Consider the following 56,083-nt stretch of genomic DNA (forward strand, 5'->3'; position numbering starts at 1 on the left):
AAAAGCCCCACCATACCAAGGCGGGGCTTTCCGATGTGTTTGCTGCCGCTGGGATCAATCCAGGGCGTAAGTCACCTGAATGCCAACGCTCCATGCACTGTTGCCGGTGAAAGTGGCGCGGTTGTCGGGACCCGTACCGTTTGCCGTGGCATCACCGATGTCGGTATAGCGCACGCCGCCGGAGATTTTGGCTTTCTCAAGCGAATAGGTGCCACCCAGACCTATGCTCCAGAAACCATCTGTCGGGCCGAGGTTGGAAACCGAGTTCCCTTGCGAACTTTCGTAGCCGAGAGTTACGGCGCCCGAGAATTCGTCGGTGAATTGGTAGCCCAGACCAAGCGAATAAGTCCAAGTTGCTTCTTCATAGTCGACGAGGTTTATACCTGTCAGGCCGGTATAGACGGGCGGTGCGTAAACGGTTTGTGGCCAGTCAACCCAGCGCACCGAGCCGAACAGCAATGTTCTAGGCGCGACACCTGTCTGGAAGTCCAGATTGACGGATTGAGGTGTTATAACCTCGGTCGATGAGTCAGCGCTTACACGACCTACAGTTGGGATGCCCGGCGGAAAGATGAACCCATTTATTACGTCGTTCGATTCAGTCTGTGAAAGATCGTGAGTAATCTTCGAGTTGTAAGTCAGAGCTACGCGCGCGGCGATATCCGGACGCTCCCAAGCGACGCCAACAACATATCCAAAGTCAATCTCTGCGTCTGTTTCAACACGGTATGCACCAGCTGTGGGCGTGGCACCTGCGCCAGCGATTGGTACTGAAACGCTTGCTTTCAGGCGCTGTGCCCTCACGCCACCAATTACGCTAAAACCATTGTCCAATTTGTAACGCAGCAGCGCTGTAATCGCGTCTGTATCAGCCTCGGCGCGAAGAACGTCGGTGGTGGTTCCGGGAAGACCCGCAAGCGCCAATACGTTCTGGGATAGCGGATAATCCGCCGAATAGTCGATATCTGCACCGAAGGGCTGATCATAGACCAAAGCGAAGTCGAGTTTCTCGGTTAACGAAGTCTTGTAGGCCAGATGTGGCGTGAAGAAGCTGTTCGAGACATTGCCAGAGTCGACTTGTTGACCAAATGTAGGGCTGCCTGGGATCTGGTCTTCCATTGAGCCACTGACATCAGGCTTGGTATAGCCCAGTCGAAACTGAACGGCAGATCCTTCTTCAAACAGAATGTTAACGCCCTGACCGCTACGATCTAGGCCACCTGCCTGCACACTGGTTGCCCCGATGCACAACGCGCATGCGTGAAACAACGATCGTTTCATATACTTCTCCCTACACTGTCCTGCGGCCTGTAATGCTCATCCCATCAAACGCACCCGGCCTTGTTACCGGCTTTTACTGTCTTAAACTTTAAATTTTGGTCAATTGGTGACGGAACGTTACTCGGTGTGCGCACGCTGCACGGGTGTTGCGGATTTGTTACGATTTTCTGACCAGACGTTCAGGAAGATCCCCGCAAAGATGACTGCCGCACCCAGGAGCGTCCACTGGTCCAGCGGTTCATGATAAAGGATCATGCCCACTATCGCGATGGTCGGAAGGCGTGCAAAATCAAAGGGTACCACGATTGTTGCTGGAGCGATCGCGAGAGCATTGGTGATACAATAATGCGCAAATAGACCAGCTACGCCGACCAGCAGAAGAAACGGCGCGGTATTTACGCTAGGTAATGAGATCTGTCCGTCATAGGCCGATGCGATGAATCCAAGGCCCGCCTGAATCAGAGTCAGCCAAAACATGATGCAACCGATGCTCGCGAACCGAGTAAGGGTTTTCGTCGATATCGTCGTCAGAGCAAAGAACAAAGCGGACAATGCTGCGGCAATCACTCCTGGGCTGATCGAGGCCGCGCCAGGACGTGCTACAATGAGTATTCCGGCAAATCCGATTAGTGCTGAGGTCAACCGAAGCGCGGTCAACCTTTCTTTCAACAGCAATGGTGAGAGGAGTATCACCCAGATCGGTTGGGTAAACTCCAGCGCGAAGACCTGCGCAAGAGGAATGACCGTCACCGCATAGAACCAGAGGTTTTGCCCCGTAAAATGCAGTACATTTCGAACGCCATGTAAATCTAATCGCCGTGTCGAGACTTGATCCCATTTGCGCGATATCGTCAGAAAAAAAGCGACAATGCAGATCCCGACGAGGCTGCGATAGAACATAATCTCGAAAGTATCATGAGTTACGCTAAGTTCGCGCCCGGCAATTGCCATCGATGAAAACGAGGCGATTGCTCCGGTCATCCAGAGCGCGGCCTTGCCGATCTGCATTGAGTTGCTGCTCATGAAACTTGGTTTACGTCCCGACGTATGGCAGGCCGACTTAATGGTGTTTCACGAGACAACGCAACGAATAATAGCCGTGTCAGAATTTTTGTGCTTTGCGTGTGAGCGTTTATTCCCACTCGATGGTACCGGGCGGTTTCGAAGTGATGTCGTACGTGCATCGGTTGATGCCTTTGACTTCGTTGATGATGCGTGTTGCCGTTTCACCCAGGAACTCGTGACTGAACGGATAGTAATCAGCGGTCATGCCGTCGACCGATGTCACCGCGCGCAGTGCGCAGGCATAATCATATGTCCGTCCATCACCCATCACGCCGACTGTTCGCACCGGAAGAATGGCGACAAAGGCCTGCCAGATCTCGTCGTATAGCCCATGTTTGCGGATTTGATCGATATAGATAGCGTCGGCTTCGCGCAGAATGTCGAGCTTTTCACGAGTGATTTCTCCAGGGCAACGGATTGCAAGGCCGGGGCCGGGGAAGGGGTGGCGACCGATGAAACTGTCGGGCAGACCCAACTCGCGACCCAAGGCGCGAACTTCATCCTTGAACAGTTCTCGCAGGGGTTCGACAAGCTTCAGGCCCATTTTCTCGGGCAACCCGCCCACATTGTGGTGCGATTTAATGGTGACCGAGGGACCACCAGAGAACGAAACGGATTCAATCACATCGGGATACAGGGTGCCTTGTGCCAGAAACTCGGCACCATCAATGGTGTCAGCGTGTTTCTGAAAAACATCGATGAACAGTTTGCCGATGATTTTCCGTTTGGTTTCAGGATCGCTTTGCCCGTCCAGCTCGCCCAGAAACAACTCGCTCTCGTCAGCATGGATCAGCTGGATATTGTAATTGTCGCGGAACATTCCGACGACCTCGGTCGCTTCGTTCTTGCGCAGCAGGCCATGGTCAACGAAGACACAAGTCAACTGATCACCGATTGCCTCGTGGATCAGGATTGCCGCGACCGAACTGTCGACGCCACCTGAGAGACCGCAAATGACTTTTTTGTCCCCGACCTGCTCGCGGATTTTCTCGATCATTTGCTCGCGATACGCGTCCATGGTCCAGTCGCCCGAGAATCCTGCCAGTTTGACGAAATTCTCATATAGTTTGGCACCCTTGGGAGTATGGTGCACTTCCGGGTGGAATTGCACGGCATAGAAATGACGCGACAGGTCTGCCGTTATGGCATAGGGCGCGTTGGGTGAGGTGCCAAAGACTTCAAAGCCCGGCGCGATTTCACTGACGTGGTCACCGTGGCTCATCCAGACCTGCTCATCACCCTCTGCGAACCAGCCATCAAGAATGTCCAACTGGTTCTGAGGCGTCACGAAAGCACGCCCGAATTCGGCGGTGCCGTGACCGCTTTCGACCCGGCCGCCCAGTTGCTGCATCATCACCTGCTGGCCATAGCAGATGCCTAGGATTGGCACGCCATAGTCAAAAATTTCCTGTGGCGCACGGGGCGAACCCTCTCGTGTAACGCTGTCCGGACCGCCCGAGAAAATGACAGCTTTGGGGGCCATCTGTCGGACAAAGTCCATCGTGACGTTCTGATAAGGATGAATTTCGCAATAGACATTCAGTTCGCGCAGGCGACGGGCGATTAGCTGCGTCACCTGGCTGCCGAAGTCGATGATCAGAAGGCGGTCGTGGGATGCTTGGGTCATGACTGGCTATTAGGTCGCAAGCCTTGCTTGTGCAAGCGCAATGACGTCAATTGGTGACGGAGGCACTCAGATGACTGACCTAATTCTCAGAACTGCGGAACCAGGCGACGCAAATGCGATAGAAACCTGTATTACAAGCGCCTACGCCGATGCGATCAGAAAAATTGCCGATATCCCGGATGTGGCAAGCGGAATCGAGGGCGATATTGCGAACCGAAATGTCCTTGTCGCAGAAGAAGGTGGGCAACTTTTGGGTGTCATTATTTATGGTCTGAAGTCTGGCGTGATGATGGTCTTCAATCTTGCCGTTGTGCCGCAAGCTCAGGGGCGGGGACTCGCAAGAAAATTGCTTGCTGCTGCTGAAGCCGATGCGCTGACGGCGGGGTTGTCCATGCTTTGCCTAAGAACGCATCGACTTATGGGAGCAACCCGCGCCATGTATACACATCTTGGCTGGCAAGAAGTCGAGGTGACCGGGAACTCGGTCATGATGCAGAAGAGTGTGACGTGACGTGCAAATGTGTCTGAAATAGCGATGCTGCCAGTTCATGTCGCTTTTACCTCTATTGCGCCGTAAACTACCTCTGGCATCGTGGCTCGTTGATGTAACACACTTGTCGAACCAACCAATAAACGGGATTTTCTCATGACAGAGGCAAGCACCCGGCGCAGAGCACGAGGTGGCGGTGGCGCCGCCCGCCGGGCCGAGCGCACGGCGGTAAAGATCGAAACCGCAAAATACATCGAACGTAACATTCCCAATTTCGAAGTCCTCAATGAAGAAGCGCTTGAGATCATCGAAACCAACGCGGAAACTGTGCTGGCCGAGATCGGTGTCAATTTTGTTGACAATCCGGCGGCATTGGAACGTTGGCGCGAGGCTGGTGCCGATGTCGATGGTGAACGCGTGCGTCTGCCGCGCGGACTGGCGCGTAAATTGATCAAATCCGCACCCAGCGAATTTACTCAACATGCGCGCAACCCTGAGAAATCAGTCGTCATTGGCGGTCGGAATCTTGTTCTGGCCCCGGTATATGGCCCTCCGTTCGTGCGCGATGCGCAAGGCGGCCGTCGCTATGCGACCATGGACGATTTTAACAAGTTCGTGAAATTGGCCTATATGTCCAAATGGCTGCACCACTCGGGCGGCACCGTGTGTGAGCCGACGGATATTCCGGTGAACAAGCGTCACCTGGACATGTTGATGGCCCACATGACCTTGTCGGACAAACCGTTCATGGGCTCCGTCACCGATCCTTCGCGAGCGCAGGATTCGGTTGAAATGTGCGAGATTCTCTTTGGCAAAGAGTTCGTGCAGAACAACACGGTTATGACCTCGCTAACCAACATCAATTCGCCGATGACATTTGACGATGTGATGATGGGTTCGCTTGAGGTTTATGCTGCTAACAACCAAGCCTGTATCATCTCTCCTTTCATCGTCGGTGGCGCAATGGCACCGGTATCAGTCGCTGGTACGCTGACGCAGGTTCTGGCAGAAGTTATGGCCGGGGTGGCATATAGCCAGATCATCCGTCCGGGGGCTCCGGCGATTTTTGGGGCTTTTGTTTCATCGATCGACATGAACTCGGGCGCGCCGACTTTTGGTACTCCTGAAGCATCGCACGTGACCTATGGTGCGGGTCAGCTAGCACGTCGTTTAGGGCTGCCATTCCGGTCTGCAGGTTCGTTCTGCGGCTCGAAGCTGCCCGATGCGCAGGCGGCATACGAGACCGCAAATTCACTGAATATGGGTCTGATGTCAGGCGTGAACTTCATGTTGCACTCATGTGGCTGGCTTGAGGGCGGTCTGGTTGCCGACTTCGAGAAGTTCGTCATGGATGCCGATCAGTTGGGTGTTCTCCACGGTCTGGCCAAAGGCGTCGCATATGACGAAAATGCTCAGGCTATGGATGCGATCCGCGAAGTTGGTCCGGGAGGGCACTACCTTGGGTGCGCACACACGCAGGCAAACTTCAAGGAAGCGTTTTGGAAAACCGATTTGCTGGACTACAAGCCGTTCGAAACCTGGGAAGAAGAAGGCGCGCGTGACACACGGACGCTGGCATCGGCACGGGTTGAACATCTTTTGGCCAATTATCAGCAGCCACAACTTGATCCTGAGATTAATGCGGCGCTGGACGCATACGTTGCCGAAAAGAAAGCATCCATGCCGGATGCCTTCACCTAATCACTGAAATTGCGCGGCGCGACTGGTTTGATACAGTTGCGCCTCGCCATTCAATGCGATCAGCAAATCCAGATGACGCACCAAAGAATAGGCCGCGTCTTCTTCTATCCGCTGTGCATTCACTTCGCGTTCCAGCTCTAGCAGGCGCATCAACGCAGCGCCCGGTCCCGGAATCGATCCATAACCCAGAAGACGTTGCAGATGACGATCGCGATTATAGTCCTGCGCCCCGATCTTGGCAGCACGAGCCAGCAGTCGCGGGCGGCGGAGTGAAGTAATCAAGGTCATCAGGTCCTGCACGGCAGTATCCTTTTCGTTCAGTTTCACTGTCTGAAATGTGACACAACCTGGGCGGGTGTTGCCTTGATGTAGTTCGCCTCGAACTATGGTTTCACCACTGTTTATCTTTTTGAATCAATTCTGCGCTGAGCCGTCTGTGATTAACGAACGAGTAACGAAAGCACCTCTAGTTAGATTTGGTTAACTAAGAATCCGACGGCTAAAACTGTCAGTTTGTTTTGTCGACAAGGGCGAAGAAATATGGAAAACAGCGTGGCTTTCACCGTTCCGGCATGGGTTCCCGAAGGAGCACAACGATATCTTGACCATACAGAATCTGGGCGGTCGATACGGGATATCGCGCGGTCGGCTGGATGCCATGCCTCGACCATATTGCGACAGATCCGCAAGGTCGAGATGCGTCGCGATGATCCTCTGGTGGACGCCGCGCTACAATCACTGGCCCAATCGCATTTTTCACCCACGGAATTCAAAAAACCTGCGTTTGCAGTCGTAACATCCGAAGAGAACCGACCAGAATCTCAAAACGCAAAGTTTGATCGAGAGGCGCTGCGTGTTCTGAGACGTTTGTGAGAATCCGGTGCTGTGCTTGCAGTGGCCGAAGACATGGATAAGGCTGTAGTGGTTCGGGACAACGGTGAAGGCGGGACCACCAAAACAGCAGTTGTGGATTGCCGAACAGCGCAGGCGCTGGCGTTAAATGACTGGATATCGTGCGACAATCCCGGTCGGATTTCACGATATCGTATTTCAAGTGCAGGACGCACGGCATTGAGTCACTTGATTGCCGAAGTGGAAAACCGGGCGCGCGCTCTGAATGAATTTGGCATGGCCGAATCTCAGAGTTCATTCACGCCCGCAAACTCGGGTACATATTCCTCAAATCAACCCAAGGTTCGTTATAACACGGTCGAAAGCCCCCTGATCGCATTGGCGCGTCGACGGGACAAGAGTGGTAAGCCGTTCCTTGATGAGACATTGGTCGGCGCGGGTGAGCGTTTGCGTGAGGATTTTGAACTTGCACAGATAGGCCCTCAGATCACGCAGAACTGGGATCGCTTTCTGACCTGTGGAGGGCGCGGAGATTTCGTTTCAGATGCCCATATTGGACAAGGCCATTCCAGTGCCAGGGACCGTGTGACAAAGGCGCTTTCAGATTTAGGGCCGGGTTTGAGCGACGTTGCCTTGCGTTGTTGCTGCTACCTTGAAGGGTTGGAGTTGGCGGAAAAGCGCATGGGCTGGTCGGCGCGGTCGGGCAAGATCGTTCTGCGTATCGCTTTGCAGCGGCTAAAGCGACACTATCAGGATCAGGCCGAGCAAGACCGCATGATCGGCTGAAATCCTATTAGGATGGTCTTGAGTAACGGGCTGCAAATGATAGTCAGAGGTTATGAATTTTACCATTCGACAATTGCAGTATTTCCGTGCTGTCGCTGAACAACGAAACTTTGGTCGTGGTGCGCAGGTTTGCAATGTTTCGCAGCCTGCGCTGTCCGTTCAGATCAAGGCACTGGAAGACGCGATGGGAGGGCCACTTTTCGAGCGGCAAGCGCGGGATATTTTGCTGACCCCACTTGGGCGAGATGTGCTGGAATACACACAGGATGTACTGAATGCGGCAGCGCGTCTGGATCAATTCGCGCGTGATCAATCTGGCGGGCATCGTTCCCTATCGATTGGAATAATTCCGACCGTTGCCCCGTACCTTCTGCCGGGGGTGCTGGCTGGGTTGCGCGCGTCAGATGTCTCGTTAAAAGTGCAAATTCGCGAGGCCCGCACTGAGCGACTTCTTTCAATGCTGCGCTCAGGTGAAATTGATGCGGCTATACTAGCGCTTCCGTTAGGCAGCGAAGCCTTTCACGAAGAACCATTATTCGAAGACCGCTTCTTGCTTGCAGGAAGTCAAGCCCGGCTGGACCGGCTAACGATCAGCCCCGAGGCGTTGCGGCCGGTGGACCTTAAGGCGGCTCAGTTGATGCTGCTTGAAGACGGGCATTGCTTGACTGATCAGGCACTTGAAGTTTGCGGGCAGGATCGCACCAGCGGTCAGATAAATATGGGCGCGTCATCGCTTGCGACATTGTCTCGGTTGGTCGCGGAAGGATTCGGTATGACCTTGATGCCAGAACTCGCAGCGCAGGCCGAGACAGACGCTGTGCCTGGCCTGCGGTTGCTCCGGTTTGGCACCCCGCAGCCAGCCAGAACCATCGGTTTGGTGCGTCGCGTGTCGACTGGTGCGGAGGAGTGGTTCAATCGGTTGGCGCGGGTGATCCGTGAGGTTGGGGAAGACGTGGTCTCGGGAACCCGTACCTGACAAAAAAGGCTCGCCGATATGGCGAGCCTGGTAGCGGTTTAGCTGATCGGATTATGCCAGCGCTGGTTCGCGGGCCTCGTCCAGATGTTTCATCAGATTCTCTGGCGACGACACGCCATAAGGGTCTTCGGGGCAGTTATCCATCAGGCCGGGCTCTTCAAACCATGCCTCAACCACACCGTCATTGACGATGGCCGCATAGCGCCACGAGCGCATGCCAAAGCCCAGATTATCCTTGTCGACCAACATACCCATCTTGCGGGTGAATTCCCCGGATCCGTCAGGAATGACTTTGACATTTTTCAGCCCCTGATCCGCAGCCCATTTGTTCATGACAAAGCTGTCGTTGACAGACATGCAGTAAATTGCGTCGACGCCTTTGGCCGCGAAATCAGCATGACCTTTTTCAAAACCGGGCAACTGATAGGTCGAGCAGGTCGGGGTGAATGCACCCGGCAGCGAGAACAGGATGACGCGCTTGCCTGCAAAATAATCTGCGGTTGTCTTGTCTTCCCAGCGGAAGGGATTGGGGCCTTCTATCGCCTCGTCGCGGACGCGGGTGTGGAAAGTTACGTCAGGCAGTTTTGCACCGGTTTTCATCATCAAACTCCTGTGATTCACATGTGATTAACGTGAGGGTTAGAACGATTCCAGAGCGGCTTCAACATTAGATATGCTGCACTTGCGATATATCTTATTCGCATGTAAATTGATTGAAAATAGGTAATAATATGTGATTTATTCGAGGCTTTTGCTGCAGTCGCGAATGCGGTCCGCATAGCGGCTATGCGCCGCTGGTGTAACCAACAAAGTCAGTTTATGTTAAGCACCAAGCAAATTGACCCGAAGTCAGGAAAGCCAGCCGTGCGTGATCTGAAAATACCCGAACAAAGACACCCCGAAAAAGCGCATCGGCCTGATAATGCGGCGCCGCGCAAACCTGCGTGGATTCGTGTCAAAGCGCCTGGTGGCAAAGGGTATGCTGAAACGCACAAGATCATGCGTGACAACAATCTGGTCACTGTTTGTGAAGAGGCTGGTTGCCCGAACGTGGGCGAATGTTGGAGCCAGGGCCACGCCACCATGATGATCATGGGTGAGATTTGTACGCGTGGTTGTACCTTCTGCAATATTGCGACGGGCAAGCCGGATACGCTGGATGCGTTCGAGCCAGGGCGCGTGGCGCACGCGGTGCAAAAGCTGGGCTTGAATCATGTTGTTATCACGTCGGTCGATCGGGATGACCTGCTCGATGGCGGCGCAGACCACTTTGCACAGACCATCCGCGCGGTGCGACACCGGTCACCCAAGACAACAATCGAGATTCTAACGCCGGATTTCCTGAAATGTGATCCTACGGTTTTAGAGGTCGTCGTCGAAGCCAAGCCGGATGTGTTCAACCACAACCTCGAAACAGTACCAGGGCTATACCCTGAAGTTCGCCCCGGTGCGCGTTATTTCCATTCATTGCGCTTACTGCAGCGGGTGAAAGAGATGGATCCGTCGATTTTCACCAAATCCGGAATCATGGTCGGGCTTGGCGAGGACGAGCAACAGGTCCGTCAGGTCATGGATGACATGCGTGCGGCAGATATCGATTTTCTCACAATTGGTCAGTATCTGCAGCCAACGCCCAAGCACCATGGCATTGATCGTTTTGTCACACCCGAAGAGTTCGCGGCCTATGAAAAGGCTGCTTTTGGCAAGGGCTTCCTGATGGTTTCGGCAACCCCATTGACCCGGTCGTCATACCATGCGGGTGATGATTTTGCTCGCTTGCGTGAGGCCCGGCAAAAGAAGTTGAATCAGGTGTGAAACCCGAGCTTCAATCCTGGCTCACTGAAAAACGGCATGAGCTGCATCAGGTCCCGGAGATTTCGGGCGAGGAGCGCGGAACCGCCGCAAGTATTTCCAATCTTCTGCTGGCTTGCGGCCCCGATGCGGTTTTGACCGGAATCGGTGGTCACGGCGTTGCGGCAGTCTATGAAAGCGGCCAGCCGGGGCCGACGATAGGTATTCGATGCGAACTGGATGGTTTGCCGATCCAGGAAATATCTAGCGCGCGATACGCGTCGCAACATCCGGGCAAGGGGCATCTGTGTGGGCATGATGGTCACATGGCAATGGTTTTGGGTGTGGCTTTTGTTCTTGGTGATAAGCGCCCAGCAAACGGGCGCGTCGTACTGATTTTTCAGCCTGCTGAGGAAACTGGGCAGGGTGCTATAGCCTTTCGCGCCGACCCCAAGTTCGCCAATATTGCACCGGATTACGTTTATTCTTTGCACAATCTTCCGGGGCTGGAATTGGGGGCGGTCGAGCTGTGTTCGGGCCCGGCCAATTGCGCCTCCCGCGGGATGCGGATCGTGCTGACAGGCAAAACCTCGCATGCAGCCGCACCGCAAGACGGGCTTTCACCGGCTGGAGCCTTGGCTGAGCTTATACCTGCATTAGCCGCATTGGGACACGGAGGGGTGCTGGATGCAGATTACGCTCTGACCACTGTAACCCATGCGCGACTGGGTGAGACCACGTTCGGGGTCGCACCTGGCATGGCCGAGCTTTGGGTTACTCTGCGGACGGTATCAGATACGCGAATGACCGGTTTGATCCGCGAGGCGGAGCAGCTTGTGAGCGCAAGCGCTCAAGCGCATGGGCTGGATGTCGAAATCAGCTATGACGATGTGTTTGAGGCTTGTGTAAATACGGATGAAGCCGTGCAAATCCTGTCAGAGGCTTGCCAAACACGCGATATACCTTGCAAACTGGTGCCGACGCCACAGCGGTTCTCGGAAGATTTCGGGCAGTTCGGCAAAGGCGCGAAAACTGCGATGTTCTGGCTTGGAGCAGGCCGGGATCATCCGCAACTGCACAACCCCGACTATGATTTCCCGGATGCTCTGATCCCGATCGGGACCGACATATTTCTTGCAGCGATCGAACAAACGCTCAAGGCTTGAGCTTTCTGGGCTGGCCTTCTGCCCATTCGGGCCACCAGCCCATATATTCAACGCCGGCAACCAAAAGACAGACAAGGATTGCGCCGAACACCAGTTTCACCCGCCGTTCCGAGGGCGGATTTCGCCCCCATTGCGACATGCGAAGAAAGTGGCGCAAATTCATCAATCCTGATCTTCGACAAATCGAACCTTGCCAATAAACGGCAAATTGCGATTGCGTTGCGCATAGTCGATCCCATAGCCCACGACAAATTCATCAGGGATTTCGAACCCGATCCAATCCGAACGGAAATCGACCTCGCGTCGGCTGGGTTTGTCCAGCAGCGCGATGGATTTCAACCGATGTGGCTTGCGGGTGCGGAGCAGCTTAGAGACGTGATTAAGGGTATGGCCGGTGTCCACAATATCCTCGACCACCAGTACATCGCGTCCTTCAATAGCGCCGCGCAAGTCCTTGAGAATGCGTACTTCTCGGCTGCTTTCCATCGAGTCTCCGTAGGACGATGCCTCAAGAAAATCGACCTCAATGGGCAGGTCGAGCTCACGCACCAGGTCAGCGATAAAGACGAAACTACCCCGCAGCAGGCCGACAACGACCAGTTTATCGGTGCCGCCGAACTCAGCCGTGATTTCGCGGCAAAGCTCTTCGATCCGGGCGGCAATTGCCTTGGCCGAGATCATCTCATCTATCACATATGCGCGTTGGCTCATCGCTGCCCCCTTGATCTTTGGCGCGCAACATACGAAATCACGCGCCATTGTCACCAGTTAATCCCGGATATCATGCCAACCCACTCAGAGACCCGCCCGCTACCTTACACCGCTCAGCAGATGTATGATCTGGTCGCGGATGTTGCAAAATACCCTGAGTTTTTGCCTTGGTGCGCCGCGGCCCGTATCCGTCGGACCTATACCGCGGGCGAAGGCAAGGTGATGGAAGCGGATCTTGTTATTTCATTCAAGGTGTTTCGCGAACGCTTTGGCAGCCGGGTTACGTTGTTTGATGCTCATAAACGGATCGACACCGAGTATCTGGACGGTCCGTTCAAATACATGCGTTCCGATTGGGAGTTCGAAGATACGGATGACGGCTGCAACGTCTCTTTCCACGTTGACTTCGAGTTCAAAAATGCGGTTCTGCAAGGGATCATCGGAGTCGTGTTCAACGAGGCTATGCACCGTATCGTGCGCGCATTCGAACAACGTGCCGCCGTCCTCTACGGCTAAGGCTTTACGACCGTGACGCGCGCGCTAGACTGCGCGCCATGACCGATCTCACATCCGCCCTCGCCGAATTCGCCGCTGGTCCTGTGTCGACCACTTCACAGGCTCGAATCGTGACATCGCTTTCCGCGTTGGATTGGCTCGCCGTGGGGCGGGCGGGTGCGGATGAGCCTGTTTCCCGCATCATCCGCCAGATGGTTTTTTCCGAAAGCGGTGCAGCACAAGCACGCCTATTTGGGGGTGGTGTAGCCCCTTTACGCGCTGCGGCGCTGGTGAATGGTACCGTTTCCCACGCGCTTGATTACGATGACACCCATTTTGCCCATATCGGTCATCCATCGGTTGCTGTGTTTCCAGCAGCCCTTGCGCTTGCGGCGTGGGAGGATCGTCCGCTGGTCGATTTGCTCGAAGCAGCGCTTGTTGGGATGGAATTGTCGATCCGCGTTGGACTGTGGTTGGGCCGCGGTCACTATCAGGCAGGCTTTCACCAGACCGCCACGGCTGGCGCGTTTGGGGCTGCGGTAGCTGCGGGGCGCATCATGTCCTTCGATGCCAAGCAGATGCGTGATCTGTTGGGGCTGACCGCAACAAGAGCATCCGGACAGAAATCACAGTTCGGAACCATGGGCAAACCCTATAATGCCGGGCTTGCGGCCTCGAATGGCGTTGAGGCGGCTCAGTTGATCCGCAATGGATTTCAACCCGGTTCTGACGCGTTGGAAGGTCCGTTTGGGTTTGGGGCGACACATCTGGGGACAGACGATATCAATGCAGCGCTTTATGGGTTGGGTGATGAATGGTTGTTCGAAAACGTAAGCCATAAGTTCCACGCCTGCTGCCATGGCCTGCACGCGGCGCTTGAGGCCGCGCGCGATCTTGACATTGCCGAACCAGAGGTGGCCGAGATCAAGGTTAAAACGCACCCCCGCTGGATGAGCGTTTGCAATCAACTGCAGCCGACTAGCGGGTTGGGTGCGAAGTTTTCTTATCGCACAGTGATCGCAATGCAATCGATGGGGTACGATACGGCGCTACCGGGCAGCTATACTGCCAAGATTTGTGCGGACCCGAGGCTTCAATCCCTGCGGGATCGGATTAGTGTAGAGGCAGATGAAAGCTTGTCCGAGACCCAAGCCCATCTGTCCCTCTTGCGCCGCGATGGCGCCCGCCGCGAGGCCAAACATGATCTGCTCGCCCCGATGTCACTTTCGGACCGCGAAGATCGGGTTAGGGACAAAGCATCAAAACTGATCGGTGGGGATGAAGCAGATGCGGTCTGGTCGATGCTGCGCACCGGTGGGCGCGCAGCGGATTTGGCAGATAGACTAAATGATTAGGCGACTCGCCAGTGCAGTGGGAAGCCGGGATCGAAAACTGTGACAGGACCGTCCGCGCATTCGATTTTGGCGGGATAGACAACCTCATCGCCCTTTGTCAGCGTGATGGTCTCTTCGTTCGCGGGTAAACGATAAAAGGCCGGGCCGTTAAGTGAAGTAAACGCTTCCAGCTTGTCCAACGCATCAGCGCGCTCGAACATTTCAGCCAGCAGTGACATCGTATTGGTCGCAGTGAAACACCCAGCACAGCCACAGGCCATTTCCTTGTTCGCATCCGTGTGCGGCGCGCTGTCAGTGCCAAGGAAGAAACGCGCATCACCCGAGGTTGCGGCGGTCAACAGCGCCAGCCGATGCTCTTCGCGTTTGGCGACTGGTAGGCAGTAATAGTGCGGCTTGATGCCACCAACCAAGATATGGTTGCGATTGATGATCAGGTGGTGCGTCGTAATCGTTGCACCCAGATCTTTCTCGTTCGCCTTGACGTAATCCACGCCGTTTGACGTCGTGATGTGCTCCATCACCACCCGCAGCCCGGGTGTTGTTTTGTGAATTGGATCAAGAACACGGTCGATGAACACGGCTTCGCGATCGAAGATATCGATTTCGGCATCCGTGACTTCGCCGTGCACACACAGCGGCAGACCGATCTCGGCCATCTTCTCCAGCACCGGGCGCACCTTGTCGAAATCGCGAACGCCCGAAGAAGAGTTGGTTGTTGCACCTGCCGGGTACAGTTTGACCGCCTTGATCAATCCCGTCGCATGCGCCGCTGCGACATCGGCAGGATCCGTGTCTTCGGTCAGGTAGAGCGTCATCAGTGGCTCAAACGTCATATCATCGGGCAAAGCGGCCAGAATACGCTCTCTGTAAGCGGCCGCATGATCGCCGGTCACAACGGGCGGAACCAGATTCGGCATGATGATGGCACGGGCAAAATGCCGCGCGGTTTCAGGCAGGACGGCTTGCAGCATCGCGCCATCGCGCAGATGCAGATGCCAGTCATCGGGGCGGCGGATCGTCAGGGAATGGGTCATGGCCCCCGGCTAGCACAGCCGCTTGGGTGGTGAAAGACCCTGTTGCCCTTGCCGGTGAGGCAGATCGTCGTAAGTCTCTGACGGATGGTGGTCTTGACCTCTGGTTGTGGTCATGACCTGTTGGGGCGGAGAAAAAAGGGGAACTCATGACACAGCCAAACTCCATCGATGCCGTGCAGGACCTTTTGGGCTCTGAGGGCTATGTCTGTGGCCGGGCTTTGGCGACGGTTGTGTTTCTTTCGCTGAAGCTTGGCCGGCCTCTGTTTCTGGAAGGTGAGGCGGGCGTCGGCAAAACCGAAATTGCCAAAGCGCTGGCCGCGGGATTGGGGCGTCGCTTGATCCGGTTGCAGTGTTACGAAGGCCTTGATGCCTCCTCCGCTGTGTATGAATGGAATTTCCCCGCCCAGATGGTGGCGATCCGTACCGCCGAAGCGTCGGGCGGTGCGGATCGAGGCGCGCTACAGACCGAGTTGTTTTCGGACGACTATCTGATCGAACGCCCTTTGCTGCAGGCCATGCGCCCGGATGAAAACGGGGCGCCTGTGTTGCTGATTGACGAATTGGACCGGACCGACGAACCATTTGAGGCTTTCTTGCTGGAGGCGCTCAGTGACTTTCAGGTAACGATCCCTGAGTTAGGTACTGTTAAAGCGCCTGAACCGCCGATCGTGATCGTCACTTCGAACCGCACGCGAGAGGTACACGACGCGCTGAAACGCCGTTGCCTCTATCACTGGGTGGATTATCCGGACTTTGACCGAGAGATCGAAATCCTGCACGCCCGAGCGCCTGAAGCGGCTGAGGCGCTGAGCCGCGAGGTTGTCGCCTTTGTTCAGCGCCTACGTACTGAAGATTTGTTCAAGAAACCGGGGGTGGCCGAGACCATTGATTGGGCTAAATGTCTGCTGGCGCTGGACGTCATCAACCTCAGCCCCGAGGTGATTGGCGATACGTTGGGTGCGATCCTGAAATACCAGGACGACATCCAAAAGCTGCAAGGGTCCGAGGCCAAGCGCATTCTCGATCAGGCCAAGGCCGACCTCGAACCGGCCTGATGCTTCATCCGCTTGCAAATATTTCGGGGGTGTGATGGCCGAACAACTCCCACTCGATATCCCGGACAACCCCAAGCTGGCCCAGAACATCACCCATTTTGCGCGCGCTTTGCGTAAGGCCGGGCTGCCGATTGGAACCGGACGTGTGGTTGATGCGATCCGTGCAGTGCAGGCTGCGGGTTTCACCGAGAAAAAAGATTTCTACTGGACGCTACATGCGTGTTTCGTGAGCCGGCCTGAACACCGCACGGTTTTTGCGCAGGTCTTCCGCCTGTATTGGCGCGATCCGCGCTATCTCGAACATATGATGTCCATGATGCTGCCCGCCATTCGCGGCGTGCAGGAGGAGCGCAAAGCGGATGCGGCTGAAAAGCGCGCGGCTGAGGCGTTATTGGATGGCGTCGAGCGCGACTTGCCGGAAACGACGGAGCAGGAAGAAGGAAGTGAGATCGAGATCGACGCGACCCAAACCGCGTCCTCCGAAGAACGCTTGCGCAACCTCGATTTCGAACAGATGAGTACATCCGAGATCGCCCAGGCCAAACGCATGCTGTCGCGCCTGAACCTACCGGTCAAACCCATCGAGTCTCGGCGTGGTCAGGCCAGTCATCTCGGTCACCGCATCGATCGCGCACGCACCCTGAGGTCAGCCATGCGGCAGGGTGGCGAGCTACGCGATATCGCGCGCCTGCAACCAAAACCTCGCTGGCCGAATTTGGTAACGCTCTGCGACATTTCCGGATCGATGAGCCAGTACAGTCGGATCATTCTGCACTTTCTTCACGCGGTTTCGAATGCCAAAGGCGCAGGTTGGGCCAAAGTGCACGCATTCACGTTTGGCACACGCCTGACCAACATCACCCGCCATCTGCATCAACGTGATGTCGATGCAGCTCTGGCCGCTGCCGGGGCCGAGGCGCAGGACTGGGAAGGCGGAACACGGATCGGAGAATGCCTGCATCAGTTCAACCGCGACTGGTCGCGGCGTGTCATGGGGCAGGGGGCGGTCGTGTTGTTGATCACCGACGGTTTGGAACGGGGCGATCCCGAGATGCTGGAAAAGGAAATCGAGCGTTTGCACCTGTCGTCGCGACGCTTGATCTGGCTGAACCCATTGCTGCGCTGGGATGGGTTCGCGCCAAAGGCTCAGGGCGTTGCGACAATGCTTCCACATGTCGACAGCTTCCGCGCCGGGCATTCGATTGCGTCGCTGGAAGATCTGGCCGCCGTGATATCTCAGCCTGACGATCAGGGTCAGAAAGCGCGGCTGATGGCCGCGCTTTCCGACTAGATATTAAGACAGCTGTTCTTCATTGCACTTTCGCGCCATCTCCATGGCTTTGTAAGTGCCGGTCAGATCGACTGTGAAGGCGAACTCTTTTTCCGGGAACACGACCATCACCTTCTTCTTGGCAAGGTCGTCTGCGAACTGAGGATCGTCTGACAGAACATACCCGCCTGAATAGCCCTTGGTGATATTCCCTTTCATGCCAGTGGCCTCACCAACATAAATGTTGTCTCCGATGAGGATGGCGACGGCTTCTTTCTCGCCCTTCTTGATATTGGTTTTTGCCTTGGTGAAAACACCCACATAGCCGACACCGCGATCTTCGGTCAGCCCCATCTGCACGACATTTTCCGAGTCATCCACCGCTTCGATCAGGCAAGATTTCTTGTCTTGATCGATGAAGACTTTCCAGCCTTCAACCTCACCGTACTTCAAAAATGTATCAGCCCATCCGGCGCTGGCAGCCATCATGCCAAGCGCCGTTCCCAGTGTAAGAATACGTTTCAACTGTTTGTCTCCGCTTTGAAATATGCAGGGGTGATTTCGGGAAGTACCCGAAACTGCGTCCAAGCTAGAGTGCGGTCAGGTGACAATCAATCTTTTATGAATATGAGTTCAAAACCGGCCTGTTAGCGCCGGTAACTTAGACCTCGGACCGCTTTTCATTGTTGTAAAGCTGACTATGTTGAAGCCGAGCACGGTCGGAGGTCTCAATGGAACGATTCGATAGCAGCCCGGAAACCGCATTGGAATGGTATCGCGCCGGTAAGGGCGCGGCTCTGGCGACTGTAGTCGAGACCTGGGGCAGCGCACCACGCCGTGTCGGTGCGCAGCTCGTTATTGCAGGCGACGGTCGGATCGAAGGTTCGGTTTCAGGCGGCTGCGTAGAGGGCGCTGTGATTGTCGAGGCGTTGGAGGCCATCGAAGAAGGTGAGGCCCGGCTGCTGGAATTTGGTGTCAGCGATGATGACGCATTTGCCGTCGGATTGGCCTGCGGTGGGACGATCAGGGTTCTCGTCGAACCGGTTGGAAAAGTTCTGCCCGAACCGATGCTGGCTGAACTGGTCGCCGCACGGGCGCGGCGTGAACCTTTGGCGTATGAGGTAAACACTGAAACCGGCCACCGAGCATTGCGTCGAAACGCCTATACCGAACGATTGCGCATGGATAGGTCTGGGTTCGAAGAAGATGGTCAAACCTTTGTTGCGGTTCACAATCCTCCTTTGCGATTGATCGTGATTGGAGCTGTGCATATTGCCCAAGCACTTGTGCCGATGGCACGCCTCGCTGGCTACGATCCAGCGATTGTTGATCCACGCGAAGCTTTTGCCTCGGACGCCCGATTTCCCGGAGAGACCATCCTGACAGACTGGCCGGATGAGGCGGTGTCGAAACTGGGGCTGGACACAAGGACGGCGCTTGTTCTGCTGACCCACGATCCCAAGCTAGACGATCCAGCGCTTCAGGCCGCATTGTCAGCCGATGTGTTTTACATCGGAGCACTTGGGTCCAAGCGCACCCACGCCAAGCGTATCGATCGGATGAAACAATCCGGGTTTACAGACGAGCAGATTTCACGGATTCACGGACCGATTGGGCTGGATATCGGTGCGGCCAGCCCTTCCGAGATCGCGGTGGCCATCCTTGCACAAATGACAGCGGTTCTGCGGGGCAAGGCGTGAAGTTTGCTTTGGTAGCCGTTGCCGATGCCAGCGGCGCGATTCTGGCTCATTCCGTCAAGGCAGGTGACCGGAGGTTGCGCAAAGGCATCACGCTGACGTCCCAGCATATCGCTGAATTGCAGCAGGCCGGTCTGACTGAGGTAACGGTCGCCAGGCTTGAGCCCGGCGATTGTCATGAGAATGAGGCGGCGGCAATGTTGTCTGCAGCCCTGGTGCCGGACCCTGCAAAGGCTAACCTGCGCGTGACCGACGCCTTTACAGGGCGGGTCAACTTGCTTGCTGATGGTCCAGGTGTGGCAATCTTGGACACTGATGCATTGCAAAACTTCAATCGGGTCAATCCGATGATCACCGTCGCAACCGTACCGCAGTACCAACAGATGACTGCAGGCGGCATGGTCGCGACGATCAAGGTCATCTCGTATGCGGTGCAATACACCGATGTTCGCCGTGCGGCCGAACAGGCGCAGAACTCCATTCGACTTTCGGTGCCGAAATACAAGAACGCCGGGCTCGTCATCACCGATATTGCCGGCGGGCCTTCGAACGAAAAAGGTATTGCCGCCATTCGTGGCCGGGTTGAGGCATTGGGGATGGACCTGTGCGACGTTAAAGTTGTTCCGCATCGACAGGGTGATTTAGCAGCCTCGCTAAAGTCCGTTCACGGCGAGATCGTCATGATTCTGACCGGATCGGCCACGTCGGATGAAAATGATGTGGCACCGGCCTCTGTTCGAGAAGCCGGAGGCGCAGTCGACCGATTTGGGATGCCGGTTGATCCAGGAAACCTGTTGTTTCTGGGGTCTTTGGGTGGTCGCCCAATCATCGGTCTGCCTGGATGCGCCCGTTCGCCTGCACTGAACGGGGCGGATTGGGTGCTGTCTCGAGTCGCTTGCGGGATCGAGACGACGGGTGCTGACATCGCAGCGATGGGTGTCGGAGGGCTACTGAAGGAAATCCCCACGCGGCCACAACCTCGCGCTGCCAAACGAAAGTGACGTAACGGCATTTTTGCCGTTTCGATCATACGCCTCATGATTAGTGAGATGAGCAAAGAAGTTGCGGAAAAATCGGGCAAATATTTTTGTTCTCAAACAAAATTTCCCGTGTTTAACTCGGGACTAAGGAAAAACAATAAATTGGGAGGATCTCATGACACAGGTCTCAATGACCGTGAACGGGAAAGCCGTTAGTGGTGACGTTGAAGGTCGGACGCTTCTGTCCAGCTTTTTGCGTGATCATCTGTCGCTGACCGGAACACATGTCGGATGTGACACGGCACAATGTGGTGCGTGCGTCGTGCATGTGAATGGTGAGGCGGTCAAATCCTGCAATATGCTGGCCCTGGAAGCGGATGGTGCCGATGTGGGTACGATCGAAGGGCAGGCTGCAGAGGATGGTTCGCTGAATGTCATTCAGCAGGCCTTTCAGGATCATCATGGGCTGCAATGCGGGTTTTGTACTCCTGGCATGGTGATGAGTGCTGCGGCACTGCTCAAGGATAATCCGCGCCCGACCGAAGGGGAAATCCGGAAGTACCTTGAGGGTAATCTGTGCCGGTGCACAGGCTATCACAACATCGTCAAGGCGATCATGGCCGCATCTGGCCAGGACGTTTCCAGCATCGCCGCCGAGTAAGGCGGGTAAGAATTTTCGACGAAAATTCTTTTCCAGGGAGGAGAACAAGCAATGCCCAAAGACAGTGGCATCGGAGCCAGTTCCAAGCGGCGTGAGGACGTACGCTTTCTGACCGGAGCAGGCAATTACACCGACGACATCAACGTACATGGCCAGGCCTATGTACATTTTCTACGGTCCGACATCGCACATGGCCGGATCACCAATATCGACACATCTGCTGCCGAGGGCATGCCAGGTGTGGTGAAGGTTTTCACCGGCAAGGATTTTGAAGGCGTGGGCGGAATGCCCTGCGGCTGGGAAGTCACCGACCGGCACGGCGCCCCGATGCAGGAACCCCCGCACCCCATTCTGGCACAGGGTAAGGTGCGCCATGTAGGCGATCCGATTGCCGCCGTTGTGGCCGATAGCCTCGAGCAAGCCCGCGATGCAGCTGAGGCGATCGAGGTGGAGATCGAGGAACTGCCCGCGGTTCTGGATATGAAGGCTGCGGCGCAGGATGGCGCGACGCTTGTCCACGACGATCTGAAGAACAACATCTGCTATGACTGGCACTTGGGCGAAGAAGACAATGACAAGGTCAACGCGGTCTTTGCCGATGCGGCCCACGTCACCACGCTAGATCTGGTCAACAACCGACTGGTTGCCAACCCGATGGAGCCGCGCGTGGCCGTGTCCGAGTACAGCCGAGGCACGGATGAGTACACGCTCTACACCACCTCGCAGAACCCGCACGTGATCCGTTTGTTGATGTGCGCGTTTGTTCTGGGCCTACCCGAGCACAAGGTGCGTGTGGTCGCCCCGGATGTGGGCGGCGGCTTTGGAACCAAGATTTTCCACTATGCGGAGGAGGCATTCTGCACCTTCGCTGCCAAGGTCTGCAACCGCCCGGTCAAGTGGACATCCAGCCGGTCCGAGGCGTTCATGTCGGATGCCCATGGTCGCGACCATGTAACTACGATTGAGCTGGCGTTGGATGCGGAGAACAACTTCACCGGTTTGCGCACCAACACTCATGCCAATCTGGGTGCTTATCTATCGACTTTCTCCAGTTCGGTTCCGACCTGGTTGCACGGCACGCTGATGGCTGGGAACTACAAGACGCCAGTCATTCAGGTGAATGTGCGGGCGATGTTCACCAATACGGTGCCGGTGGATGCCTATCGCGGCGCGGGCCGGCCTGAGGCAACATTCCAGTTGGAGCGGGTCATCGACAAGGCCGCGCGAGAGTTGGGCGTTGATCCGATTGCGCTGCGTCGTCAAAACTTCATCACCCAATTCCCCTATGACACGCCGGTCGCACTGACCTATGACACCGGGGATTACAACGGGACGATGGACAAACTTGAGGCCGCAGCCGATCTATCTGGCTTTGCCGCACGGCGGGCGCAGAGTGAGGCCAATGGCAAGCTTCGTGGCTTGGGTGTCAATTGCTATATCGAGGCCTGCGGTATCGCGCCATCCAACATCGTTGGCATGTTGGGGGCCCGGGCGGGTCTATATGATGCTGCCACGGTGCGGGTAAACGCCACCGGTTCGATCAGCGTCATGGTTGGCGCGCACAGCCACGGGCAAGGGCATGAAACCGCCTTCCCGCAGGTTGTGGCGGACATGATCGGTATCGATGAGTCGATGGTCGAGATTGTACATGGCGATACCTCGAAGATCCCGTTCGGGATGGGCACATATGGCTCACGCTCGCTGGCGGTTTGTGGTTCGGCCATGGTCAAGGCGACTGAAAAGGTAATCGACAAGGCCAAGAAGATCGCGGCCCACCTTCTGGAAGCCTCCGAGGCCGATATCGAGTTGAAGGACGGACAGTTCAGCGTTGCGGGTACCGACAAATCGGTGGCCTGGGGTGATGTGACCCTCACGGCCTATGTGCCGCACAACTTCCCGCTGGAGGTTGAGCCGGGGCTGGAGGAGACCGCGTTTTATGACCCGGCCAACTTTACCTTCCCGGCCGGCGCCTATGCCTGCGAGGTCGAGGTGGACCCCGAGACCGGTCAGGTCAGCATCGAGAAGTTCACCGCAGCAGATGACTTTGGCAACATCGTGAACCCGATGATCGTGGATGGTCAGGTACATGGTGGTATTGGTCAGGGCATCGGTCAGGCGCTGTTAGAGAACTGCGCCTATGACGAGAACGGCCAACTGCTGAGCGCGTCGTTCATGGACTACGCGATGCCACGCGCCGATGATCTGCCATTCTATGAGGTCGACCATTCCAGCCAGACGCCGTGCACACACAACCCGTTGGGTGTGAAGGGCTGCGGCGAGGCCGGAGCAATCGGTTCGCCACCTGCCGTTGTCAACGCGGTTTTGGATGCGTTGAATTCGGGTGGAAAGGCTGTTGATCACATTGACATGCCGATGAGCCCGTCGCGTGTTTGGACGGCAATGCATGGTTGAGAGGTTGGGGTGCGAGGGGCCAGCCCCTCGCGCTCCCCGAGATATTTATAGCCAGATGAAGGGCGGATCCGCGCCTTTCGGAAAGGAAGAACGAAATGTACAATTTCGAGTTTGAGAACCCCTCGACCATTGCTGACGCGGTTGCCGCGTTGGCGGGTGAGGATGCGCAGGCGTTGGGGGGTGGTCAGACCCTGATCCCCACGTTGAAGCAACGATTGGCGGCGCCATCAACGCTGGTTTCAGTCAGTGGGATTGCTGAGATGAAGGGCGTCTGTGTCGAGGATGATGGTTCAGTTGCCATTGGTGGTGCCACGACCCACGCTAATGTAGCGGCGGATGCAGCGAGCAGCTATCCGGCGCTGGCGGCCTTGGCTGGTCAGATCGGAGATCCGGCGGTGCGTAATCGCGGCACCATTGGTGGCTCTGTCGCCAACAATGATCCGGCGGCCTGTTATCCGGCGGGAGTGCTGGGTTCAGGGGCGACCGTTGTCACTAATACGCGACAGATTGCGGCAGATGACTTCTTTCAAGGCATGTTTACGACTGCGCTGGAAGAGGGTGAAATTATCACCTCGGTGCGTTTTCCGGTGCCGCAAGCTGCGAGCTATCAGAAGTTTTTGCAACCGGCGTCCCGTTTTGCATTGGTCGGGGTCTATCTTGCCCGGTTTGCGGATGGCGTGCGGGTTGCCGTAACCGGCGCCAGCGAAGATGGAGTGTTCCGTTGGTCCGAGGCCGAGGAGGCCTTGAACAAAGAGTTCCGTACCGATGCTCTGATGGGTCTGCACATCAATCCGATGAACATGATCGGAGATTTGCATGGCAGCAAAGAATACCGGGCGCATCTGGTCAGCGTAATGACAAAACGGGCCGTCGAAGCCTGCAGCTAAGCAGGTTCGCAGCCAAATCGATAAGCCCCGGTGAAAGCCGGGGCTTTACTTTTTTCTGACCCGAGGCGGCTTGGCCGGTCGCCAATATGCGCCAGTGTCTTCTCGGGCCGTCTGATACCGTTCGACGCGATCGCGCGCTGCCGACCCACCTGCAGCAAAAAGGTGACCGATCAGGCATTCAAGCACGGCCATGGCCCCGGAGAAGCTGGAAAAGTGATGTTGAGTGCGGGTGCTGACTGGCAGCACGACATCCGGGTCAACACCAGGGGCAATGACCTCGCTATCCGACAATAAGACGATCCGCATCCCGCGTTTACGCGCAAAACGCATGGATTGGATAGTGTCCGAAGAATAGGGATGAACGGTGATGGCGAACAAGCAGTCCGCTGCATCGGCCTCGAGCAGATCGTCGACGGCTGAACCCATGTGCCGGGGGACCAATTGAAATCCAGGGTGTGCCATCCGACCGGCATAGTGAAAATAATAGGCCAAAGCATAGCTGGCCCGGGTTGCTGTGATATAGCAGCGTTTTGCTGACAACATGTGGTCCGTGACCTGCTTTATGAACGCGGGATCAGCCAGACGCAGGGAGCGGGTTACGACATTCAGCTCATTTTGCGCGAACCCTGCTTGAGCCGCGCTGAAGTCATCACCTGACCGCATGCGGCCCAACCAATCTTGGCCCAACCGATCCTCGCGATCGGTGACAAGGGTCTGCCGAAATGGTTTTCGAAAAGCCTCGAAACTGTCGAAGCCCAGACGGTACGCCAGACGCACGAGGACATTTGAGCTTACACCGATTTTCTCAGCCGTAACGCGGACCGGGTCGAGCCCAAAATCCCCGGGATGATCGATGATGTATTTTGCTGCGGCCTGCATCTGTTGAGGCAGGGATTCGATATCAGCGCGTAGCTGCTCGGTCAGTTGGGCTGGTTTGTTTTGCATTGTCATAGAAAAACAAATGTTATGGAGAAAGCAAATTGAAAACACTAGGGCTGCATATATTTCGGGATCAGATTAAGCCGTTTGGAAATGTCAGAAGGTGGTTCCGGGATGTTGGTAAGCGAAGCCCTGCCTTACATATTGGTGGCGCCAAATGGAGCACGCAGAGGGCATAGGGATCATCCCGCCTTGCCTGTCACAATGGAAGAAATCGTCGAAACGGCGAAAGCCTGCAGCCTGGCAGGTGCCAATGGATTGCATCTGCATGTCCGTGATCAGGCGGGTCAGCATTCTCTGGATGCAGGTTTGTATCGAGAGACGCTTGCGGAATTGCACCACGCCGTACCGCAGATGGACATCCAGATTACCACAGAGGCTGCCGGAATTTTTGACGTTCAGACCCAGTTCGATTGCTTGAAGAACGCCAAGCCGGATTGGGCTTCGATTTCGGTACGCGAGATTGCTAGGTCGCCGGAGCTTGCGCCAAGTGTTTATGCGCTGTGCGCGGAACAGGGGACGCGCGTTCAACACATTCTCTATGGCGCTACCGACGTTGAGTTGTTGGTCCGCTGGCAGAAGGATGGAGTTGTTAAACCCCATCAGGTCGAACGTCTGTTTGTACTTGGCCGCTACTCGACAACGCAGGAATCGACACCGGAAGATCTGGATGCCTTCCCGGCTACGACAGACCCATGGATGGTCTGTGCCTTTGGCGGGCAAGAGCATGCGTGCCTGCAAAAAGCTGTACAGCTTGGTGGTGATGTGCGCGTGGGGTTTGAAAACAGTATTACGGGCTTTGATGGTCAGGCCTGGGCCGATAACGCCGCATCCGTTGCCGCTCTGATTGATCTTTTGAAAAGGACTTCGAAATGAGTCACGTTTTTCCGCGCCACACTAAGTCTGAATTGCCGGTCGCTGCAGGTGGTGAGGGTTGTTATCTGATTGATTCAACCGGTCGCCGCTATCTGGATTGCGGGGATGCAGCGGTTTCGTGTCTTGGTCATTCCAATGATACTGTGGTCAAAGCGGTGCAGCAGCAGGTAGAGCAGATCGCGTTTGCCCATACCGGCTTCATGACCTCGGAACCGGCTGAGGCGCTTGCTGATTTGTTGATCGAACATGCTCCGGGTGATTTGGACCGCGTGTATTTCGTGTCGGGCGGGTCCGAGGCGACCGAGGCTGCGATCAAGTTGGCACGGCAGTACTATCTGGAATCAGGTCAGCCTGAGCGCCGTCATGTCATTGCACGTCGGCAAAGCTATCACGGTAACACACTGGGGGCACTGTCGGCGGGGGGCAACGAATGGCGACGGGCTCAGTTTGCGCCGATGCTGATCGAGATGACCCATATCGCACCCTGTTATGAATACGCTGAAAAGCCTGAGGGCGAGAGCAGCTACGACTACGGGCAGCGTGTGGCTAATGAATTGGAGGCCGAAATATTGCGTCTGGGGCCCGATACGGTGATGGCCTTCATGGCAGAACCCGTGGTCGGCGCGACTTTAGGGGCCGTTCCTGCGGTTGAAGGATATTTCAAACGTATTCGTGAGATTTGTGATCAATATGGTGTTCTGCTGATCCTTGATGAAGTGATGTGTGGCATGGGGCGTACCGGCCATCTGTTTGCTTGTGATCATGACGGCGTGGCACCGGATATTTTGTGTATAGCCAAGGGGTTGGGGGCCGGGTATCAGCCAATCGGAGCGATGCTGTGTTCGGCTCGGATCTACGACGCAATCCAAAACGGATCGGGATTCTTCCAACACGGTCACACCTATATTGGTCACCCGGTTGCAACAGCTGCCGCATTGGCGGTCGTGACGGAACTTACGCAGAACGATCTGCCATTGAGGGCGGCGCTGATGGGCGAGAAACTGCAGTCAGCCCTGACCACTGCGTTTGGTCAGCATCCCCATGTTGGCGATATCCGCGGGCGTGGTTTGTTCCGGGGGATCGAACTTGTGGCAAATCGCGAGACCAAAACGCCGTTTGATCCAGCACTTGGAGTTGCGGGCAAGATCAAGAAGGCGGCGTTTGCGGAAGGATTGATTTGTTATCCGATGTCCGGAACACGCGATGGTCAACATGGGGATCATATCCTTCTGGCGCCTCCATTCATTATAGAAGGCAAGCAGATCGATGAGTTGGTCGCCAAGTTGGATCGCGCGATCTCAAACGTTATCTGAGAAAACTGAAAGCTGTCTTCTCAATCAAATAGTTCGCGGCACGTTGAAAATCCGCAGAGTGGATTCGAGACGAGCCAGGCATAAAAAAAGGCTCCGACCAGACTGGCGGAGCCTTTGAACACGTCCTGATGCGCGGTTACTTCTGCGGCAGAGGGCCGATCATCATGATCATCTGACGGCCTTCCATCTTGGGCATGTTCTCAATCTTGCCCAGATCCTTGACGTCTTCAGCCACACGCTCTAGCAGCTCACGGCCCAGATTTTGGTGTGCCATCTCGCGACCACGGAAACGCAGGGTGACTTTGACCTTGTCGCCGTTCTCAAGAAACTTGAACACGTTGCGCATCTTGACGTCATAGTCATGCGTATCGGTGTTGGGCCGGAACTTGACCTCTTTCACCTCGATGATCTTTTGCTTCTTGCGGGCTTCGCTTTCGCGTTTCTGCTGTTCGTACTTGAACTTACCGAAATCCATGATTTTGCAGACCGGCGGGTTCGCGTTGGGCGAAATCTCAACCAGATCGAGGCCAACATCGGAGGCCATCTGCATGGCTTTTGCGGGATGAACCACCCCGACATTTTCACCTTCGGCGCCAATCAGGCGAATTTCGGGAGCTCGGATCTTGTCATTGACGCGCGGGCCGGTATCTCGCTGTGGCGGCGCGTTGTGAGGTCTGCGGGCTATGGGTTCATTCCTTTGATGATTGCAGAATTTCGAGCCCGGAATTTAGACCGGGCTGAGAGGTGTTTCAAGCGGCATAAATTGCAAGCCGCATGAATTTTCGATGAAATTCGGGTGTTTTTGCCGGTTTAGGCTGTCGACGACCCGACCGGCAAACCCGTTTAGCCCACAAAGGCCTTTTCGATCACGAATTCCTTGGGTTCGGAATTCGCGCCTTCGCGCAGGCCGAACTCTTCCAAAATTGCTTTGATGTCATGGTTGAACGCAAGGCTGCCACAGACCATGGCACGGTCGGTGTCCGGTTTGATACCACCTTCGATGCCCAGATCGGCAAACACCGAGCCATCTTTCAGCAATTCGGTGATGCGGCCCATTTTGAGGCTCTCTTCTCGCGTGGTGGTCGGGTAGTAGCGGATCTTATCGGCGAAACCTTCACCGATCAGTTCAGCCAGCAACTCGTCCTGACGGATGTTCTCGATCAGCTCGCGACCATAATCCAGCTCGGCCACATCGCGGCAGGTATGAGTTATGATGACCTCGTCATAATCCTCATATGTCTGAGGTTCGCGCAGCAACGATGCGAAGGGGGCAAAGCCGGTTCCAGTTGCAAAGAACCAGATGCGCTTGCCGGGCAGCAGCGCGTCATGGACCAGCGTTCCAACCGGTTTGGGCCGCAGGATGATCTGATCGCCAGGCTGGATGTGCTGTAGTTTCGAGGTCAGCGGGCCATCCTGCACTTTGATCGAGTAGAATTCCAGTTCCTCATCCCATGAAGGCGAGGCGATGGAATAGGCGCGAAGCAGCGGTTTGCCGTTGTCGCCCAGTAGGCCAATCATAACGAACTCACCCGAGCGAAAGCGCAAGGACGCCGGGCGCGACACCTTGAAAGAAAACAGGCGGTCGGTCCAGTGCTTGACCTCGGTCACGGTCTGGGCATCGGGCAGGACAGGGGCCTTAACGGCGGTTGCTTCACTCACGGGTTTCATCTCTGTCATCGTTTCACTACCGGTCTGCTAAACCGACATCTCCGTTTAATCTTTGATCCAAGTCAGGAAAAGGGGCAGTTTGCCCCTTTCGTGTCACAAGCTGGCGATGGCGGGTTCAACCGCGCAGGCGGGCCTGGTAGTTGTTCTCTTGCCAGTTGGCGCGGGCCAGCCACTGATCTTCGGGTTGACGCGCGGCCAGGCTGTGATCGATTTCTACTTCATCAAACCCGCTGCGACGTGCCATTGCGTACTGATCCGCCAATACATGGCCTTTTGCACGAAGGCGACCGGTATACCCTTTCAGCCGCAGCACGCGCGCGATCGTAAAGCCGCGCCCGTCTGCTGATGACGGGAAGTCGACGCGCACCATCTGAGCGCTGCCCAAACGGTCAATCAGTTCATCCGGATCCGTGTCCGAGCTGACGTCGAGTGCTACAACATCGTTGGCTGCATCGTCCAAAGTAACAAAGCCGTCGGTCCAGTCCTCGGGCGAAAAGCCTTGGTCATTCACGATTACGTTCATGTTTTCTCTCCAACACGCACCATCTTGCCGTCGACAAAATGGATGCCGCATTCTTCTTTTTCTCTGTTACGCCAGCGTCCGGCGCGGGGGTCTTCGCCCTCTTTGACCGGCGATGTGCAGGGTGCACAGCCGATCGATGGGTATCCTTTGGCCACCAGCGGGTGCCGGGGCAGGTTGTTCTCAGTCATATAGGCGCGCACATCTTCGGGCGCCCAATGGGCCAATGGATTGACTTTGATCCGTCCGGTGCCGTCTTCGACTTCGAAGAATTCGAGCGCCGCGCGGGTTCCTGATTGAAACCGTTTGCGCCCGGATACCCAGCCGCAATATCCAGATAGCGCCCGTTGCAGCGGGAAAGTCTTTCGCAAATTGCAGCAAGCGTCAGTGTCACTTAGATGTAGTGCCCCATAAGGGTCGTCACGCTCAACATCGTCCTTATCCGCTTGGATGATTTTCACGTTGGTCAGCCCCAGACGTTCACTAACCTCGTGCTGATACTCGAGCGTTTCCGTAAACAGCATCTGCGTGTCGATGAACAATACCGGTGTGGCTTTGTCGACCACTGCCGCCATGTGCAACAGCACGACCGACTCCGCTCCAAAGCTGGAAACGAGCGCAAGTTCTTCGATCTCTTCAATCGCGCCGTGCATCACGTCATGAGCACTATGATGACGGAACCGGATATTCAGCGCGTCGACCTTTTTGGTCAGTTCGCGTCTGTTGGAACCCAGTTCCGTCTGGATCAGGTCAAGCGGCATTGGCCCGCGCCTCGGGATAAAGCACAGCTTTGAACGGAGCCATTCCAACACGGCGATAGGTTTCGAGGAAAGTTTCCTCGGCGCTATCACGCAGGTCCAGATAGGCTTCGACGATGCGTTCAACGGCAGGAACGATCTCATCATAGGCAAAACCCGGACCCGTGCGATCACCGACGGCTGCCGTTTCAGTCGCGTCACCACCCAGCGTGATCTGATAGTTCTCGACGCCTGCGCGATCCAGGCCCAGAATGCCGATGTGACCGACGTGGTGGTGCCCACATGCGTTGATGCAGCCCGAGATTTTGATCTTCAAGTGGCCGATATCATGCTCCAGCTTCATGTCCTCGAACCGGGTCGCGATTTCCTGAGCAACCGGGATCGAACGGGCCGTTGCCAGCGCACAATAGTCCATGCCCGGGCAAGCGATGATGTCGCTGATCAGCCCGATATTGGCTGTGGCCAGTTCGTATTCTTTCAGCTTCGCATGGATCGTAGGCAGGTCCGATTTGTGGACATGCGGCAGGATCACGTTCTGTTCGTGGCTGATGCGTAGCTCGTCATAGGCGAACTCTTCGGCCAGATCGGCCATCACGCGCATCTGCTCGGCAGTTGCGTCGCCCGGCGTCTGGCCGTGCTTTTTGATCGAGATCGTAACGATCGCGTGGTCCGCGTTTTTGTGCGGCGCGATATTGGTGTCGACCCACGACCGGAAAACCGGATCGTTGGTGTAGGCGCTTTCAAACGAGGCAACCGAACCTTCACGGAAGGCCGGAGGCGCAAAGTGACCTTTGATTTCTTCCAGCAGGTTCATGTCAGCACCTTTGAACTGCGGGCGGACCTGCAGGAAGCGCTCGTTTACCTTGGCGCGGATGGCGTCGATGCCATGTTCATGCACCGTAATCTTGATACGGGCTTTGTACTTGTTGTCGCGTCGGCCAATCTGGTTCCACACCGAAACAGTCGCTTCGAGATATGCCAAGAGATCGTCGAAGGCGACAAATTCGGATAGTTCTTTGCCGATCATCGGCGTACGGCCCAAACCGCCACCGACGATGACGCGGGCACCAAGAACGCCGTCACGCTCGACCAGTTGCAGTCCGATGTCATGCGCCTTGATCACGGCGCGATCGTTTTCGCTGCCGGTGATGGCGATCTTGAACTTGCGCGGCATGAATTGGAATTCCGGGTGGTCGGTCGACCACTGACGCAGCAATTCAGCATAGGGGCGCGGGTCGGCGATCTCATCCGCGGCAGCACCGGCGAAGTGGTCGGCTGTCACGTTACGGATGGTGTTGCCTGAAGTCTGGATGGCGTGCATACCAACCTCGGCCAGCGCGTCTAGCATATCCGGCACGTCGTTCAGCTTCGGCCAGTTGTACTGGATGTTCTGACGGGTGGTGAAATGGCCATAGCCCTTGTCCCACTTCTCGGCCAGTAACGCCAACTGACGCATCTGTGCACTGGAGAGCGTGCCATAGGGAATCGCGACGCGCAGCATGTATGCGTGCAGTTGCAGATACAGGCCATTCATCAGGCGCAGGGGCTTGAATTCGTCTTCGGTCAGCGAACCGTCTATGCGGCGCTCAACTTGCGCGCGGAACTGTGCGTTGCGTTCTGCCAAAAATGCTGTGTCGAACTCGGAGTAGCGATACATGTTTAGCTGTCCTTAGTTGCAGCCCCGGACCTGGGGCCTTGAAGGGGAGAGAGAAGAGCCTGAAATCAGACCCGGGGCTGCGGGGAGGTTTCCTGTTTGCCGTGGGCATAGTTGGACGGACCAGTCCGGCGGAAATCCTCCCGGAAATGGGTGGGTTCAGGTCCCTTGTCACCGGCGATCGCGTCGGCGAGATACGCGCCAACGATCTTGTTTGCCTGACGCGCGGCATCCAGCAATCGAACCTGCGCATGGGCTTCATCGGTGATCAGCTCGGCCTCGGATAGATCGCGCGACCAGCGGTCATCTTCGGTCTGGTAAATCACATCGCCTTCCAACAGGTCGTTGGCGGTGACGACTTTAGGGGTAAAAGCGCGGGCCATCAGGCAAACTCCTTATGAAAAACCGAGATCAGGTGCAGGCCGAACACGGCTTGGGCTAAGCCGGGCTTGTTCATGCATTCATCTGACTGTTTGACTTGCATCGGATCATCTCGTGACTGAATTGACTTGAATGGCAATATAGGAAATATTCCCGGTAAATCGCCATATGCGCCGACAAATAAGGACACATGTTCTTTTGCGGGCTGCAGGCGGAACCTTTGTCCTGAATTGGAGGGAAATTTGGAATGTCGGTGCGGATAGACGACACGGATCGGAAAATTCTAGCCGAGCTGCAGCGGGACGCGAGCCAGTCGCTGGATGAAATCGCGGCCCGTGTCGGCAGTTCGAAGACGCCAGTTTGGAATCGCATTCGCAAGCTGAAAGGGGCAGGAGTCATTGGGCAGCAGACGGTTCTGCTGGATGCTGAGGCGCTTGGATTCGAGGCCACTTTCTTTGTGCTGATCCGTACGTCGGAACATGAAGCGGAATGGCAGCAGAAGTTCCTGAAAGCTTTGCGAGACCGTCCTGAGGTGCAGGAAGCACATCGGCTGGCCGGCGACATTGACTACATCCTGAAGGTAAGGGTCAGGAATGCGCGTGCCTATGATGCATTTTACCAGGCGCTGATATCAGAGGTTCGGGTACACAACGTTACGGCTTTGTTGTCGATGGAAGAGATCAAATCGACCACCATGCTGCCATTGAAATCTGTCGGTTGAATTGAGGCGAGTGATTGGGTGCGCTGCCCCCGTCGCCTAAGGGCGACTTCCCGGGGATAATTCTGGCCACACGAAGAACGGATCCGGGATCGATAGACCGGTTGATGCTTTATGCGCGTCTGGGATTCACGTTTCCACCATCAGTTTGGTTAGCCCATGGAAATGATAGCTGTCTGAGTATTCGGGGTCATCTGCAAGCCGCAAATTTGGATGCCTGTTGAACAGGATCGGAAGCGCGATACGCATTTCCAAACGTGCCAGAGTGGCGCCGACGCAGAAATGGAGACCTCCGCCAAAACTGGTGTTGGCGCTGATTTCTCGTGTTGGATCGAACTTATCGGGTTGGTACCAGACCGTGGGGTCACGATTGGCGGCCCCCAGAAGCAATGCGACCTGATCTCCGCGGGAAAAGCGGTGCCCAAATAGCTCAACCTCTTCATAGGCATAGCGTGTGAACATATGGAGGGGCGGATCATATCGCAGAATTTCCTCGACGACCCCATCAATGGAGTTGGGTGACAGGGCAAGCTGCTGGGTGCGTGTTGTCAGTAGGGTTTTCACGCCATTGCCGATGGCATGCACCGTCGCTTCGTGACCGGCATTCAGCAAAAGGATACAGGTTGTTATCAGTTCATCGCGTGAGAGTTTTTCGCCGTCTTCTTCCGCTGCGATCAACCGCGTGATCAGGTCATCGCGCGGGTCTCTACGTCGCAGTTCGATGTAGTCTTCAAGATAGGCCGTAAACTCTTGCGTGGCCTGAACAGCATCATCCTCGATTTCGCGGGTTCGGTTTGCCTGATACATGGACACCATCGCGTGGGACCAATGCAGGAATTTTGGTGCCATCTGTTCGGGAACGCCCAGTAGGCGGCAGATCGTAATGACAGGAACCTGTGTGCAATAGGCCTGCAATAGATCGAAGGGGCCACCGGGAAATCTCTCGATCAAATCGTTGCATAATTCTTCTATGGCGGGCTCCGACGCGGCAATGGCGCGGGATGTAAAGGCCCGCAGGACTAACGATCGCAGCCTTGTGTGCCTGGGTGGTTCGAGTTCCAACATTGAATGCGACTCAACCTCAAGCCACAGGGCAAGGTGGCTTGGGCCGGGTTTTGCAAATTCCGTTGGTATTTCGCGCCCAAAGCGCCGATCACGCAACAATGTATGCACAGCCTTGTAAGAAGCGGCTGCAACCAAGCCATACTGCTCCCAGTAGAACAGATCGCCGAATTGACGCGCAGTGTCATAGAACGGGTAGGGATTTTGCACGAATGCCGGGTCAGTCGGGGATTGGTGGAGCGTCTTCATGCGCTGCACACTTGCCATGGGCGTCGCTGAATGCAAGACCCTAGATATGCAACGGATTTGGATCATTGCAGGTTTTTTGTGCGCAGTTGGTTTGTTGTCGGCTGCGATCTGGACATATGGCTATCGTCAGGCCTTGTCGCAGCTGAGCGAAAAGGCCGAGGCGGATCTGGAGCTGGCGGCGGACCGGTTAAGCACACAGATGCAAGTATATCAGGAAGTGGCTGCGTTGATGGCGGACCATCCTGCATTACAGGCGCTTGGTGCCGGGGCGCAGCAGCAAGCAGCACGAAAAGTGTTGCTGGATGTGGCTGACAAGACCGCTGCGGTTAATGTGATCTACCTGGACACAGATGGGCAGGCTCTGGCGGCGGCACAGCCCGTGGCGCAGCGCGATATGTCTGAGCACCCGGCTTTTGAACGCGCCATGCAAGGCGCGTTAGGGAGCGCGCATGGAGTCGAAGACGAGAGTGGGGATCGGATATATTCGTACGCAGCGCCAGCGTTTGGAGATTCAGGGCAAATAATGGGTGCACTGATGGTTCTGGCCGACGTGCAGGATGTCGAGCAGACATGGCGTGGAAGTACGGATGCGGTGTTCTTTGTTGATGCGGATGGGGTCGTTTTTATTTCGAACCGCTCGGACCTGTTGCTTTGGCACCGTGCGCAAGGCCAGCAGGGTTTGATGTCACCAGCAGGTGAGAATGTTGAATTTGCGTCGTCACGAGTTGCCGGGCATGAAGTTTGGAAACTGAATTGGGGGCGTTATCTTCCTCGCCGTGCGTTGCACCTGACTCTCGACCTGCCGGTGATTGCGATGACTGCAGAGATGCTGGTCGATGTCGCGCCTGCTCGTCGTCTGGCAGGATTACAAGCAGCAGCGGTTGCAGCGATCTGTTTCGCGTTTGGAGCGTTGTTGTTTCTGGCCTCAGAACGTCGGCGAACATTAGCGGATGCCAATACTGTATTGGAAAGCAGGGTGGCCCAGCGCACGCGAGCGCTGACAGCGGCAAACTCGGCTTTGCGCCGTGAAGTCGCTGAGCGTGAAGAAGCCGAGGCGGCGCTAAAGCAAGCTCAGACCGAACTGGTTCAAGCAGGTAAGCTGAGCGCATTGGGCAAGATGTCAGCGGGGATCAGCCACGAGCTGAACCAACCGTTGATGGCTATCCAGCAATTCGCTGACAACGGGTCAGCATTTCTGGAACGCGGTAAAGAAAAAAAAACCGGTGAAAACCTGAGTCGGATTTCCGACATGGCTGCGCGTATGGCCCGGATCATAAAAAACCTGCGCGCATTTGCCAGAAACGAGAGCGAGCCGATGGGGCGCGTCGACTTGGTTGAAGTTTTGAATACGGCTGCCGAATTGACTGAGTCTCGATTACGAGACGAAGGCGTCGAATTGAGTTGGGAGCCGCCAAATTCGGCGGTTTACGCATGGGGAGGTGAAGTGCGTTTGGTGCAGGTTTTTGTCAACCTGATCAATAATGGCGCAGACGCCATGGCCGATCGGGCAGCCCGCAAAATCTCGATCACTTTGACGGAGGGGCAGCCCATTCGTGTTTCGGTCAGAGATACCGGGCCGGGTATCGAAGACCCAGATCGCGTGTTTGAACCGTTCTACACCACGAAGACAGTGGGTTCATCTGAAGGGATGGGTCTGGGGCTATCCATCTCCTACGGTTTGGTTCAAAGTTTCGGAGGGGACATTCGCGGCGCAAATACCGACGATGGTGCTGAATTTACCGTCGAACTGGAACCCTTCAGAGAGGACGAGGCTGCATGATCCGCAAAGTGCTTTTGGTCGACGACGATGCGGCTGTTCGTGAAGCTTTGGCACAGACGCTTGAATTGGCAGAATATGAACCGGTTACAGCGGGATCATTTGTTGCGGCGAAAGATCATATTCATAGCGAATTTGACGGTGTGATAATCTCGGATATTCGGATGCCTGGGCGCGATGGGTTCCACCTACTGAACTTCGCGCGCGAGGTTGATCCTGAACTACCAGTCGTTTTGCTGACCGGCGAAGGAGATATTCCAATGGCTGTGCAGGCCATGGGACAAGGCGCTTTCGATTTTCTTGAAAAACCCTGTGCGGCAGCAGATCTTCTGGCGGTTCTGGAGCGTGCGATTGCCGCGCGGTCAGAGGTGTTGCGTGATCGTGAGCTCAAGCGCGAGTTAGAGCGAGGCGATCCTGCAGCCCGAATGCTATTCGGTTTGTCAGAGCAGGCCGAAGCCTTGCGAGAGCGCGTGCGGAGCGTGGCACCGACACACGCCGAAGTCTTGGTCACTGGACCGGCGGGCAGCGGTATATCCAAAGTCGCGGAGGTAGTGCATCTGATGTCTCCGGTCGGGCAGGGACCGTTTGTTAAGCGCCCGGCCGCCAGCCTGGCGCCTGAAGATTTGTTAACGGTCTGTGGGGACGCGGCTGGCGGGTCGCTGTTTCTTGATGAGGTTTCTGCAATGCCGGATTCCACTCAATACGCAGCGTTGGAACTGATCGAGCAGGGAACGGATGCGCGAATAATAGCAGGCACAACTTCCGACTTGTCAGAGCTTTCTGGACAGGGGCGGTTCAACGTCGATCTGTTCTATCGCCTTGATGTCATGCGGGTTCGCATTCCCGCTTTGTCCGAGCGTCCAGAGGATATTCCGATCATTTTTCGCCGTTATGTGGCACAGGCGGCGGAACAGGCTGGTATCGCCGAGCCTGAGATAACACCTGAACATCTGGCCTCTCTCATGGCGCAGGAATGGCCGGGAAATGCGCGCTCTTTGATGTCTGCCGCCATGCGATTTGTGTTGGGAATGCCAGAAGAGGTCGGACAGGCTGCGGACCTGGGGCTGAGCGAACAATTGGCGCTGGTCGAGAAATCATTGTTGGTCGCTGCACTAGGGCGCCACAATGGCAAGGCTTCTGACGCGGCCAAGGCTCTGAAACTGCCGCGCAAGACGTTCTATGACAAGTTGGCTCGCTACGAAATACGACCAGAAGACTATCGTCGGTAGGCAGATCCTCCCGCCTATTTTGCCAGTATTAACATACCAGCAAAACTGTTGGGCCGGGCAGCGCGCATATGCGGGCTGCGGTCGCACATTGCCTAGACGAATCGATTCGGTCGGGTTGATTTGATTTTGTGCGAAAACTCGCACTCGGCGTGGTTGCTCTGTGCGAAATTTCGCACAGAGCATTGCGGTAGCTTTCTTGATTTGCGAAGTGGGACATTAAACGTATTGATAATAAATAATAATTATTAATTTGGTTAGTAACGGAACAAACCGTTGAGAGGGAGAGATTGATTCGCTTCACTCCGCTTCATACGGCGCGGACTGAGCGCTTGATCGAAGTTTTAGGGAAATCTGGGAGGAAAAGACTGATGAAATTCCTAACAACGGCAGCAACTGCAATTGCACTTTCTGTCACCGCGACGGCCGGGATCGCGGCCTGTGATGACGGTGAGATCGTGGTTAAGTTTGCCCATGTGACCAATACTGACAAACATCCCAAGGGTATTGCCGCCTCGCTGTTGGAGCAGCGCGTCAATGACGAGATGAACGGCGTTATGTGCATGGAGGTCTATCCGAACTCGACCCTCTACAATGACGATAAAGTGCTTGAGGCGATGCTGCAGGGCGACGTGCAGCTGGCCGCGCCATCGCTGTCGAAGTTCGAGAAGTTCACCAAACAGTTCCGCCTGTTCGACCTTCCGTTCATGTTCAAGAACATCGATGCCGTGGATGCATTCCAGGCCTCGGCTGATGGTCAGGCGATGAAAGACAGCATGCAGCGTCGTGGTCTGCAAGGGCTGGCATTCTGGCATAACGGCATGAAACAGATGTCCGCGAACAAACCTTTGGTTGATCCGTCGGATGCTGACGGCCTCAAGTTCCGCGTACAATCCTCGGATGTTCTGGTGGCACAGATGGAAGCCATCGGTGGTAGCCCTCAGAAAATGGCGTTCTCGGAAGTCTATGGCGCACTGCAGCAGGGTGTCGTGGACGGTCAGGAGAACACCTGGTCGAACATCTACGGCAAGAAGTTCTTTGAAGTGCAGGATGGTATCACCGAGACCAATCACGGTATCATCGACTATCTCGTGGTCACTTCAGTGGATTGGCTGGACAGCTTGGACCCCGAAGTCCGTGATCAGTTCCTGGCAATTCTAACCGAAGTGACGGAGACCCGGAACAAGGAAGCCTTTGCGGTGAACGAAGCGGCTAAGGCCTCGATCACTGACGCAGGCGGTATTATTCGTGATCTGAACCCTGAGCAGCGTCAGGCTTGGGTCGATGCGATGAAGCCCGTGTGGGACAAATTCGCTGACGACGTTGGTCAGGACAAGATCGACGCTGCACAGGCGATCAACGCCGGGTTCTGATCCCGGATCAAGCCGCGTGTCCGGGAACTGGGGAGTTATGGACGCGTAGGTCAGGCGGGCCTTGATGGCCCGCCACACTCCCTCCACTCTCATCAAAAAAATGCGGGGACAGAGAGATGTCTGGTGCGAAATCCGGCCAAGGCGGGCTGGTCGACCATATCGAAGAAACCATGATTGCGTGCCTCTTGGGCCTGATGACGATTGTCACCTTCGCCAATGTGATCGCGCGGTTTGTGTTTAACTCTAACATTCTTTGGGCGCTGGAGCTGACTGTTTTCACCTTCGGTTGGTTGGTGCTGCTAGGCGCATCTTATGCGGTGAAGAAGCATGCGCATCTGGGTGTGGACGCGATCCTGAACATGCTGGCCCCCGCGCCGCGCCGGGTTTTGGCGCTGATAGCGGTAGCGTGCTGTCTGGTGTTTTCGCTGCTCTTGCTCAAGGGGTCGTATGACTACTGGGCGGTGTTTGCCGATCTGCCGCCAACTTCGGGTCGCTGGTTTCCGACCGGCTTCGACATGAGTGCACGCAGCCAGAGTTTTTACGAGGTTGACGATATCCCCATGGTCGCTCCGCTGCGGTTTCTGGAAGATATGATCAACTACGGTGAGTACTACGAGAAACTGCCCAAGGTCGTTCCCTATTTCGTTTTGCCTCTGTCGATGTTGCTGCTGGTGATCCGTTTCGCTCAGGTTGCCGTTCAAATCTGGCGCGGCGAAACCGATCGCCTTGTAGCTAGCCACGAGGTTGAGGACGAGATCGAAGAGGTTCGCGCGCAGCAGGGGGAGCATGACTGATGGATGTTGTTCTTCTCTTCTCGATGGTCATTGGTCTGCTGCTGATCGGTGTTCCGATTGCGGTTTCGCTGGGCCTCAGCTCGACCCTCTTCCTGCTGATCTATTCCGACAGTTCGCTGGCCTCGGTCGCGGGCACGCTGTTTGAGGCGTTCGAAGGGCACTTTACGTTGCTCGCGATCCCGTTCTTCATCCTCGCATCGTCCTTCATGACGACAGGCGGCGTTGCACGCCGGATCATCCGGTTCTCGATTGCCTGTGTGGGGCATCTGCCGGGCGGGTTGGCGATTGCGGGCGTGTTCGCCTGTATGTTGTTCGCCGCTCTTTCGGGCTCATCCCCGGCCACCGTTGTGGCAATCGGTTCCATCGTCATCGCCGGGATGCGTCAAGTTGGTTATTCCAAGGAATTCGCCGCCGGTGTGATCTGTAATGCTGGTACTCTGGGTATTCTGATCCCGCCGTCAATCGTGATGGTGGTCTATGCCGCTGCCGTCGAGGTTTCGGTCGGGCGGATGTTCCTTGCCGGCGTCATACCGGGGTTGATGGCGGGCCTGATGCTGATGATCACCATCTACGTCATGGCCAAGGTCAAGAACTTGCCCAAAGGAGACTGGAAAGGTTGGGGAGAAGTCTTCACCTCGGCGCGCGAGGCCGGTTGGGGCTTGTTCCTTATCGTCATCATCCTCGGCGGAATCTACGGCGGTATTTTCACCCCGACGGAGGCTGCTGCGGTTGCGGCAGTCTACGCATTCCTGATCGCGAGCTTTGTTTACAAGGACATGGGGCCGCTCAGCACCGAAGGCGATGCAAAGAACATCTCGGTGTTGAAGAAGCCCTATGCTCTCGTCACGGCCTTTGTGCACCCCGACACTAAGCATACGCTGTTCGAAGCTGGCAAACTGACCGTCACGCTGCTGTTTGTTATCGCCAACGCGCTGATATTGAAGCATGTTCTGACCGATGAACAGGTCCCGCAGCATATCGCAAGCGCTATGCTGTCCGCGGGTCTGGGGCCGGTAACGTTCCTGATCGTGGTTAACGTGATCTTGCTGATCGGCGGTCAGTTCATGGAACCCTCAGGCCTCTTGGTCATCGTGGCGCCTCTGGTCTTTCCGATTGCGATTGAGCTGGGCATCGACCCGATCCATCTGGGCATCATCATGGTGGTGAATATGGAGATCGGGATGATCACGCCGCCGGTTGGTCTGAACCTGTTCGTAACCTCAGGCGTCGCGGGTATGCCAATGATGAGTGTTGTGCGCGCGGCGCTGCCGTTTTTGGCTGTGCTCTTCGTCTTCCTGATCATGGTGACGTATATCCCGTGGATTTCGACCTTCCTGCCCAACACTTTCATGGGGCCAGAGATCATAACCAACTAGATCATATACACCGATCATTTGAACCGGGCGGCGTAATCCGCCCGGTTTTTTGTGTCTTGAAACTGAAGTCTAAGCACATATCTGAGCGTCAGAGGACGACCTCACCATCATGGATGATCATTCGGGACGACCCGAACTCGGAAAGTGAGGTGTTCTTATGCCCTGGATATTACTGTTGTTCGCTGGCCTGCTTGAGATTGTCTGGGCCGTCGCAATGAAGCAGACCGCAGGTTTTACACGCTTGTGGCCGACAGCGATCATGGGTGTCGCAATGATCGGGTCATTTGGTCTGCTTGCGATGGCCATGCGGGAATTGCCGCTTGGAACGGCCTATACCATCTGGACCGGAATCGGCGCTGTCGGTGCGTTCACCGTTGGCATCTTGTTTCTGGGCGAAGCGCTGACACCGATGCGGATCGGTGCGGCGATTCTGATTGTGACCGGTTTGGTCATAATGAAACTGGCCTAAGTCTACTTAGGCCTTTTCAAGCGCGCGAATGATGCCCGAGAAATCTTGGGCTTTCAGGCTTGCGCCACCCACAAGTGCCCCGTCGACATTTGATACTCCAAAAATCTCGGCGGCGTTGCTGGGTTTTACCGACCCACCATAGAGCAACCGGACCGAGCGGCCCACGCCCTCACCAAAGCGGCGTTCCAGCCGGGCGCGGATGAAATCGTGCACTTCGCCGATCTCTTCCAGGGTTGGCACTTTGCCGGTCCCAATCGCCCAAATGGGTTCATAGGCAACAATGAGATTTTCGCCGGTCGCCTGATCCGGGATTGATCCCGACATCTGACCTCCGATGATGTCCAGTGTGTTCGCCGCTTCACGCTGTTCAAGGCTTTCGCCAACGCAGATTATCGCTTTTAGGCCCGCGTCCATCGCTGTGCGGGCCTTGGCGCGAATGTCTTCGTTCTGTTCGCCATGGTCCTCTCGACGTTCGGAATGACCGAGTATTACTGCGTCTGCCCCTGCATCAAGCAGCATCTCGGCGCTTAGATCCCCTGTATGCGCACCCGAAGTCGCGGCGTGGCAATCCTGTCCGCCGACAGTGATTCCCGAGCCTTCGACAGTAGTACCAGCGCGATGAAGCAATGTGGCAGGCGGGCAGATCAGTATTTCGACGGGGGAAGAGGGATGTGACGCGTTCAACTCTTTTAGTTCGTTCAGCGCAACGCCGGTTCCATTCATTTTCCAATTGCCTGCCGCCAACTTACGCCGCATTGCGATCCCTCCGGTTTTGTGCGTTCTGCACCCCGGATATCACCGGCAAGCAGCGCTGACAATTCCGGTTGCGGACCGCGAATTGTGTGGACAGATTGCACGCGTAAATGCAGAGGGCAGCATGATAGACAACCTAGACCTTGCAAAGCTGGACCAGCGTGAGCCGGCGGAGCTGGATAAGCTGAGACATGCCATTGGCCGGGTCGGATTTCTGACGATTTCCAATACCGGAATCAGTGCTGAGCGCGTTCAGCAGGTGATTGGCGAATATCGCGACTTTTTTCGGCAACCAGAACAGATCAAGCGGACTGTAGACATGGCCACCACCGGTGCTAACCGCGGCTGGGGCGCACCTCGTTCTGAGCAAGTCGATCCTACGGCGAACCCGGATTTCAAAGAAGTGTTTGACTGCGGCTATGAACTGTCTGCCAATAATCCCTATGCAGGCCGCGAACTGAGCGTGTATGCCCCAAACCTCTGGCCGGAATTTTCCGGCGAGTTCCGGACAATAATCCAAGGCTATTATTCGGACGCTTGTGGCATTGCCATGCGCGTTTTGCGTGCCATTGCCGTTGCCATCGGTCGGGATGCGAACAGTTTTGATGCCGCCTTTGATACGCCCATGGCCTTGCTGCGCGGTAACTTCTATCCGCAACGACCTGATTGGGCAGGAGAAAACGATTTTGGAATCGCTGCTCACACTGACTATGGCTGCCTGACATTGTTGGCCACCGATGGTACTCCGGGGCTAGAGGTGCGTATGCCTGATGGCGATTGGCAGGCCGTAAACGCCGCGCCGGGGCAGTTCATTGTCAATTTTGGCGAAATGTTGGAGTTCTGGACAGACGGTGAAGTCAAGGCAACCGAACATAGAGTCGAAGGGAGTTCAGACGAGCGAATCTCGGTCCCGCTGTTCTTCAATCCCTCTTATGACACCAATGTCGCCCCGCCGGATTCAGACAAGATAATTCGGGCTGGAGAGCACTTGACGCAGCGATTTATGGAAACTTACGTGCACCTGCAGGCAGCGTCTTAACGCTGCGTCGCCAGAGTATCGTCGAACTTGATCGATTCCCCGCAGCCGCAAGCATCGACTACGTTCGGGTTGCGGAACTTAAAGCCGGATTCGAGCAGTGAAACCTCATAGTCGATCTCGGTCCCAAACAGGAACATCTGTGCCATTGGCGCGATCATCACGCGGGCACCATCCTGTTCGACCACTTCATCGTTTGGGTCGGCCTCATCGACATAGTCCATGGTATATTCCATACCTGCACAGCCGCCTTTCTTGACGCCAATGCGCAGACCGGCGTGACCGCCAGAATTCATCAGCCGAACAATCTGTTCGGCGGCTTTGGGTGTCATGGTCACGGCTTGTTTGCCGGGAATGCCAAACATGATGGGCTCCGTATTCGCGCGTTATCTCCAATCTAAGGCCGACGCTCGTCGGGCTCAAGAGAGGGAGGGCACAATTCCCACACATGTGGCGGGTTGATCGGGAATTCGGGTTGGCAATATCGCGCGGGATATGGTCGGATGACGTGGATTTATTGTTCTGACAGAGGCGAAGTAAGATGGCATTAAGTGCAAAGCAGTTGTTTGGTCGAAGTATTTCCACTGGGTTGGTTTGCTTTGCATTCGCTTATCCGGCACTCGCCGCCGGTGATGACAAACGGCACCCGGTCAATTGTGCCACAGCACCGGGTGATCTTCGTGCGATCGCTGCGGAAAAGAAACATGCGGAGGAACAACAAGCGGAAAGCGTTGTCTCGATCCTACCAGCCGGAGCTTTATTGGGATTGATAACCGGGACCGAGAACAAACACCTAAAGATGCTTTCAGGCGATTACGTCGAACAGTTGGATGCGAGAGCCGCGGAAATCAATTCGACCTGTGGAATCAACTAGTAGCAATCGGAAAAGACCGCCCTCGGGCAAGGGCGGTCAATATCCGGGCTAGGTCAATTTGGGGACAGCAGACAGGTTTGCGACCCGGTGTGCCAGCACAACATGTATCACTGCGCCAACAACCGAAAAGTACCGGCTTTTTGTGTCACAATGTCTACGCATTTGTAACAGGCGCGTAACCGTTTCACGACAAACGATAAAACCTGATTAGAGAAGGGTGTCACATGAACCCCAGCTCAAGCCGCGCTTCATCTGACATCATCTCCATACCCCAAGGCGGCTCCCAAGTCAGTTCGACGTCAACTTCCTTGACGCCCGCAACGGGTTCAATGGCTTCCACGATCCAGCCGGGCATCTCGCCGGCGACTGGGCAGCCGGGGGCCGTTAGAGTCATAATGACTTTGACCGCGTTTTCATTGGTGATGTCGATGGTATAGATGAGACCCAGATCATAGATATTGACCGGAATTTCAGGGTCAAAAACTGTTCGGCACGCGTCCACTATCGCGTCGTACAAAGGATGTTCGATGGTCGAAGGCGCAATGAGCGGGCTGCCTTCAAACTGTTCGCTGGGGTGGGTCATTGATGCCTCGGGTCTGTTACCTGAGAAATTATATAGGGAAACCGCTGACCAGCGTCCAGAGGGGCAGTGGGGCCCGGAATGGGCGCCAGTACAAAATCACTCGTTGATATCGTGATTGAAGGTTTTGACCTGTCCGTGAGGCAGTGCGAACATGCGGCGTAGTGCGAGCCAGGATACCAGCGAAAGAACCGCAAAGATCAGCAATAGAACGGGCAGGGAAGGCACCAGCCCTGGTATCAGCAACAGCAATCCTGTGATGGCTGCTCCGATGGCAAAGCCAAGAAAGATGAAGCCTGGCAGGGCGACCTCAAGGATGGCCAAAGCGAGCGCTGCGGCCAGCCAGACCCACCAAGTAAGCCAGAAAGGTTCAGCCATTATTTTCCTCCTTTCAGCATGTTAAAGGCATTCCCAAACGCTTCAATAGCATTTGCCGGTACCACGATTGTCTGAGAGCCGCTGCCATTACCCAAAGCGTTCAGTGATTCCACTTGCTTCAAGGCGACCTGGTATTGCGCAGCTTCCAATCCATTATCTTGAATCGCCTTGGCCACAACCTGAGTCGCGTAGGCTTCGGCCTCGGCCTGGATACGGCGGGCTTTGGCGGTCTGTTCAGCGGCATAAAGTTCGGCATCGGCTTGCAGCTCAACGGCACGCTTCTGACCTTCGGCCTCTGTTACCTGTGCGCGGCGCGCGCGCTCGGCATTCAGCTGCTGCAGCATTGCGTCACGGGTGGCCTGGTCGAGGTTTACGTCCAGAATCTCGGCGCGGGTCACTTCGATACCCCAATCGTCAACAGCGGTTTCGACACTTTCCTGAATGCGTTCAATCAGTTGCGCGCGGTTCGACTGAACTTCATCCAAGTCCATCTTACCAATCTCTGCACGGACGATGCCGGCCACGGTTGTGGCAATCGCACCGTCTACGTCACGGATACGGTATACAGTCTTTTCAGGTTCCAGAATACGGTAGAACACCGAGGTATCGATCTGCACCAGAACATTGTCCTTGGTGATCGCGTCTTGAGTTGCGTTGGGCAACTGGCGCTCAAGGATGGATATCTTATGGCGTGCAACATCAAGAAAAGGAACGATAAAGTTGATTCCGGGCCCAAGGACCGAGCGCAAGCGGCCGAACCGTTCAACCACGTATTTCTCGGATTGAGGCACGATCTTGATGCCCTTGAAGATGACAAGTGCAATTAGCGCTGCCGCCAGCAGATAAATAATGTTCGAAGTAAGCAGTCCGATAATCTGGTCTTCTGTCATATCTGTCCTCATTTATTGTGTACTATAGTATACATTTGGAGATTGAGTCGCCCGATTTCAACTCTGGTATGGATTGAGTGCGCCCAAATGCAAATCTTTGAAACAGTTAATGCGGCGCGAATTCTTTGCCTGTGACCGCTTTGCATCCTGCCTGTGTTTGCGGTATCGGGCGGGGATGAAACTGATAATTGATACTGATCCCGGCATCGATGATGCGATGGCCATCGCCTATGCCGCTGCAGCTCCGGAAATAGAGTTGGTCGGCCTGACGACCGTCTTTGGCAATACTCATGTGCATCAATCCAGTCGCAATGCGCGCTATCTGGTTGATAAACTTGGATTGAATATTCCAGTAGCTGAAGGGGCGCCATTTGCACGTGGTGAAGACCGCCACGCGCCGTCCGAGCATGTACACGGGCCTGAAGGGTTCGGTGATTTTACCGATATCCCGCATATTGGCGAGAACCACGCGCTGACAGGCGCAGAGTTCCTGGTTGAAATGGCGCGCGCGCATCGCGGTGAATTGGTCGTTTGTGCTGTTGGCCCGCTTACCAATATTGCGGATGCAATCAAGCTTGACCCGGAGTTTGCCGACAATGTGGCCAAGCTGGTGATCATGGGTGGCGCGGTTTACTGCCCGGGTAACATCACCGAGCATGCCGAAGCGAATATTTACCATGATGCCAAGGCTGCCGATGAAGTGTTCGCAGCGTCTCTGCCGACCGTGCTGGTTGGCCTGGATGTGACCCTGAAAACGCTCTATGAAACTGCCGACTTCGAAGGGTTGGCTCAGAAATCCCCCGATATGGGTGGTTTTCTGCGCGACATCTCGCGGTTCTATCTGAATTTCTACAAAGAGGTTGGCGGGCTTGAAGGTTGTGGCCTGCACGATTCGACGGCAGTGATCGCTTGCACGCATGAGCCAATGTTCGATGTGGTTGAAACTGGTTTGCAGGTGTCGCTCGAAGGACCTGACATCGGGGCCACACGTATTAACCCTTCGCGGCCTACAGTACGCGTATGCCGGAATGTGGACGGGGCAGGGGTTGTACAACTGTTTACCGAACGCGTTGCATCTCTGCCCTGACGGGTTGCATTGAACCAGCAGATCGGGCAAAGCCTGCCCGGTTCCGCGACCCGAGGCCCCAATATGACCGACCGTTTCTCGTTTGACCTGAAAGCCACAGACGGCAAGGCCCGCACCGGCGTGATCAACACGCCGCGCGGCGAGGTGCGGACGCCTGCATTCATGCCCGTTGGGACTGCGGCGACGGTCAAGGCAATGATGCCGGAAAGCGTCCGCGCAACCGGTGCGGATATCTTGCTGGGCAACACATACCACCTGATGCTGCGTCCTACGGCCGCGCGGATCGACCGACTGGGTGGTTTGCACAAGTTCATGAACTGGGAACGCCCGATCCTGACAGACTCGGGCGGGTTTCAGGTCATGTCGCTGGCTGGCTTGCGCAAGCTGACTGAGCAGGGCGTGACCTTCAAATCTCATATCGATGGGTCAAAGCACGAATTGACACCTGAACGTTCGATGGAGATCCAGCGCCTTTTGGGATCGGACATCGTGATGTGTTTCGACGAATGCCCGGCATTGCCTTCGGATCGGGACCGCATCGCCGAGTCGATGCGATTGTCGATGCGATGGGCCGAACGGTCTCGGGATGCGTTTGGTGATCGCCCCGGACATGCCTTGTTCGGGATCATGCAGGGCGGGTTGGAACAAGACCTGCGTGAAGAAAGCGCAGAAGCGCTAAAACAGATCGGTTTTGAAGGCTATGCGGTTGGTGGGCTCGCGGTGGGCGAGGGGCAAGAGGCCATGTTCAGCTGCCTCGACTACGCACCAGAATTCCTGCCTGAGGATAAGCCGCGCTACCTGATGGGTGTGGGCAAACCCGACGACATCGTGGGTGCCGTGGCACGCGGAATCGACATGATGGATTGCGTGCTGCCTTCGCGGTCCGGACGTACCGGGCAGGTGTTTACGCGCTACGGTGTGGTCAACATCAAGAACGCCCGCCATTCTGACGACCCGCGTCCTCTGGATGAGCATTGTACGTGCCCTGCGTGCTCAAATTATTCCCGCGCCTATCTGCACCATGTATTCCGGTCAAATGAGATGATCTCGGGTATGCTGCTGACCTGGCATAACCTTCACTACTTTCAGGAAGTCATGCAGGGCATGCGTGAAGCGATTTATAAAGGAACATTTGCGCAGTGGCAGGCGCAGTTTCATGCACAACGAGAGCAGGGCGATATAGAACCGCTCTAGATTGCGTCTCATGCGGTGACAAACATCGCCCTGTTTGCTATACTGTTCTCAGTTTGTTTCATCAATTTCATTGTTTTGTTAAGGAGGATTCCATGCCTCGCTTACTTGTTTCTATAGCTATCGTTTTTTGTGCATCCTTGGCCCACGCAGATGTCTGGACCTTTGAGACCCCGTCTGAAAACATCCAATGTGTGGTCGGGCAGGATGACGGAACCTCGGATTTGTCTTGCACTATAATTGGGCGTAGCGGCGCCCCTGCTTTGCCACGACCTGCGGATTGTCAGTCTGATTGGGGACATGAATTTTTCATGACCGATAAAGGCGCTGTCCGCATGCTGTGCCAACCCGTCAATCAAAATCGCAACGGTTATGATCGCGCAGAATATGGCGTAACCGGGACGTTTGGTGGATTTATCTGCCATTCCTCGGAAAAGGGTTTGGAATGCAGGAATGAAGTCGGCCACGGGTTCTTTTTATCTCGCGCCAAGCAGCGGATATTTTGATCCCCAACTGACAATTTATTGGAGGTTTTGTCAGCGCGCCGGGCCAAAATCGGTGGATATGTCTGCCGGACGCCTTGAAGTCCCCAATTCATCGGGTCATGCTGCATCACGACAAACGGCGATGAGGTTGAAATGGGGGAACAGGTGCCCCACCTTTATCGTCCAAGACAGGAGACAGCCAATGGTTGCCTGATCCAGGGACCAGCGCCGTCTTGCCAATGATAAGGATAGAGCATGCAAGAGCCTCTGAATTCCTCATACCCCGTCCTGCCGCTGCGCGACATCGTGGTATTCCCACATATGATCGTGCCGCTATTCGTGGGCCGAGACAAATCGGTCCGCGCACTGGAAGAGGTGATGCAGGATGACAAGCAAATTCTGTTGTCGAGCCAGATTGATCCTGGTGAAGACGACCCAGAGATCGACGGAATCTACCGCTCGGGCGTTCTGGCCAATGTACTGCAACTGCTGAAGCTGCCCGATGGCACCGTTAAGGTGCTGGTCGAAGGGCAGGCACGTGTGCAGATCACAGAATTTCTTGAAAACGATCAGTTTTTCGAAGCCCGCGCCGAGTATCTGACCGAAATTCCCGGCGATGTCACCACGACTGAGGCGCTTTTGCGCACTGTCGCGGATGAGTTTGAGCGCTATGCCAAAGTGCGCAAGAACATTCCCGAAGAAGCACTGGCTGCAGTCGGCGAAACCACTGAGCCTGCGAAACTGGCCGACCTTGTGTCAGGTCATCTGGGCATTGAGGTCGAACAGAAGCAGGAATTGCTTGAGACTCTTTCCGTCAGTGAGCGGCTTGAGAAGGTCTATGGCCTGATGCAGGGCGAAATGTCCGTTCTGCAGGTCGAGAAGAAAATCAAGACCCGCGTCAAATCTCAGATGGAGAAGACGCAGCGCGAGTACTATCTGAATGAGCAGATGAAGGCCATTCAGAAAGAGCTCGGCGATGGTGAGGACGGCAGCAACGAAGTCGCTGAACTGGAAGCCAAAATCAACGAGACCAAGCTTTCGAAAGAAGCGCGCGAGAAGGCCGAGGGTGAGCTGAAAAAGCTCAAGAACATGTCGCCGATGTCGGCCGAGGCCACTGTTGTGCGCAACTATCTGGACTGGATCCTTGCTCTGCCATGGGGCACCAAATCCCGTGTCAAAAAGGATCTGGGCCGTGCACAGGACATTCTGGACGCTGATCACTATGGTCTTGAAAAGGTCAAGGAACGGATTGTTGAATACCTCGCAGTTCAACAGCGTTCGAAGAAGCTCAAAGGCCCGATCTTGTGCCTCGTTGGCCCTCCGGGCGTGGGTAAGACCTCACTGGGTAAGTCCGTCGCCAAAGCCACGGGGCGCGAGTTTATTCGCATCTCGCTGGGTGGCGTGCGCGACGAATCCGAGATCAGGGGTCACCGTCGGACTTATATCGGTTCGATGCCGGGTAAAATCATTCAGGCGCTGAAAAAGGCGAAAACCACGAACCCGCTCATCCTGCTCGACGAGATTGACAAGATGGGGCAGGACTTCCGTGGCGACCCGGCCTCAGCGATGCTGGAGGTGCTGGATCCAGAACAGAACAACACGTTCATGGATCACTACTTGGAGGTCGAATATGACCTGTCCAACGTGATGTTCCTGACCACGTCGAACAGCTACAATATGCCCGGGCCTCTACTGGATCGGATGGAGATCATCCCGCTGGCAGGTTATACCGAAGACGAAAAGAGCGAGATCGCCAAGCAGCACCTGATCGGTAAGCAGGTCAAGAACCATGGTCTGAAGAACAAAGAGTTCGAACTTACCGATGAGGCACTGCAATCGATCATCCGCACCTATACGCGTGAGGCGGGTGTACGGAACCTTGAACGTGAAATCGCCAAAGTGGCGCGAAAATCGCTGACCAAGATCATCAAGAAAGAAGCGGAAACCGTGACGGTGACGCCGGAAAATCTGGATGACTTTCTAGGCGTGCCTAAGTTCCGCTACGGCCTTGCAGAACAGGACGATCAGGTCGGCGTTGTCACCGGCTTGGCCTGGACCTCGGTCGGGGGCGACTTGCTGCATATCGAGGCGCTAAAACTGCCCGGTAAGGGTCGGATGAAGACCACTGGGAAGCTGGGCGATGTGATGAAAGAATCCATCGACGCAGCATCGTCGTACGTTCGGTCGATTTCGCCTCAGATCGGGGTGAAGCCGCCGAAGTTCGACAAGATCGACATCCACGTCCACGTGCCCGATGGTGCGACTCCCAAGGATGGGCCGTCAGCGGGCTTGGCGATGGTGACCTCGATTGTTTCGGTCCTGACAGGTATTCCGGTGCGTAAGGACATCGCCATGACAGGCGAGGTCTCGCTGCGCGGCAACGCGATGCCAATCGGTGGGTTGAAGGAAAAACTGCTGGCTGCTCTTCGTGGTGGGATCAAAACTGTTCTGATCCCTGAAGAGAACGAAAAGGATCTGGCAGATATTCCGGATAACGTGAAGGAAGGACTGGAAATCATCGCGGTCAAGCACGTTTCGGAAGTCCTTGAGCAGGCACTTATCCGTGCGCCTGAGTCGATTGATTGGGACGAGGCTGCGGAAGAGGCTGCCGCGGCGGCTGCAAAAGCGGCCGAAGGTGCCGGACCGTCTGCGACAGCTCACTAAGACTGCTGATAAAGTTAAGAGGCGGGGTCATCCCCGCCTTTTTTTGTTTAAAGGCCGATGACCGGTTTGGACGGATCGAGCACTTCTTCATCAGCGATGTAAGCCTGAAACTTTTTATCCGACAGGGACGAACGTACAGCGAGTGCGAAGATCACCATCGAAAATACGACACAAAGCAAAATATCCCAACCGAATGGGATTTGTTTCTGCGCACCGTCTCCAAATTGCCCCATGTAAGATATCAGCCCCAGGCCGCAGAAATATGGCATCAGCCAAAGGGCTTCTGTCGCGTCCATCTCATCAAGCCGGTTGTGAACGCGGATCAGCAGCAGCGCCATGCCAATAAGCAAGGCGATACCAAGCCTCCAGACCGTGTCCCAACCGCTCCAATAAACGATCAACGTCGAAATGGCGAAGGCTGTGATCGCGACAAATTTGACCGCGGGGATACGGATCGAGCGGGGTTGATCAGGTAGCAGATCGCGCAGGCACACCACGGCGATGGGGCCGACCGCAAATGAAAGGACGATTGCGGCCCCGTTCAAGGCGATGACTGTAGTGAACGGTACGGTGAGCAAGAACAGCGTGCCGATCAGAAAGTTCAGCGCCAGTGCCCACAAAGGGACGCCAAAGGATGAGAGCATCTGCAAGCGCTTCGGAAGGAATCCATTTTGCGACAGCGCCATTGCGATCCTTGCATTTGAACCTGTTGCTACAAGCCCATTGCCAAACGGGCCGATAATCGAACCGACGTTCAAAAGGCTGAGAAACCACAACAGCCCAACTGACATGATGACACCATCCAATGGCCCCTGACCGCCAAAGCTCAGGTGCGCCCAGCCTTGGTTGATCAGTGTGGGGTCCAGTGCTCCTATAAAGGCAACCTGTAGTCCGAGGTAGATCAGTGCGCACAGCACAATGGAAAGAATCAATGCGGCCGGTATGGCAAATTTCGGATTGCGAACTTCCCCAGCCATATCAACCACATGTCGGAATCCAATGAAGGAAAAAATCACCCCGCCAGTAGATACGGCCGCCATGATACCCTTAAGACCATAGGGGGCGAATCCATCTGGCGTCGTGAAGTTTTGCGTTTCAAATCTTGATACGATCAACAGAACTGACAAGACAACTGGGATCGCAACTTTAGCCCAGGTCAGTGTCGCATTTACCTGGGTGAAAAACTTAACCCCCAGCGCGTTTACCGCGACGAATAACAGCATGAATAGCAGTGCAACAGAGACACCGGCCCCGGTCAGTTCCCCAGTTTCTGCCGTATGGAGCCAAGACGCGTATGGCGCGAGGTATTTAAGCATGGCCTCAACCTCGATTGGGGCGGTCGTATTGTAGCCAATCCAGGCGGTCCAACCCATCGCCATCGACACGATATTGCCATGCGAAAACTGCGGGACGCGTGCGATGCCGCCGGGGATAGGCAGCATCGCCGAAATTTCGGCAAATGTGATCGCCAGAATGAACATCGCAACCGCGCCGATGATCCAGGATAGAATAGCGGCAGGACCGGCATGCTGCACGGCGAGCAGTGGGCCGAATAGCCAGCCCGATCCGATGATGCCGCCGACTGAAATGAACGTAAGTCCAACGAGGCCGATTTCCCGCTTCAGTTTCGCCATTTGTTAACCCACCCAGGAAATCCGTTGGTTCGAAAGACCACCATTTCAGGATAAGCAGGCCGTAGGAAACATGGCAAGTGTCTATAATCATGCAGTAATCTCAGTGTCGAAAGCAACGAATTGGGAAGTTTTTCCAGTCGTTTCGGGCACTTTCTGCCATGAGTGTCTATCTTCAGGGTATCATAACGCTGGACGCGGGTTGGAATATCAAGCACGCTGAGAGCCCGCGCCATTGTAGGAGACCCCAGGATGCCTCGGTACAACGATCTGTTCGAACTTTCGGTGGAAGATATGGAATTGATTGAAGAGGCAATGCGCCATGCGATTTCGGCCAGGTCCGTCGCACTTGTTGATGAAGGCAATGAGGACAGAGAGGCCCGCGAGAACTTTGTGCGCAAGGCACACGAATTACTCGGCAGGTTACATGACCAGAAGATATTCTATCGTCCAAAGTCCGGCGTGTATGTCGGTGGGTAGTGCAGGGTGTGCTGCGCGCTTGATCTGAAGGAACCCCAGCACTTTACTTGCAGCTAATAAGTTATTGAAAACATGGTGGGTGATAAGAGATTTGAACTCCTGACATCTTCGATGTGAACGAAGCGCTCTACCACTGAGCTAATCACCCTTGGCGGGCTCAAATAAAGAAACCAAGAAATATTCGCAAGCTGAAATCGTTATCCGTTGGCCGTGGACCAGGGTTTTCACAATGCGTTCGCTTTGTTCAAAGTTACTCGCATTGGAAAAATCCGTGATTAAGCAAAAAACTTGAAAACGCCGCTTGACGCTGCACAGCGGTGGCCATAATACACCCCAACGTTCAGAGATGAACGGGCAGTGGGCGGTTGTAGCTCAGTTGGTTAGAGTACCGGCCTGTCACGCCGGGGGTCGCGGGTTCGAGCCCCGTCAACCGCGCCATCACTGTCAGCCTTAGATCCGGGCAAACGGATCACACATAGACCCAAAATGCGCGGTTGTAGCTCAGTTGGTTAGAGTACCGGCCTGTCACGCCGGGGGTCGCGGGTTCGAGCCCCGTCAACCGCGCCATTTTCCTTTGAAGTCAGACACCATACCCACGCTATCGCATTGCAGGGTGTCCTGAGGTCTGGCATGACGTTTCCGTCCGTTTCAATTCTGTCCGAGAGGGTGCTCATGACAAGCTTGAACCGGGTCGTGATGGCCCGACGCAGCCGTCAGTGGATTCATGGGCTCAATCCGCAGAAGCTGGAGGCTTTCGAGATTTCAGGTTCCTGGGGTAAGCAATTCGCCTTTCAGAACTATACGCAAGCCTGGCAGCGTCAGCTTGATATCTGCTGCGGACCATTGCTGGATGAACACGGAGAAGTCCGGCAATTTGACCTGATCCTGGCCAATCAGGTTTGGGAACATCTTGATCGACCCTATGAAGCGACTTTGAATGTGTTGGAGATGCTGCGACCTGGCGGTTACTTCTGGCTCGCAGTGCCTTTTTTCATTCCGTTTCACGCAGCTCCGCAGGATTGTTCTCGGTGGACTGCGCGAGGATTGAAGAATTTGCTAAGTGAGTGCGGTTTTGATCCGACTGGCATCAAGGCAGAGCAGTGGGGCAATCGCCATGCAGCCCAACGAAATCTGGAACTGGATTGGCCACCGACCTACGATCCCGAGACCGACGAATTGGAAAATGACCCGGATTTCCCAATTTGCGCATGGGCATTGGCCCGGAAATCGATTCAGTAGTTGGTAAGCCGGAGAAAATCCGCTAGTTCTTGCTTTGTTCTAACTTTTCGATTGGAGACTCGGCGCTGCTCGCTTATCTCTGAAAGACGTATCTGTTGGGGGCCAGAATGGCTGAGCTGAAGAATATCGAGGTGCGCGGAGCGCGCGAGCATAACCTCAAAAGCATTGATGTCGACATTCCGCGTGATCAGCTGGTGGTGATCACCGGTCTTTCTGGCTCGGGCAAGTCCTCGCTGGCGTTTGACACTATCTACGCCGAAGGTCAGCGCCGCTATGTCGAAAGCTTGTCGGCTTATGCGCGGCAGTTTCTGGATATGATGGAAAAGCCCGATGTAGATCACATCAGCGGCCTGAGCCCTGCTATTTCGATCGAACAGAAGACGACGTCCAAGAATCCCCGCTCAACCGTGGGGACCGTGACCGAGATTTACGACTATTTGCGTCTGTTGTTTGCTCGTGCTGGAACGCCTTACAGCCCGGCCACAGGGCTGCCTATCGAGGCGCAGCAAGTGCAAGACATGGTCGACCGGATCATGACCATGGAGGAGGGCACCCGTGGCTATTTGCTGGCCCCAATCGTGCGGGACCGGAAGGGCGAGTACAAAAAGGAATTCCTAGAACTTCGCAAACAAGGGTTCCAGCGCGTCAAGGTCGATGGCGAGTTCTACGAGTTGGATGAACCGCCAACGCTGGATAAGAAGTTCCGACATGATATCGATGTCGTGGTTGATCGTTTGGTTGTACGTGAAGGGATGGAAACGCGCTTGGCTGACAGCCTGCGGACAGCGCTAGATCTTGCCGATGGGATTGCAATTCTCGAAACCGCACCGAAAGAGGGCGACCCCGAGCGGATCACGTTCAGTGAGAATTTTGCCTGCCCGGTCAGTGGGTTCACGATCCCCGAGATCGAACCCCGTCTGTTTTCATTCAACGCGCCTTTCGGAGCATGCCCCGATTGCGACGGTCTGGGGGTTGAACTGTTCTTTGATGAACGCCTCGTTGTGCCGGACCAGACGCTGAAGCTGTATGATGGGGCGTTGGCGCCGTGGCGGAAGGGAAAATCCCCGTATTTCCTACAAACCATCGAAGCCATCGCGCGGCACTATGAGTTCGACAAAAACACGCCGTGGAAGGATTTGCCCGGTAAAGTTCAGCAGGTGTTTCTGCGCGGTTCTGGCGATGAGGAAATCCAGTTCCGCTATGACGAAGGTGGTCGCGTTTATCAGGTCACGCGCAGCTTCGAGGGCGTCATTCCCAATATGGAGCGCCGATATCGCGAGACTGACAGTGCCTGGATTCGCGAAGAATTTGAGCGTTACCAGAACAATCGTCCCTGTGGCACCTGCGAGG

At 55.5% G+C, this 56,083-nt stretch carries 54 protein-coding genes, 3 tRNA genes and 1 pseudogene (1 of these 58 running past the window's edge); 35 read left to right on the forward strand and 23 right to left on the reverse strand.

The features are described from left to right. Positions 1 to 54 precede the first annotated feature (54 nt). The 3 genes from ACRZ91_RS02235 to guaA form a co-directional block, all read right to left on the reverse strand. Positions 55 to 1,281: an OmpP1/FadL family transporter gene (locus ACRZ91_RS02235; RefSeq protein ID WP_170469748.1), complete on the reverse strand. Its 1,227-nt coding sequence runs from the start codon at positions 1,279 to 1,281 to the stop codon at positions 55 to 57. 117 nt (positions 1,282 to 1,398) lie between these two features. After that, positions 1,399 to 2,304: a DMT family transporter gene (locus tag ACRZ91_RS02240; protein WP_480902294.1), complete on the reverse strand. Its 906-nt coding sequence runs from the start codon at positions 2,302 to 2,304 to the stop codon at positions 1,399 to 1,401. A gap of 109 nt (positions 2,305 to 2,413) precedes the next feature. Then, the gene (guaA, locus tag ACRZ91_RS02245) at positions 2,414 to 3,973 is read right to left on the reverse strand and encodes a glutamine-hydrolyzing GMP synthase (RefSeq protein ID WP_480902296.1); all 1,560 of its coding nucleotides are present in this window, start codon (positions 3,971 to 3,973) and stop codon (positions 2,414 to 2,416) included. A gap of 70 nt (positions 3,974 to 4,043) precedes the next feature. On the opposite strand from guaA, the gene ACRZ91_RS02250 reads away from it, so the two are divergent. Next, positions 4,044 to 4,484, forward strand: coding sequence for a GNAT family N-acetyltransferase (locus ACRZ91_RS02250; RefSeq protein WP_480902299.1), 441 nt, complete (start codon positions 4,044 to 4,046; stop codon positions 4,482 to 4,484). A gap of 135 nt (positions 4,485 to 4,619) precedes the next feature. Further along, a complete protein-coding gene (locus tag ACRZ91_RS02255; protein ID WP_480902302.1) occupies positions 4,620 to 6,164 on the forward strand; it encodes a trimethylamine methyltransferase family protein in 1,545 nt (514 codons plus the stop codon). On the opposite strand, the gene ACRZ91_RS02260 is transcribed toward ACRZ91_RS02255, so the two are convergent. After that, positions 6,165 to 6,464 carry a DUF6477 family protein gene (locus ACRZ91_RS02260; RefSeq protein ID WP_260025892.1) on the reverse strand — a complete coding sequence of 100 codons (300 nt, stop codon included), beginning with the start codon at positions 6,462 to 6,464 and terminating at the stop codon, positions 6,165 to 6,167. 240 nt (positions 6,465 to 6,704) lie between these two features. On the opposite strand from ACRZ91_RS02260, the pseudogene ACRZ91_RS02265 reads away from it, so the two are divergent. Both ACRZ91_RS02265 and ACRZ91_RS02270 read left to right on the forward strand, forming a co-directional pair. Continuing rightward, positions 6,705 to 7,802, forward strand: a pseudogene (locus ACRZ91_RS02265) (DUF6456 domain-containing protein). Between the two features lie 52 nt (positions 7,803 to 7,854). Next, on the forward strand, positions 7,855 to 8,778 hold the full coding sequence (locus ACRZ91_RS02270) for a hydrogen peroxide-inducible genes activator (protein ID WP_480902305.1): 924 nt from the start codon (positions 7,855 to 7,857) through the stop codon (positions 8,776 to 8,778). A gap of 51 nt (positions 8,779 to 8,829) precedes the next feature. On the opposite strand, the gene ACRZ91_RS02275 is transcribed toward ACRZ91_RS02270, so the two are convergent. Then, on the reverse strand, positions 8,830 to 9,378 hold the full coding sequence (locus tag ACRZ91_RS02275) for a peroxiredoxin (protein ID WP_170770633.1): 549 nt from the start codon (positions 9,376 to 9,378) through the stop codon (positions 8,830 to 8,832). A 264-nt stretch (positions 9,379 to 9,642) separates the two neighbouring features. Between ACRZ91_RS02275 and lipA the strand changes: the two genes are divergently transcribed. Then, entirely contained in the window at positions 9,643 to 10,593 is a 951-nt protein-coding gene (gene lipA / locus ACRZ91_RS02280) for a lipoyl synthase (protein WP_170469770.1), read from the forward strand. Further along, the gene (locus tag ACRZ91_RS02285) at positions 10,590 to 11,735 is read left to right on the forward strand and encodes an amidohydrolase (protein WP_480902307.1); all 1,146 of its coding nucleotides are present in this window, start codon (positions 10,590 to 10,592) and stop codon (positions 11,733 to 11,735) included. The genes lipA and ACRZ91_RS02285 overlap by 4 nt, the downstream gene beginning before the upstream one ends. 162 nt (positions 11,736 to 11,897) lie before the next feature. Here the strand turns inward: ACRZ91_RS02285 and hpt are convergent, their stop codons facing one another. Continuing rightward, on the reverse strand, positions 11,898 to 12,446 hold the full coding sequence (gene hpt / locus ACRZ91_RS02290) for a hypoxanthine phosphoribosyltransferase (protein WP_010439696.1): 549 nt from the start codon (positions 12,444 to 12,446) through the stop codon (positions 11,898 to 11,900). Positions 12,447 to 12,518: 72 nt separating this feature from the next. Between hpt and ACRZ91_RS02295 the strand changes: the two genes are divergently transcribed. Together ACRZ91_RS02295 and ACRZ91_RS02300 are read left to right on the forward strand one after the other, a co-directional pair. Then, entirely contained in the window at positions 12,519 to 12,962 is a 444-nt protein-coding gene (locus tag ACRZ91_RS02295; RefSeq protein WP_170539340.1) for a type II toxin-antitoxin system RatA family toxin, read from the forward strand. 38 nt (positions 12,963 to 13,000) lie between these two features. Further along, complete coding sequence (locus ACRZ91_RS02300; RefSeq protein WP_480902310.1) at positions 13,001 to 14,296, forward strand: MmgE/PrpD family protein; 1,296 nt, start codon at positions 13,001 to 13,003, stop codon at positions 14,294 to 14,296. Here the strand turns inward: ACRZ91_RS02300 and pyrC are convergent. After that, positions 14,293 to 15,330 carry a dihydroorotase gene (gene pyrC, locus ACRZ91_RS02305; RefSeq protein WP_480902313.1) on the reverse strand — a complete coding sequence of 346 codons (1,038 nt, stop codon included), beginning with the start codon at positions 15,328 to 15,330 and terminating at the stop codon, positions 14,293 to 14,295. The genes ACRZ91_RS02300 and pyrC overlap by 4 nt on opposite strands. Positions 15,331 to 15,476: 146 nt before the next feature. On the opposite strand from pyrC, the gene ACRZ91_RS02310 reads away from it, so the two are divergent. Beyond that, a complete protein-coding gene (locus ACRZ91_RS02310) occupies positions 15,477 to 16,385 on the forward strand; it encodes an AAA family ATPase (RefSeq protein WP_170770645.1) in 909 nt (302 codons plus the stop codon). A gap of 34 nt (positions 16,386 to 16,419) precedes the next feature. Next, positions 16,420 to 17,676, forward strand: a complete 1,257-nt coding sequence (locus ACRZ91_RS02315; RefSeq protein ID WP_480902315.1) for a vWA domain-containing protein — start codon at positions 16,420 to 16,422, stop codon at positions 17,674 to 17,676. 3 nt (positions 17,677 to 17,679) lie between these two features. Here the strand turns inward: ACRZ91_RS02315 and ACRZ91_RS02320 are convergent, their stop codons facing one another. After that, positions 17,680 to 18,180, reverse strand: coding sequence for a hypothetical protein (locus ACRZ91_RS02320; RefSeq protein ID WP_010439711.1), 501 nt, complete (start codon positions 18,178 to 18,180; stop codon positions 17,680 to 17,682). 206 nt (positions 18,181 to 18,386) lie between these two features. Between ACRZ91_RS02320 and ACRZ91_RS02325 the strand changes: the two genes are divergently transcribed. The 5 genes from ACRZ91_RS02325 (at position 18,387) to ACRZ91_RS02345 (ending at position 24,292) form a co-directional block, all read left to right on the forward strand. Next, entirely contained in the window at positions 18,387 to 19,355 is a 969-nt protein-coding gene (locus tag ACRZ91_RS02325) for an XdhC family protein (protein ID WP_170539350.1), read from the forward strand. Further along, positions 19,352 to 20,353 carry a molybdopterin-binding protein gene (locus ACRZ91_RS02330; protein ID WP_480902318.1) on the forward strand — a complete coding sequence of 334 codons (1,002 nt, stop codon included), beginning with the start codon at positions 19,352 to 19,354 and terminating at the stop codon, positions 20,351 to 20,353. Before ACRZ91_RS02325 ends, ACRZ91_RS02330 begins: the two co-directional genes overlap by 4 nt. A gap of 154 nt (positions 20,354 to 20,507) precedes the next feature. Next, on the forward strand, positions 20,508 to 20,993 hold the full coding sequence (locus tag ACRZ91_RS02335) for a (2Fe-2S)-binding protein (RefSeq protein ID WP_010439719.1): 486 nt from the start codon (positions 20,508 to 20,510) through the stop codon (positions 20,991 to 20,993). A gap of 51 nt (positions 20,994 to 21,044) precedes the next feature. Continuing rightward, complete coding sequence (locus tag ACRZ91_RS02340) at positions 21,045 to 23,405, forward strand: xanthine dehydrogenase family protein molybdopterin-binding subunit (RefSeq protein WP_480902320.1); 2,361 nt, start codon at positions 21,045 to 21,047, stop codon at positions 23,403 to 23,405. A 95-nt stretch (positions 23,406 to 23,500) separates the two neighbouring features. Further along, a complete protein-coding gene (locus ACRZ91_RS02345; RefSeq protein ID WP_480902323.1) occupies positions 23,501 to 24,292 on the forward strand; it encodes an FAD binding domain-containing protein in 792 nt (263 codons plus the stop codon). A 45-nt stretch (positions 24,293 to 24,337) separates the two neighbouring features. Here the strand turns inward: ACRZ91_RS02345 and ACRZ91_RS02350 are convergent, their stop codons facing one another. Further along, positions 24,338 to 25,237, reverse strand: coding sequence for a MurR/RpiR family transcriptional regulator (locus tag ACRZ91_RS02350; protein WP_170470883.1), 900 nt, complete (start codon positions 25,235 to 25,237; stop codon positions 24,338 to 24,340). 108 nt (positions 25,238 to 25,345) lie between these two features. On the opposite strand from ACRZ91_RS02350, the gene ACRZ91_RS02355 reads away from it, so the two are divergent. Further along, the gene (locus ACRZ91_RS02355) at positions 25,346 to 26,107 is read left to right on the forward strand and encodes a beta-keto acid cleavage family enzyme (RefSeq protein WP_480902326.1); all 762 of its coding nucleotides are present in this window, start codon (positions 25,346 to 25,348) and stop codon (positions 26,105 to 26,107) included. Further along, positions 26,104 to 27,420 (forward strand): aspartate aminotransferase family protein, encoded by a 1,317-nt coding sequence (locus ACRZ91_RS02360; protein WP_170770660.1) that lies wholly within the window; start codon positions 26,104 to 26,106, stop codon positions 27,418 to 27,420. The genes ACRZ91_RS02355 and ACRZ91_RS02360 overlap by 4 nt, the downstream gene beginning before the upstream one ends. Before the next feature lie 136 nt (positions 27,421 to 27,556). Here the strand turns inward: ACRZ91_RS02360 and infC are convergent, their stop codons facing one another. From infC to ACRZ91_RS02390, 6 genes are all read right to left on the reverse strand, one after another. Then, positions 27,557 to 28,147: a translation initiation factor IF-3 gene (infC, locus tag ACRZ91_RS02365; protein WP_311201789.1), complete on the reverse strand. Its 591-nt coding sequence runs from the start codon at positions 28,145 to 28,147 to the stop codon at positions 27,557 to 27,559. A 116-nt stretch (positions 28,148 to 28,263) separates the two neighbouring features. Beyond that, positions 28,264 to 29,097, reverse strand: coding sequence for a ferredoxin--NADP reductase (locus tag ACRZ91_RS02370; RefSeq protein ID WP_480902329.1), 834 nt, complete (start codon positions 29,095 to 29,097; stop codon positions 28,264 to 28,266). Positions 29,098 to 29,203: 106 nt separating this feature from the next. Then, the gene (locus tag ACRZ91_RS02375; protein ID WP_170469810.1) at positions 29,204 to 29,611 is read right to left on the reverse strand and encodes a DUF934 domain-containing protein; all 408 of its coding nucleotides are present in this window, start codon (positions 29,609 to 29,611) and stop codon (positions 29,204 to 29,206) included. Then, a complete protein-coding gene (locus tag ACRZ91_RS02380) occupies positions 29,608 to 30,369 on the reverse strand; it encodes a phosphoadenylyl-sulfate reductase (protein ID WP_480902332.1) in 762 nt (253 codons plus the stop codon). Before ACRZ91_RS02380 ends, ACRZ91_RS02375 begins: the two co-directional genes overlap by 4 nt. After that, positions 30,359 to 32,023, reverse strand: coding sequence for a nitrite/sulfite reductase (locus ACRZ91_RS02385; RefSeq protein ID WP_480902334.1), 1,665 nt, complete (start codon positions 32,021 to 32,023; stop codon positions 30,359 to 30,361). The genes ACRZ91_RS02380 and ACRZ91_RS02385 overlap by 11 nt, the downstream gene beginning before the upstream one ends. Before the next feature lie 65 nt (positions 32,024 to 32,088). After that, positions 32,089 to 32,403 (reverse strand): DUF2849 domain-containing protein, encoded by a 315-nt coding sequence (locus tag ACRZ91_RS02390; RefSeq protein ID WP_170469818.1) that lies wholly within the window; start codon positions 32,401 to 32,403, stop codon positions 32,089 to 32,091. A gap of 245 nt (positions 32,404 to 32,648) precedes the next feature. Here ACRZ91_RS02390 and ACRZ91_RS02395 point away from each other — a divergent pair, with 245 nt between their 5' ends. Continuing rightward, positions 32,649 to 33,122, forward strand: coding sequence for an Lrp/AsnC family transcriptional regulator (locus tag ACRZ91_RS02395; RefSeq protein ID WP_170539370.1), 474 nt, complete (start codon positions 32,649 to 32,651; stop codon positions 33,120 to 33,122). A gap of 126 nt (positions 33,123 to 33,248) precedes the next feature. On the opposite strand, the gene ACRZ91_RS02400 is transcribed toward ACRZ91_RS02395, so the two are convergent. After that, a complete protein-coding gene (locus ACRZ91_RS02400) occupies positions 33,249 to 34,430 on the reverse strand; it encodes a cytochrome P450 (RefSeq protein ID WP_480902338.1) in 1,182 nt (393 codons plus the stop codon). Between ACRZ91_RS02400 and ACRZ91_RS02405 the strand changes: the two genes are divergently transcribed. From ACRZ91_RS02405 to ACRZ91_RS02430, 6 genes are all read left to right on the forward strand, one after another. After that, positions 34,429 to 36,210, forward strand: coding sequence for a sensor histidine kinase (locus tag ACRZ91_RS02405; protein ID WP_480902340.1), 1,782 nt, complete (start codon positions 34,429 to 34,431; stop codon positions 36,208 to 36,210). The genes ACRZ91_RS02400 and ACRZ91_RS02405 overlap by 2 nt on opposite strands. Continuing rightward, entirely contained in the window at positions 36,207 to 37,436 is a 1,230-nt protein-coding gene (locus ACRZ91_RS02410) for a sigma-54-dependent transcriptional regulator (protein ID WP_480902342.1), read from the forward strand. Before ACRZ91_RS02405 ends, ACRZ91_RS02410 begins: the two co-directional genes overlap by 4 nt. Before the next feature lie 368 nt (positions 37,437 to 37,804). Further along, positions 37,805 to 38,806: a DctP family TRAP transporter solute-binding subunit gene (locus ACRZ91_RS02415; protein WP_480902344.1), complete on the forward strand. Its 1,002-nt coding sequence runs from the start codon at positions 37,805 to 37,807 to the stop codon at positions 38,804 to 38,806. A 116-nt stretch (positions 38,807 to 38,922) separates the two neighbouring features. Continuing rightward, on the forward strand, positions 38,923 to 39,600 hold the full coding sequence (locus ACRZ91_RS02420; RefSeq protein ID WP_170469832.1) for a TRAP transporter small permease: 678 nt from the start codon (positions 38,923 to 38,925) through the stop codon (positions 39,598 to 39,600). Beyond that, on the forward strand, positions 39,600 to 40,976 hold the full coding sequence (locus ACRZ91_RS02425) for a TRAP transporter large permease (protein ID WP_480651109.1): 1,377 nt from the start codon (positions 39,600 to 39,602) through the stop codon (positions 40,974 to 40,976). The genes ACRZ91_RS02420 and ACRZ91_RS02425 overlap by 1 nt, the downstream gene beginning before the upstream one ends. A gap of 157 nt (positions 40,977 to 41,133) precedes the next feature. Continuing rightward, positions 41,134 to 41,445 (forward strand): DMT family transporter, encoded by a 312-nt coding sequence (locus tag ACRZ91_RS02430; RefSeq protein WP_170770671.1) that lies wholly within the window; start codon positions 41,134 to 41,136, stop codon positions 41,443 to 41,445. 6 nt (positions 41,446 to 41,451) lie between these two features. On the opposite strand, the gene tpiA is transcribed toward ACRZ91_RS02430, so the two are convergent. Further along, entirely contained in the window at positions 41,452 to 42,201 is a 750-nt protein-coding gene (gene tpiA, locus ACRZ91_RS02435) for a triose-phosphate isomerase (protein WP_480902349.1), read from the reverse strand. Positions 42,202 to 42,322: 121 nt separating this feature from the next. Here tpiA and ACRZ91_RS02440 point away from each other — a divergent pair, with 121 nt between their 5' ends. Further along, positions 42,323 to 43,237, forward strand: a complete 915-nt coding sequence (locus tag ACRZ91_RS02440) for an isopenicillin N synthase family dioxygenase (RefSeq protein ID WP_480902352.1) — start codon at positions 42,323 to 42,325, stop codon at positions 43,235 to 43,237. Here the strand turns inward: ACRZ91_RS02440 and ACRZ91_RS02445 are convergent. Continuing rightward, complete coding sequence (locus ACRZ91_RS02445; protein ID WP_170778785.1) at positions 43,234 to 43,599, reverse strand: HesB/IscA family protein; 366 nt, start codon at positions 43,597 to 43,599, stop codon at positions 43,234 to 43,236. The genes ACRZ91_RS02440 and ACRZ91_RS02445 overlap by 4 nt on opposite strands. Before the next feature lie 176 nt (positions 43,600 to 43,775). Here ACRZ91_RS02445 and ACRZ91_RS02450 point away from each other — a divergent pair, with 176 nt between their 5' ends. Next, positions 43,776 to 44,108 (forward strand): hypothetical protein, encoded by a 333-nt coding sequence (locus ACRZ91_RS02450; protein ID WP_480902355.1) that lies wholly within the window; start codon positions 43,776 to 43,778, stop codon positions 44,106 to 44,108. 220 nt (positions 44,109 to 44,328) lie between these two features. Here ACRZ91_RS02450 and ACRZ91_RS02455 read toward each other — a convergent pair whose 3' ends face one another. The 3 genes from ACRZ91_RS02455 to ACRZ91_RS02465 form a co-directional block, all read right to left on the reverse strand. Continuing rightward, positions 44,329 to 44,691 (reverse strand): SUF system Fe-S cluster assembly protein, encoded by a 363-nt coding sequence (locus ACRZ91_RS02455; protein ID WP_010439793.1) that lies wholly within the window; start codon positions 44,689 to 44,691, stop codon positions 44,329 to 44,331. Between the two features lie 96 nt (positions 44,692 to 44,787). Next, positions 44,788 to 45,066 (reverse strand): NfeD family protein, encoded by a 279-nt coding sequence (locus ACRZ91_RS02460; protein WP_170469854.1) that lies wholly within the window; start codon positions 45,064 to 45,066, stop codon positions 44,788 to 44,790. Beyond that, complete coding sequence (locus tag ACRZ91_RS02465) at positions 45,066 to 45,956, reverse strand: SPFH domain-containing protein (RefSeq protein WP_010439798.1); 891 nt, start codon at positions 45,954 to 45,956, stop codon at positions 45,066 to 45,068. The genes ACRZ91_RS02460 and ACRZ91_RS02465 overlap by 1 nt, the downstream gene beginning before the upstream one ends. Positions 45,957 to 46,131: 175 nt before the next feature. Here ACRZ91_RS02465 and ACRZ91_RS02470 point away from each other — a divergent pair, with 175 nt between their 5' ends. From ACRZ91_RS02470 to lon, 4 genes are all read left to right on the forward strand, one after another. After that, on the forward strand, positions 46,132 to 47,043 hold the full coding sequence (locus tag ACRZ91_RS02470) for a nucleoside hydrolase (RefSeq protein WP_480902358.1): 912 nt from the start codon (positions 46,132 to 46,134) through the stop codon (positions 47,041 to 47,043). Between the two features lie 63 nt (positions 47,044 to 47,106). Next, complete coding sequence (gene tgt, locus ACRZ91_RS02475) at positions 47,107 to 48,237, forward strand: tRNA guanosine(34) transglycosylase Tgt (protein ID WP_480902361.1); 1,131 nt, start codon at positions 47,107 to 47,109, stop codon at positions 48,235 to 48,237. Between the two features lie 92 nt (positions 48,238 to 48,329). After that, positions 48,330 to 48,740: a DUF6636 domain-containing protein gene (locus ACRZ91_RS02480; RefSeq protein ID WP_480902363.1), complete on the forward strand. Its 411-nt coding sequence runs from the start codon at positions 48,330 to 48,332 to the stop codon at positions 48,738 to 48,740. A gap of 234 nt (positions 48,741 to 48,974) precedes the next feature. After that, positions 48,975 to 51,383, forward strand: coding sequence for an endopeptidase La (gene lon, locus ACRZ91_RS02485; protein WP_480902365.1), 2,409 nt, complete (start codon positions 48,975 to 48,977; stop codon positions 51,381 to 51,383). 47 nt (positions 51,384 to 51,430) lie between these two features. Here the strand turns inward: lon and ACRZ91_RS02490 are convergent, their stop codons facing one another. Then, positions 51,431 to 53,017 carry an APC family permease gene (locus ACRZ91_RS02490; RefSeq protein WP_480902367.1) on the reverse strand — a complete coding sequence of 529 codons (1,587 nt, stop codon included), beginning with the start codon at positions 53,015 to 53,017 and terminating at the stop codon, positions 51,431 to 51,433. Positions 53,018 to 53,266: 249 nt separating this feature from the next. Between ACRZ91_RS02490 and ACRZ91_RS02495 the strand changes: the two genes are divergently transcribed. Continuing rightward, a complete protein-coding gene (locus ACRZ91_RS02495) occupies positions 53,267 to 53,494 on the forward strand; it encodes a hypothetical protein (protein ID WP_170469869.1) in 228 nt (75 codons plus the stop codon). A 73-nt stretch (positions 53,495 to 53,567) separates the two neighbouring features. Here the strand turns inward: ACRZ91_RS02495 and ACRZ91_RS02500 are convergent. Then, a tRNA-Val gene (locus tag ACRZ91_RS02500) sits at positions 53,568 to 53,642 on the reverse strand. Positions 53,643 to 53,855: 213 nt separating this feature from the next. On the opposite strand from ACRZ91_RS02500, the gene ACRZ91_RS02505 reads away from it, so the two are divergent. The 4 genes from ACRZ91_RS02505 to uvrA all read left to right on the forward strand — a co-directional run. Beyond that, positions 53,856 to 53,932 (forward strand) — tRNA-Asp (locus ACRZ91_RS02505). 52 nt (positions 53,933 to 53,984) lie between these two features. After that, a tRNA-Asp gene (locus ACRZ91_RS02510) sits at positions 53,985 to 54,061 on the forward strand. A gap of 105 nt (positions 54,062 to 54,166) precedes the next feature. Continuing rightward, a complete protein-coding gene (locus tag ACRZ91_RS02515; RefSeq protein WP_170469872.1) occupies positions 54,167 to 54,733 on the forward strand; it encodes a methyltransferase domain-containing protein in 567 nt (188 codons plus the stop codon). Between the two features lie 107 nt (positions 54,734 to 54,840). Next, a protein-coding gene (uvrA, locus tag ACRZ91_RS02520; protein ID WP_480902371.1) for an excinuclease ABC subunit UvrA crosses the window boundary here: on the forward strand, positions 54,841 to 56,083 show its 5' end (the start). Its footprint extends 1,616 nt past the window's final position; the window shows 1,243 of its 2,859 coding nt (coding positions 1–1,243); its start codon is at positions 54,841 to 54,843; the stop codon falls past the right edge of the window.

The organism is Ruegeria sp. O11 (assembly GCF_056535285.1).

What these genes read in the sequence shown, in the direction of transcription:
- ACRZ91_RS02235 (WP_170469748.1), bottom strand. Translation starts at nt 1,281, where the DNA reads ATGAAACGATCGTTGTTTCACGCATGCGCGTTGTGCATCGGGGCAACC.
- ACRZ91_RS02240 (WP_480902294.1), bottom strand. Translation starts at nt 2,304, where the DNA reads ATGAGCAGCAACTCAATGCAGATCGGCAAGGCCGCGCTCTGGATGACC.
- guaA (WP_480902296.1), bottom strand. Translation starts at nt 3,973, where the DNA reads ATGACCCAAGCATCCCACGACCGCCTTCTGATCATCGACTTCGGCAGC.
- ACRZ91_RS02250 (WP_480902299.1), top strand. Translation starts at nt 4,044, where the DNA reads ATGACTGACCTAATTCTCAGAACTGCGGAACCAGGCGACGCAAATGCG.
- ACRZ91_RS02255 (WP_480902302.1), top strand. Translation starts at nt 4,620, where the DNA reads ATGACAGAGGCAAGCACCCGGCGCAGAGCACGAGGTGGCGGTGGCGCC.
- ACRZ91_RS02270 (WP_480902305.1), top strand. Translation starts at nt 7,855, where the DNA reads ATGAATTTTACCATTCGACAATTGCAGTATTTCCGTGCTGTCGCTGAA.
- ACRZ91_RS02275 (WP_170770633.1), bottom strand. Translation starts at nt 9,378, where the DNA reads ATGAAAACCGGTGCAAAACTGCCTGACGTAACTTTCCACACCCGCGTC.
- hpt (WP_010439696.1), bottom strand. Translation starts at nt 12,446, where the DNA reads ATGAGCCAACGCGCATATGTGATAGATGAGATGATCTCGGCCAAGGCA.
- ACRZ91_RS02295 (WP_170539340.1), top strand. Translation starts at nt 12,519, where the DNA reads ATGCCAACCCACTCAGAGACCCGCCCGCTACCTTACACCGCTCAGCAG.
- ACRZ91_RS02300 (WP_480902310.1), top strand. Translation starts at nt 13,001, where the DNA reads ATGACCGATCTCACATCCGCCCTCGCCGAATTCGCCGCTGGTCCTGTG.
- pyrC (WP_480902313.1), bottom strand. Translation starts at nt 15,330, where the DNA reads ATGACCCATTCCCTGACGATCCGCCGCCCCGATGACTGGCATCTGCAT.
- ACRZ91_RS02310 (WP_170770645.1), top strand. Translation starts at nt 15,477, where the DNA reads ATGACACAGCCAAACTCCATCGATGCCGTGCAGGACCTTTTGGGCTCT.
- ACRZ91_RS02315 (WP_480902315.1), top strand. Translation starts at nt 16,420, where the DNA reads ATGGCCGAACAACTCCCACTCGATATCCCGGACAACCCCAAGCTGGCC.
- ACRZ91_RS02325 (WP_170539350.1), top strand. Translation starts at nt 18,387, where the DNA reads ATGGAACGATTCGATAGCAGCCCGGAAACCGCATTGGAATGGTATCGC.
- ACRZ91_RS02335 (WP_010439719.1), top strand. Translation starts at nt 20,508, where the DNA reads ATGACACAGGTCTCAATGACCGTGAACGGGAAAGCCGTTAGTGGTGAC.
- ACRZ91_RS02340 (WP_480902320.1), top strand. Translation starts at nt 21,045, where the DNA reads ATGCCCAAAGACAGTGGCATCGGAGCCAGTTCCAAGCGGCGTGAGGAC.
- ACRZ91_RS02345 (WP_480902323.1), top strand. Translation starts at nt 23,501, where the DNA reads ATGTACAATTTCGAGTTTGAGAACCCCTCGACCATTGCTGACGCGGTT.
- ACRZ91_RS02350 (WP_170470883.1), bottom strand. Translation starts at nt 25,237, where the DNA reads ATGCAAAACAAACCAGCCCAACTGACCGAGCAGCTACGCGCTGATATC.
- ACRZ91_RS02355 (WP_480902326.1), top strand. Translation starts at nt 25,346, where the DNA reads ATGTTGGTAAGCGAAGCCCTGCCTTACATATTGGTGGCGCCAAATGGA.
- ACRZ91_RS02360 (WP_170770660.1), top strand. Translation starts at nt 26,104, where the DNA reads ATGAGTCACGTTTTTCCGCGCCACACTAAGTCTGAATTGCCGGTCGCT.
- ACRZ91_RS02370 (WP_480902329.1), bottom strand. Translation starts at nt 29,097, where the DNA reads ATGACAGAGATGAAACCCGTGAGTGAAGCAACCGCCGTTAAGGCCCCT.
- ACRZ91_RS02375 (WP_170469810.1), bottom strand. Translation starts at nt 29,611, where the DNA reads ATGAACGTAATCGTGAATGACCAAGGCTTTTCGCCCGAGGACTGGACC.
- ACRZ91_RS02380 (WP_480902332.1), bottom strand. Translation starts at nt 30,369, where the DNA reads ATGCCGCTTGACCTGATCCAGACGGAACTGGGTTCCAACAGACGCGAA.
- ACRZ91_RS02385 (WP_480902334.1), bottom strand. Translation starts at nt 32,023, where the DNA reads ATGTATCGCTACTCCGAGTTCGACACAGCATTTTTGGCAGAACGCAAC.
- ACRZ91_RS02390 (WP_170469818.1), bottom strand. Translation starts at nt 32,403, where the DNA reads ATGGCCCGCGCTTTTACCCCTAAAGTCGTCACCGCCAACGACCTGTTG.
- ACRZ91_RS02395 (WP_170539370.1), top strand. Translation starts at nt 32,649, where the DNA reads ATGTCGGTGCGGATAGACGACACGGATCGGAAAATTCTAGCCGAGCTG.
- ACRZ91_RS02405 (WP_480902340.1), top strand. Translation starts at nt 34,429, where the DNA reads ATGCGCTGCACACTTGCCATGGGCGTCGCTGAATGCAAGACCCTAGAT.
- ACRZ91_RS02400 (WP_480902338.1), bottom strand. Translation starts at nt 34,430, where the DNA reads ATGAAGACGCTCCACCAATCCCCGACTGACCCGGCATTCGTGCAAAAT.
- ACRZ91_RS02410 (WP_480902342.1), top strand. Translation starts at nt 36,207, where the DNA reads ATGATCCGCAAAGTGCTTTTGGTCGACGACGATGCGGCTGTTCGTGAA.
- ACRZ91_RS02415 (WP_480902344.1), top strand. Translation starts at nt 37,805, where the DNA reads ATGAAATTCCTAACAACGGCAGCAACTGCAATTGCACTTTCTGTCACC.
- ACRZ91_RS02420 (WP_170469832.1), top strand. Translation starts at nt 38,923, where the DNA reads ATGTCTGGTGCGAAATCCGGCCAAGGCGGGCTGGTCGACCATATCGAA.
- ACRZ91_RS02425 (WP_480651109.1), top strand. Translation starts at nt 39,600, where the DNA reads ATGGATGTTGTTCTTCTCTTCTCGATGGTCATTGGTCTGCTGCTGATC.
- ACRZ91_RS02430 (WP_170770671.1), top strand. Translation starts at nt 41,134, where the DNA reads ATGCCCTGGATATTACTGTTGTTCGCTGGCCTGCTTGAGATTGTCTGG.
- tpiA (WP_480902349.1), bottom strand. Translation starts at nt 42,201, where the DNA reads ATGCGGCGTAAGTTGGCGGCAGGCAATTGGAAAATGAATGGAACCGGC.
- ACRZ91_RS02440 (WP_480902352.1), top strand. Translation starts at nt 42,323, where the DNA reads ATGATAGACAACCTAGACCTTGCAAAGCTGGACCAGCGTGAGCCGGCG.
- ACRZ91_RS02445 (WP_170778785.1), bottom strand. Translation starts at nt 43,599, where the DNA reads ATGTTTGGCATTCCCGGCAAACAAGCCGTGACCATGACACCCAAAGCC.
- ACRZ91_RS02450 (WP_480902355.1), top strand. Translation starts at nt 43,776, where the DNA reads ATGGCATTAAGTGCAAAGCAGTTGTTTGGTCGAAGTATTTCCACTGGG.
- ACRZ91_RS02455 (WP_010439793.1), bottom strand. Translation starts at nt 44,691, where the DNA reads ATGACCCACCCCAGCGAACAGTTTGAAGGCAGCCCGCTCATTGCGCCT.
- ACRZ91_RS02460 (WP_170469854.1), bottom strand. Translation starts at nt 45,066, where the DNA reads ATGGCTGAACCTTTCTGGCTTACTTGGTGGGTCTGGCTGGCCGCAGCG.
- ACRZ91_RS02465 (WP_010439798.1), bottom strand. Translation starts at nt 45,956, where the DNA reads ATGACAGAAGACCAGATTATCGGACTGCTTACTTCGAACATTATTTAT.
- ACRZ91_RS02470 (WP_480902358.1), top strand. Translation starts at nt 46,132, where the DNA reads ATGAAACTGATAATTGATACTGATCCCGGCATCGATGATGCGATGGCC.
- tgt (WP_480902361.1), top strand. Translation starts at nt 47,107, where the DNA reads ATGACCGACCGTTTCTCGTTTGACCTGAAAGCCACAGACGGCAAGGCC.
- ACRZ91_RS02480 (WP_480902363.1), top strand. Translation starts at nt 48,330, where the DNA reads ATGCCTCGCTTACTTGTTTCTATAGCTATCGTTTTTTGTGCATCCTTG.
- lon (WP_480902365.1), top strand. Translation starts at nt 48,975, where the DNA reads ATGCAAGAGCCTCTGAATTCCTCATACCCCGTCCTGCCGCTGCGCGAC.
- ACRZ91_RS02490 (WP_480902367.1), bottom strand. Translation starts at nt 53,017, where the DNA reads ATGGCGAAACTGAAGCGGGAAATCGGCCTCGTTGGACTTACGTTCATT.
- ACRZ91_RS02495 (WP_170469869.1), top strand. Translation starts at nt 53,267, where the DNA reads ATGCCTCGGTACAACGATCTGTTCGAACTTTCGGTGGAAGATATGGAA.
- ACRZ91_RS02515 (WP_170469872.1), top strand. Translation starts at nt 54,167, where the DNA reads ATGACAAGCTTGAACCGGGTCGTGATGGCCCGACGCAGCCGTCAGTGG.